Below are 47,836 nucleotides of genomic sequence, written 5' to 3'. Positions count from 1 at the left end.
ACGCTGATTTGACAGTTGGGGTGGTTGGGATAAGGTAGTGAAGTTGCCCTGCGGGCGAGGCTGAGGAGCCGAGTAGCAGGTGCGTCCGATCCTTGAGAACTCAACAGCGTGCACTTGTCAAAATGCCAAAAAACCTCGCGGCCAGCTTTTGTTGGTCGATGAGATTCTTTTGAGATTAAACGGATTTGTCAGTAATGACATCCGATCGTCAGATCAAACTCGTTCTCCTTAACCTATTCCGGTTTTGGGGGGCAAAATTCTTTTACGGAGAGTTTGATCCTGGCTCAGGATGAACGCTGGCGGCGTGCTTAACACATGCAAGTCGAACGGTGAAGGAGAGCTTGCTCTCTGGATCAGTGGCGAACGGGTGAGTAACACGTGAGCAATCTGCCCCTGACTCTGGGATAACAGTTGGAAACAGCTGCTAATACCGGATACGAAACGTGAAGGCATCTTCAACGTTTGGAAAGAACTTCGGTCAGGGATGAGCTCGCGGCCTATCAGCTTGTTGGTGAGGTAATGGCTCACCAAGGCGTCGACGGGTAGCCGGCCTGAGAGGGTGACCGGCCACACTGGGACTGAGACACGGCCCAGACTCCTACGGGAGGCAGCAGTGGGGAATATTGCACAATGGGCGCAAGCCTGATGCAGCAACGCCGCGTGAGGGACGACGGCCTTCGGGTTGTAAACCTCTTTTAGCAGGGAAGAAGCGAAAGTGACGGTACCTGCAGAAAAAGCACCGGCTAACTACGTGCCAGCAGCCGCGGTAATACGTAGGGTGCAAGCGTTATCCGGAATTATTGGGCGTAAAGAGCTCGTAGGCGGTTTGTCGCGTCTGCTGTGAAAACTGGAGGCTCAACCTCCAGCCTGCAGTGGGTACGGGCAGACTAGAGTGCGGTAGGGGAGATTGGAATTCCTGGTGTAGCGGTGGAATGCGCAGATATCAGGAGGAACACCAATGGCGAAGGCAGATCTCTGGGCCGTTACTGACGCTGAGGAGCGAAAGGGTGGGGAGCAAACAGGCTTAGATACCCTGGTAGTCCACCCCGTAAACGTTGGGAACTAGTTGTGGGGTCCATTCCACGGATTCCGTGACGCAGCTAACGCATTAAGTTCCCCGCCTGGGGAGTACGGCCGCAAGGCTAAAACTCAAAGGAATTGACGGGGACCCGCACAAGCGGCGGAGCATGCGGATTAATTCGATGCAACGCGAAGAACCTTACCAAGGCTTGACATATACGAGAACGGGCTAGAAATAGTCAACTCTTTGGACACTCGTAAACAGGTGGTGCATGGTTGTCGTCAGCTCGTGTCGTGAGATGTTGGGTTAAGTCCCGCAACGAGCGCAACCCTCGTTCTATGTTGCCAGCACGTAATGGTGGGAACTCATGGGATACTGCCGGGGTCAACTCGGAGGAAGGTGGGGATGACGTCAAATCATCATGCCCCTTATGTCTTGGGCTTCACGCATGCTACAATGGCCGGTACAAAGGGCTGCAATACCGTAAGGTGGAGCGAATCCCAAAAAGCCGGTCCCAGTTCGGATTGAGGTCTGCAACTCGACCTCATGAAGTCGGAGTCGCTAGTAATCGCAGATCAGCAACGCTGCGGTGAATACGTTCCCGGGTCTTGTACACACCGCCCGTCAAGTCATGAAAGTCGGTAACACCTGAAGCCGGTGGCCCAACCCTTGTGGAGGGAGCCGTCGAAGGTGGGATCGGTAATTAGGACTAAGTCGTAACAAGGTAGCCGTACCGGAAGGTGCGGCTGGATCACCTCCTTTCTAAGGAGCATCTGGATCTCTTCGGAGATCCCAGAGCCCGCTCGGGACGAATGTTCTCGGGGGGTTAGCTCATGGGTGGAACATTAGACAAGGTGCCGACCGGGATGCCCGGTTCTCAGTACGCTGCTTGCAGCTGGAAAGGGACTTGGTGGACTAATCGGTACATGCACGCTGTTGGGTCCTGAGGGACCGGGTGCGGTTTTCGGACCGTAACTGAACCTCTGGGGCCTTTTTCGTTTGCCACGGTTGTGGCTTGCGAGAGGGGCACCGCCCGTACTTTGAGAACTACACAGTGGACGCGAGCATCTTTGAACTGACTTCGGTCAGTTCTTATAGATGATCTTTTAAAGATCATTAGTCAATTTCAGCCTCACCTTCGGGTGGGGTTCGATTCTTGATAAAACTCATGTGATTTCAAATCTTTAAGAGCAAACGGTGAATGCCTTGGCATCTGGAGCCGAAGAAGGACGTAGCAATCTGCGATAAGCCTCGGGGAGTGGATAAGCACACTTTGATCCGAGGGTGTCCGAATGGGGAAACCCCGCTGGGCGGCGTGCCGACCCAGTGACTCCCGCCTGAATATATAGGGCGGGTAGAGGGAACGTGGGGAAGTGAAACATCTCAGTACCCACAGGAAGAGAAAGCAACCGCGATTCCGTTAGTAGTGGCGAGCGAAACCGGAACAGGCTAAACCGAGTACGTGTGATATCCGGCAGGAGTTGCGTATTCGGGGTTGTGGGACTTTTCAGGTTGCTCTGCCGAGCAGCCGGCGTTACAAGAAGGTATAGACGAACGGTCTTGAAAGGCCGGTCATAGAGGGTGCCAACCCCGTAGTCGAAATGCCTCTCTTGACGCGAAGAGTATCCCAAGTAGCACGGGGCCCGAGAAATCCCGTGTGAATCTGTCAGGACCACCTGATAAGCCTAAATACTCCCAGATGACCGATAGCGGACAAGTACCGTGAGGGAAAGGTGAAAAGTACCCCGGGAGGGGAGTGAAATAGTACCTGAAACCGTTTGCTTACAAACCGTTGGAGCCTCCTTAGTAGGGGTGACAGCGTGCCTTTTGAAGAATGAGCCTGCGAGTTAGCGATACGTGGCGAGGTTAACCCGAGTGGGGTAGCCGTAGCGAAAGCGAGTCTGAATAGGGCGATTCAGTCGCGTGTCCTAGACCCGAAGCGAAGTGATCTATCCATGGCCAGGTTGAAGCGACGGTAAGACGTCGTGGAGGACCGAACCCACTTAGGTTGAAAACTGAGGGGATGAGCTGTGGATAGGGGTGAAAGGCCAATCAAACTTCGTGATAGCTGGTTCTCTCCGAAATGCATTTAGGTGCAGCGTTGCGTGTTTCTTACCGGAGGTAGAGCTACTGGATGGCCGATGGGGCCCAAAAGCTTACTGACGTCAGCCAAACTCCGAATGCCGGTAAGTGAGAGCGCAGCAGTGAGACTGTGGGGGATAAGCTTCATAGTCGAGAGGGAAACAACCCAGACCACCAACTAAGGTCCCTAAGCGCGTGCTAAGTGGGAAAGGATGTGGAGTTGCTTTGACAACCAGGAGGTTGGCTTAGAAGCAGCCACCCTTGAAAGAGTGCGTAATAGCTCACTGGTCAAGTGATTCCGCGCCGACAATGTAACGGGGCTCAAGCACGCCACCGAAGTTGTGGCATTGACATTTTTGGTAGGCCTTCGTGGTCCAGCCGTGTTGATGGGTAGGAGAGCGTCGTGTGGCCAGCGAAGCGGCGGTGTGAACCAGCCGTGGAGGCTACACGAGTGAGAATGCAGGCATGAGTAGCGAAAGACATGTGAGAAACATGTCCTCCGAAAGACCAAGGGTTCCAGGGTCAAGCTAATCTTCCCTGGGTAAGTCGGGACCTAAGGCGAGGCCGACAGGCGTAGTCGATGGACAACGGGTTGATATTCCCGTACCGGCGAAGAACCGCCCAAGCTAATCCAGTGGTGCTAAGAGTCCTAACCAGGAATGGACGGATCCCTTCGGGGTGAAGCCGTCTTGGCGAACGCTCGACCCCATGCTGGTGCGGTTAGCGTATTAACAGGTGTGACGCAGGAAGGTAGCCCAGCCCGGCGATGGTAGTCCGGGTGTAAGTGCGTAGGCCGAGTGATAGGCAAATCCGTCACTCATTAAGGCTGAGACACGATGCGGATAAAAAGTGGGTGATCCTATGCTGCCAAGAAAAGCATCGACGCGAGGTTCTAGCTGCCCGTACCCCAAACCGACTCAGGTGGTCAGGTAGAGAATACCAAGGAGATCGAGAGAATCGTGGTTAAGGAACTCGGCAAAATGCCCCCGTAACTTCGGGAGAAGGGGGGCCTTCGGCGTATTAGGACTTGCTCCGAAAGCGTTTGGAGGCCGCAGAGACTAGTGGGTAGCGACTGTTTACTAAAAACACAGGTCCGTGCCAAGTCGCAAGACGATGTATACGGACTGACGCCTGCCCGGTGCTGGAAGGTTAAGAGGACCGGTTAGCCGCAAGGCGAAGCTGAGAATTTAAGCCCCAGTAAACGGCGGTGGTAACTATAACCATCCTAAGGTAGCGAAATTCCTTGTCGGGTAAGTTCCGACCTGCACGAATGGCGTAACGACTTCCCAACTGTCTCAACCGCGAACTCGGCGAAATTGCATTACGAGTAAAGATGCTCGTTACGCGCAGCAGGACGGAAAGACCCCGTGACCTTTACTACAGCTTGGTATTGGTGTTCGGTGTGGCTTGTGTAGGATAGGTGGGAGACTTTGAAGCATGGACGCCAGTTCATGTGGAGTCATTGTTGAAATACCACTCTGGTCACTCTGGATATCTAACTTCGAACCGTAATCCGGTTCAGGGACAGTGCCTGGTGGGTAGTTTAACTGGGGCGGTTGCCTCCCAAAAAGTAACGGAGGCGCCCAAAGGTTCCCTCAACCTGGTTGGCAATCAGGTGGCGAGTGTAAGTGCACAAGGGAGCTTGACTGTGAGACTGACAGGTCGAGCAGGGACGAAAGTCGGGACTAGTGATCCGGCAGTGGCTTGTGGAAGCGCTGTCGCTCAACGGATAAAAGGTACCTCGGGGATAACAGGCTGATCTTGCCCAAGAGTCCATATCGACGGCATGGTTTGGCACCTCGATGTCGGCTCGTCGCATCCTGGGGCTGGAGTAGGTCCCAAGGGTTGGGCTGTTCGCCCATTAAAGCGGTACGCGAGCTGGGTTTAGAACGTCGTGAGACAGTTCGGTCCCTATCCGCTGCGCGCGCAGGAAATTTGAGAGGATCTGACCCTAGTACGAGAGGACCGGGTTGGACGAACCTCTGGTGTGTCAGTTGTTCCGCCAGGAGCACCGCTGATTAGCTACGTTCGGGATGGATAACCGCTGAAAGCATCTAAGCGGGAAGCCGGCCTCAAGATGAGATTTCCATGCCTTCGGGCGAGAGGCTCCCAGCCAGACTACTGGGTTGATAGGCCGGATGTGGAAGCGCGGTAACGCGTGAAGCTGACCGGTACTAATAAGCCGATGATTTGATAACACACCGTTTTTGGTGCTTGCGTCCACTGAGTGGTTCCCGATGTACGGTCGGGAACAGCACAACAATGACTATGCGTCATGTGCATGACTGAAACATCAATAGTGTTTCGGCGGCCATAGCGTGAGGGAAACGCCCGGTTACATTCCGAACCCGGAAGCTAAGCCTCACAGCGCCGATGGTACTGCAGGGGGGACCCTGTGGGAGAGTAGGACACCGCCGGACTTCTTTCGAGAAAGGGCCACCCAATGTTGGGTGGCCCTTTCGCGTTTACGGGGCAATTTCTTTGCCCACCAGGAGGACCCCGCTGAGGGGGTCCCGGCGCCGACACAGGTGTCGCTGCCAAGACCGCGGAGCAAGACGACTGTGTCCGCCCGAGCTGTGTACACACGCGCTACCATTGTGCGTATGGACACCCTTTCAGGCGAGGTTTCGACCCGCGAGCTCCGAGCGCAGCTCTCCGACGTTCTCGGCCGAGCCATGTACGCGGGTGAGCGGATCGGGATCACGCGAAACGGGAAGCTGGCCGCGGTCGTCGTGAGCGCAGCTGATCTCGAGGCTCTCGAGGAGTTCGAGATGTCACAAGATGTCGACGCTTACCGTCGTGCGAAGTCTGCCGATGATGGCGGACGCGTGTCGCTGGACGAAGTGCAGCGCGACCTCGCTTCGTGAGCTATCAGGTCGACTTCACGACCGCAGCGGCCCGCGACGTCAAGAAGCTTCCGCGTCCCGCTCGTGATCGGGTGTTCTCCGCTATCGATCAGTTGTCTGCTGAGCCGCGCCCGCCGGGTGCGAAGAAGCTCGTGGGGGAGAAGACGGCGTGGCGCATCAGGGTCGGGGACTACCGCGTGATCTACGACATTGTCGACGATCGTCTGACCGTCACGGTCGTTCGGGCCGGACACCGGCGCGACGTCTACGACCGATAGTTCGCACTTCGGATGGCGGCCGGTAGCCGGCATCTTCTTGGCGAGAGCACGGGGTGTGACGGGGTGGTGCCCGTGCCCACGCCTTACGTGGTTCGAATGCTCGAGCGCGAAGCGGCGCCCAGAGCGAAGAGCTTCGAGGCATCATCGTAAACGAGGGTGTGGTCGGGGTGTGAACCTCGACGCGTTGATCCGCCTCGCCACACCTTCGCTCGGAAGCGGGTGTGCATCCACACGTGCTCGCAGGGCTCCATCGAGGTGACCCCGTTGAGCCTCCTCGGGTCATCGAGCAGCGTCGGGGGCCGGTGACCCGTGGTCGAGATCGGGTGAGGCCGGCGGCCGTTCTCCAGGCGACCGGCCGCGTCAGTAAGGACACTCGCTCGCCGATAGCCCGCCCCACCTGGGAATTCGGTTGTCGAGGGCCCGTGCGACACGCCCGAGACGCAGCCTGATTGGACGAACGGGGGAGTCCGTCTTAGAGTTATAAACGTTCGCCCCAAAGGGAGAGCGGAGAGGCCGAAAGGCCCCGCCCCCTCAAGAGGATGAGCATCCCGATCAGGTCACACTCTTGAGTGTGACCGACCGAAAGGTCTATGATCAGGAACCCGGTCGCTCCGACCGAGTCACTCAGTACATCTCGCTCGGCGAGGTGAGACGCTGATTTGACAGTTGGGGTGGTTGGGATAAGGTAGTGAAGTTGCCCTGCGGGCGAGGCTGAGGAGCCGAGTAGCAGGTGCGTCCGATCCTTGAGAACTCAACAGCGTGCACTTGTCAAAATGCCAAAAAACCTCGCGGCCAGCTTTTGTTGGTCGATGAGATTCTTTTGAGATTAAACGGATTTGTCAGTAATGACATCCGATCGTCAGATCAAACTCGTTCTCCTTAACCTATTCCGGTTTTGGGGGGCAAAATTCTTTTACGGAGAGTTTGATCCTGGCTCAGGATGAACGCTGGCGGCGTGCTTAACACATGCAAGTCGAACGGTGAAGGAGAGCTTGCTCTCTGGATCAGTGGCGAACGGGTGAGTAACACGTGAGCAATCTGCCCCTGACTCTGGGATAACAGTTGGAAACAGCTGCTAATACCGGATACGAAACGTGAAGGCATCTTCAACGTTTGGAAAGAACTTCGGTCAGGGATGAGCTCGCGGCCTATCAGCTTGTTGGTGAGGTAATGGCTCACCAAGGCGTCGACGGGTAGCCGGCCTGAGAGGGTGACCGGCCACACTGGGACTGAGACACGGCCCAGACTCCTACGGGAGGCAGCAGTGGGGAATATTGCACAATGGGCGCAAGCCTGATGCAGCAACGCCGCGTGAGGGACGACGGCCTTCGGGTTGTAAACCTCTTTTAGCAGGGAAGAAGCGAAAGTGACGGTACCTGCAGAAAAAGCACCGGCTAACTACGTGCCAGCAGCCGCGGTAATACGTAGGGTGCAAGCGTTATCCGGAATTATTGGGCGTAAAGAGCTCGTAGGCGGTTTGTCGCGTCTGCTGTGAAAACTGGAGGCTCAACCTCCAGCCTGCAGTGGGTACGGGCAGACTAGAGTGCGGTAGGGGAGATTGGAATTCCTGGTGTAGCGGTGGAATGCGCAGATATCAGGAGGAACACCAATGGCGAAGGCAGATCTCTGGGCCGTTACTGACGCTGAGGAGCGAAAGGGTGGGGAGCAAACAGGCTTAGATACCCTGGTAGTCCACCCCGTAAACGTTGGGAACTAGTTGTGGGGTCCATTCCACGGATTCCGTGACGCAGCTAACGCATTAAGTTCCCCGCCTGGGGAGTACGGCCGCAAGGCTAAAACTCAAAGGAATTGACGGGGACCCGCACAAGCGGCGGAGCATGCGGATTAATTCGATGCAACGCGAAGAACCTTACCAAGGCTTGACATATACGAGAACGGGCTAGAAATAGTCAACTCTTTGGACACTCGTAAACAGGTGGTGCATGGTTGTCGTCAGCTCGTGTCGTGAGATGTTGGGTTAAGTCCCGCAACGAGCGCAACCCTCGTTCTATGTTGCCAGCACGTAATGGTGGGAACTCATGGGATACTGCCGGGGTCAACTCGGAGGAAGGTGGGGATGACGTCAAATCATCATGCCCCTTATGTCTTGGGCTTCACGCATGCTACAATGGCCGGTACAAAGGGCTGCAATACCGTAAGGTGGAGCGAATCCCAAAAAGCCGGTCCCAGTTCGGATTGAGGTCTGCAACTCGACCTCATGAAGTCGGAGTCGCTAGTAATCGCAGATCAGCAACGCTGCGGTGAATACGTTCCCGGGTCTTGTACACACCGCCCGTCAAGTCATGAAAGTCGGTAACACCTGAAGCCGGTGGCCCAACCCTTGTGGAGGGAGCCGTCGAAGGTGGGATCGGTAATTAGGACTAAGTCGTAACAAGGTAGCCGTACCGGAAGGTGCGGCTGGATCACCTCCTTTCTAAGGAGCATCTGGATCTCTTCGGAGATCCCAGAGCCCGCTCGGGACGAATGTTCTCGGGGGGTTAGCTCATGGGTGGAACATTAGACAAGGTGCCGACCGGGATGCCCGGTTCTCAGTACGCTGCTTGCAGCTGGAAAGGGACTTGGTGGACTAATCGGTACATGCACGCTGTTGGGTCCTGAGGGACCGGGTGCGGTTTTCGGACCGTAACTGAACCTCTGGGGCCTTTTTCGTTTGCCACGGTTGTGGCTTGCGAGAGGGGCACCGCCCGTACTTTGAGAACTACACAGTGGACGCGAGCATCTTTGAACTGACTTCGGTCAGTTCTTATAGATGATCTTTTAAAGATCATTAGTCAATTTCAGCCTCACCTTCGGGTGGGGTTCGATTCTTGATAAAACTCATGTGATTTCAAATCTTTAAGAGCAAACGGTGAATGCCTTGGCATCTGGAGCCGAAGAAGGACGTAGCAATCTGCGATAAGCCTCGGGGAGTGGATAAGCACACTTTGATCCGAGGGTGTCCGAATGGGGAAACCCCGCTGGGCGGCGTGCCGACCCAGTGACTCCCGCCTGAATATATAGGGCGGGTAGAGGGAACGTGGGGAAGTGAAACATCTCAGTACCCACAGGAAGAGAAAGCAACCGCGATTCCGTTAGTAGTGGCGAGCGAAACCGGAACAGGCTAAACCGAGTACGTGTGATATCCGGCAGGAGTTGCGTATTCGGGGTTGTGGGACTTTTCAGGTTGCTCTGCCGAGCAGCCGGCGTTACAAGAAGGTATAGACGAACGGTCTTGAAAGGCCGGTCATAGAGGGTGCCAACCCCGTAGTCGAAATGCCTCTCTTGACGCGAAGAGTATCCCAAGTAGCACGGGGCCCGAGAAATCCCGTGTGAATCTGTCAGGACCACCTGATAAGCCTAAATACTCCCAGATGACCGATAGCGGACAAGTACCGTGAGGGAAAGGTGAAAAGTACCCCGGGAGGGGAGTGAAATAGTACCTGAAACCGTTTGCTTACAAACCGTTGGAGCCTCCTTAGTAGGGGTGACAGCGTGCCTTTTGAAGAATGAGCCTGCGAGTTAGCGATACGTGGCGAGGTTAACCCGAGTGGGGTAGCCGTAGCGAAAGCGAGTCTGAATAGGGCGATTCAGTCGCGTGTCCTAGACCCGAAGCGAAGTGATCTATCCATGGCCAGGTTGAAGCGACGGTAAGACGTCGTGGAGGACCGAACCCACTTAGGTTGAAAACTGAGGGGATGAGCTGTGGATAGGGGTGAAAGGCCAATCAAACTTCGTGATAGCTGGTTCTCTCCGAAATGCATTTAGGTGCAGCGTTGCGTGTTTCTTACCGGAGGTAGAGCTACTGGATGGCCGATGGGGCCCAAAAGCTTACTGACGTCAGCCAAACTCCGAATGCCGGTAAGTGAGAGCGCAGCAGTGAGACTGTGGGGGATAAGCTTCATAGTCGAGAGGGAAACAACCCAGACCACCAACTAAGGTCCCTAAGCGCGTGCTAAGTGGGAAAGGATGTGGAGTTGCTTTGACAACCAGGAGGTTGGCTTAGAAGCAGCCACCCTTGAAAGAGTGCGTAATAGCTCACTGGTCAAGTGATTCCGCGCCGACAATGTAACGGGGCTCAAGCACGCCACCGAAGTTGTGGCATTGACATTTTTGGTAGGCCTTCGTGGTCCAGCCGTGTTGATGGGTAGGAGAGCGTCGTGTGGCCAGCGAAGCGGCGGTGTGAACCAGCCGTGGAGGCTACACGAGTGAGAATGCAGGCATGAGTAGCGAAAGACATGTGAGAAACATGTCCTCCGAAAGACCAAGGGTTCCAGGGTCAAGCTAATCTTCCCTGGGTAAGTCGGGACCTAAGGCGAGGCCGACAGGCGTAGTCGATGGACAACGGGTTGATATTCCCGTACCGGCGAAGAACCGCCCAAGCTAATCCAGTGGTGCTAAGAGTCCTAACCAGGAATGGACGGATCCCTTCGGGGTGAAGCCGTCTTGGCGAACGCTCGACCCCATGCTGGTGCGGTTAGCGTATTAACAGGTGTGACGCAGGAAGGTAGCCCAGCCCGGCGATGGTAGTCCGGGTGTAAGTGCGTAGGCCGAGTGATAGGCAAATCCGTCACTCATTAAGGCTGAGACACGATGCGGATAAAAAGTGGGTGATCCTATGCTGCCAAGAAAAGCATCGACGCGAGGTTCTAGCTGCCCGTACCCCAAACCGACTCAGGTGGTCAGGTAGAGAATACCAAGGAGATCGAGAGAATCGTGGTTAAGGAACTCGGCAAAATGCCCCCGTAACTTCGGGAGAAGGGGGGCCTTCGGCGTATTAGGACTTGCTCCGAAAGCGTTTGGAGGCCGCAGAGACTAGTGGGTAGCGACTGTTTACTAAAAACACAGGTCCGTGCCAAGTCGCAAGACGATGTATACGGACTGACGCCTGCCCGGTGCTGGAAGGTTAAGAGGACCGGTTAGCCGCAAGGCGAAGCTGAGAATTTAAGCCCCAGTAAACGGCGGTGGTAACTATAACCATCCTAAGGTAGCGAAATTCCTTGTCGGGTAAGTTCCGACCTGCACGAATGGCGTAACGACTTCCCAACTGTCTCAACCGCGAACTCGGCGAAATTGCATTACGAGTAAAGATGCTCGTTACGCGCAGCAGGACGGAAAGACCCCGTGACCTTTACTACAGCTTGGTATTGGTGTTCGGTGTGGCTTGTGTAGGATAGGTGGGAGACTTTGAAGCATGGACGCCAGTTCATGTGGAGTCATTGTTGAAATACCACTCTGGTCACTCTGGATATCTAACTTCGAACCGTAATCCGGTTCAGGGACAGTGCCTGGTGGGTAGTTTAACTGGGGCGGTTGCCTCCCAAAAAGTAACGGAGGCGCCCAAAGGTTCCCTCAACCTGGTTGGCAATCAGGTGGCGAGTGTAAGTGCACAAGGGAGCTTGACTGTGAGACTGACAGGTCGAGCAGGGACGAAAGTCGGGACTAGTGATCCGGCAGTGGCTTGTGGAAGCGCTGTCGCTCAACGGATAAAAGGTACCTCGGGGATAACAGGCTGATCTTGCCCAAGAGTCCATATCGACGGCATGGTTTGGCACCTCGATGTCGGCTCGTCGCATCCTGGGGCTGGAGTAGGTCCCAAGGGTTGGGCTGTTCGCCCATTAAAGCGGTACGCGAGCTGGGTTTAGAACGTCGTGAGACAGTTCGGTCCCTATCCGCTGCGCGCGCAGGAAATTTGAGAGGATCTGACCCTAGTACGAGAGGACCGGGTTGGACGAACCTCTGGTGTGTCAGTTGTTCCGCCAGGAGCACCGCTGATTAGCTACGTTCGGGATGGATAACCGCTGAAAGCATCTAAGCGGGAAGCCGGCCTCAAGATGAGATTTCCATGCCTTCGGGCGAGAGGCTCCCAGCCAGACTACTGGGTTGATAGGCCGGATGTGGAAGCGCGGTAACGCGTGAAGCTGACCGGTACTAATAAGCCGATGATTTGATAACACACCGTTTTTGGTGCTTGCGTCCACTGAGTGGTTCCCGATGTACGGTCGGGAACAGCACAACAATGACTATGCGTCATGTGCATGACTGAAACATCAATAGTGTTTCGGCGGCCATAGCGTGAGGGAAACGCCCGGTTACATTCCGAACCCGGAAGCTAAGCCTCACAGCGCCGATGGTACTGCAGGGGGGACCCTGTGGGAGAGTAGGACACCGCCGGACTTCTTTCGAGAAAGGGCCACCCAATGTTGGGTGGCCCTTTCGCGTTTACGGGGCAATTTCTTTGCCCACCAGGAGGACCCCGCCATGGCAAAAGAAGATGCTGACGCCCCTCGTGGCGACGACAGGCCCGCACGGGGCGGTGCGCCGCGGCGCGACGGCGATCGTGCTGCACGGTCGGATCGTCCCCGAGCGGAGGGACGCCCCGCGCGAGATGGTGCGCCTGCGTCGGGTGGGCGTTCTGGCAAAGATGACGGGGCCCGACGAGGTGAGCGCCCGCAGCGCGATGCCGGACGTCCGGCGCGCGAAGGCCGTCCATACGGCGCGGGTCGACCGAACACCGCCGGGGGTTCGCGGGACGGTCGTCCCGCTCCCCGCTCGGGTCAGTCGCAGGGCGACCGGACGGGCCGACCGCCTCGGAACGACGATCGCGGCGGCCGCCCCGGGGGATCGGGTTACCGCGGGGGCGGCGATTCCCGACCGTCGACGGGCGACCGTGCGTCGCGACCGCCCGAGCGGTTCCGTGAAAGCGGCCCCGAGCTGCCGGACGACATCACCGCTCGCGACCTGCAGGGGCAGGCGCGGAACGAACTCAAGACTCTGAGCAAAGAGAACGCCGAGGAGGTCGCGCGCCACCTGGCTATGGCTGCCCGTCTCATCGAGGACGACCCCGCACTCGCGCACGAGCACGCCCTGGCGGCGACGCGACGAGCCGGACGAATCGCCGTCGTGCGAGAGACTGCCGCCATCACGGCTTATGGCATCGGTGACTTCGCGCTGGCACTGCGCGAGCTGCGCACCTATCGGCGGATATCGGGCCGCGACGATCAGATCGCTCTTCTCGTCGACAGCGAGCGAGGCGTGGGGCGGCCGGATCGTGGCCTCGAAGAGGGCCGGAGCGTCGACCGAGCGACACTGCCCACCGAAGTTCGCGTTGAGCTGGCGATCGCCATGTCGGGGGCTCGCCTCGACCTCGGCGAGACCGAGCGGGCGCTGCAGGAACTCGACATCCCCGAGTTGAATCCCGACCGCGCGTTCGAGTGGAGCCCCGCGCTGTTCGCTGCCCGCGCGGCCGTGCTCGAAGAACTCGGACGAGACGAAGAAGCTCAGCTGTGGCGGCGTCGCGCCGACGTCGCCGCCGACGCGCTGGACGACGCGTCGGGGGTCGCCGACCTCGAGGTGATCATCGTCGACGAGACCGAGGACCCTTACGCGGTGATTCCCGTCGAGGTCGAGCCTGCGGCGGATGAGCCCGTCGAGGTCGAGCCTGCACCCGACGCACCCGATGAAGCTGAGGTCGCCGCGGGCGATGCGGTTGCGCTCGCTGCGGCTCCTGCGTCTTCATCGAAGCGCGCCGCGGCCCCCCAGCCGGAGTTGGACATCTTCGGCACCGAGTCCGACCACGTGGAGGGGGAGGACCGCTGATGTGGGGACGCCCGCCGGCCTCTTCGACGCCGCTCGACGGCGTGGATGTCGTGCTCGCCGATCTCGATGGCGTGGTCTACGCCGGGTCGGGCGCGATCCCGCACGCCGTGGAAAGCCTCAACCGAGCAGCGGAAGGACGCAGGCTCGGTTTCATCACGAACAACGCGTCGCGCACCGACGCATCGGTGGCGGCGCACCTGAGCGAGCTCGGATTGAGCACTCGCGCGGACGAGGTCGTCACGAGTCCGCAGGCCGCCATGACGCTCCTCGCAGCGCTCGTGCCCCCGGGATCGACCGTGCTCATCGTCGGCGGCGAAGGTCTCGTCGTCGAGGTGGAGAAGGCCGGCTTCGTCGTCACGCGCTCCGCTGACGACAATCCGGCGGCGGTCGTGCAGGGTTTCGCTCCGGACGTGGCGTGGGTGCATCTCGCCGAAGCGGCGTTCGCCTTGAAGACGCCGATCGAAGAGGGCGGGATTCCCTGGATCGCGACGAACACCGACTGGACGATCCCGCAGTCACGAGGCATCGCGCCCGGCAACGGGACGCTCGTCTCTGCCGTGCACACCGCTGTCGGCCGGTTGGCGACGGTCGCGGGCAAGCCCGAGATCCCGATCTTCCGTGAGGCTGTGGCGCGGTTCGCAGCATCCGCCCCGCTCTTCATCGGCGACCGCCTCGACACCGACATCAAGGGCGCCGTGGCGGCAGACATGCGTTCGGTTCTCGTGCTCACGGGGATCGATCGACCCAAGCACGTGCTGGCCGCGCCGCCGGATTCGCGTCCGGATTTCATCGTCGGAGACCTTCGTGAGCTGTTCGAGCCGTATCCGCCCACGGTCGTGAAGGGTGCGCGCACGACGGTCGGAAAAGCGACGGTCGAGATCGATGGAGCCGATCTGCGGATCGTGTCGGAGGGCGACCGTCCGATCGATCTGGTGCGTGCGGGCGTTGCCGCCGTGTGGGATTCGGGCAGGGCCATCTTCGGGTTCCGCATGCCCGAACGCCTCTACGCCGACCCGTTCTTCCGTCCGTGACGACGGTCGTTACGATAGCGGGATGACCGACGCGAACCATTCCGGTGATGCCGCTCGCGAGGGGTCTGAGCTGATCAGTCGACTGCGGATCATCGAGGGCCAGCCGCTTTCGGATCGTGCCGATGCCTATGCAGCTCTGCACGACGAGCTTGCTCGGCGCCTCGAGTCGGGCCCCGTCGATCTTCACGCGCGCGAATGACCGCGCGTCTGGACGCGGAGCTGGCTCGGCGGGGTCTGGCGCGCTCGCGCACGCAGGCCGCGCACCTGATCGCCGACGGCATGGTGACTGTCGACGGTGTGGTGGTGGTCAAAGCATCCGCGCCGGTCAGGGAGGAGGCGGTCCTCGAGGTCGCGGCCTCTGACCACTACGTGAGCCGCGCCGCGCACAAGTTGCTCGCCGGCCTCGACGCGTTCGATGTGCCCGTTGCCGGGCGCGTAGCGCTCGATATGGGGTCGTCCACCGGCGGGTTCACCCAGGTTCTGCGCGAACGCGGTGCGAGGCCGGTGCTCGCCGTCGACGTCGGGCACGGGCAGCTCGACCCGCTGCTCGCTCTCGACCCCGACGTCATCTCGGTCGAGGGCTTCAACGTGCGGTACATGGATGCCGCGGGGCTCGCCGCTGCCACGGGGTTCGACGAACGACCCGATCTCATCACCGGAGACCTCTCGTTCATCTCGCTCACGCACGTGCTGGCCGCCGTCGTTGCCGTCGCCGCGCCCGGCGCCGATGTCGTGCTGCTCATCAAGCCGCAGTTCGAGGTCGGACGCACGGCGGTGAAAGGCGGTCTCGTCACCGACCCCGCGTTGCGCGCGGATGCCGTGTCGACGGTGTTGTGGGCGGCATGGGACGTCGGCCTGCGTACAGTCGGGTTGACCGCTTCACCCATAGCCGGTCTCCACGGAAATCGCGAGTACGTCGCGCATCTCGCCGCCGGACGGGGAAGTGATCCCTCAGAATGGGGGAGCACCGTGAACGAATTGACCGGAAGCCGATGACCCCCAGCGATCGAAACATCCTCGTCGTCGCACACGCACGCCGCGACGACACGATAGCCGCCGCCGAACGCGTCATCTCTGCGCTGCGCCAGGCGGGAGCACGTGCTGTTCTGTCGCGTGACGACCGTGACGACCTGGAGGGGGCGTTCTCGCTCGACGGCATCGGCACCCTCGGTGAAGACGTCGCCGTCGATGAACTCGAACTCGCGATCGTGCTCGGCGGAGACGGCACCATCCTCCGCGCGGCCGAACTCGTGCGAGGCGGCACCGCGGCCGTGCTCGGAATCAACATGGGGCACGTGGGCTTCCTCGCAGAGAGCGAGCGCGACGACATGGACGACGCGGTGCGCCGGGCCATCGACCGCGACTACCGCGTCGAGGAGCGACTCGCGCTGTCGGTGCGGGTCAAGGACTCCAGTGACACCGTCATCTACGAGACGTGGGCGTTGAACGAAGCGACGGTCGAGAAGGCCAGCCGGGAACGGATGCTGGAGGTCGTGATCGAGATCGACGGCCGGCCCGTGTCGTCGTTCGGCTGCGACGGTGTCGTGGTTTCGACTCCCACCGGTTCGACGGCGTACAACTTCTCGGCCGGCGGTCCGGTGATCTGGCCCTCCGTCGAGGCCATCGCGGTCGTCCCGCTTTCGGCGCACGCTCTGTTCGCGCGACCGCTCGTCGTCGGGCCCGAGGCACCGATCGCGATCGAGGTGCTCGAGCGCACGAGCGGCATCGGCATCCTCTGGTGCGACGGGCGGCGCTCGCACGAGCTTCCCCCGGGCGCGCGCGTGGTGGTGCGTCGGTCGCCCGAGCCGGTGCGGCTCGCGCGTCTGCACCCCCCGGCGTTCACCGACCGCCTCGTGCACAAGTTCCGCCTGCCCGTCACGGGCTGGCGAGGACCCGCTCCGGAGGTCTCGTGATCGAGGAGATCCGGCTTCGTGATCTCGGGGTGATCGCGGAGGCCACCCTCCCGATCGGCCCGGGGTTCACCGCGATCACCGGAGAGACCGGCGCCGGCAAGACGATGGTCGTGACCGGTCTCGGGCTTCTGCTGGGCAACCGGGCGGACTCGGGCGCGGTGCGTTCGGGAGCTGCGCACGCCGCCGTCGACGGCGTCTGGAGTGTTCCCGACGAAGGCCCGGTCGTCGACCGCGTTCGCGAGGCCGGCGGCGACGTCGAACCTCTCGGCGACGGGCGCGCGGAACTGTACCTCGGACGAACGGTGTCGAGCGAAGGACGCGGGCGCGCCACGGTCGGGGGCAGGAGCGCCCCTGCGGGCGTGCTGTCGGAGCTCGCGGACTCGCTGGTCGTCGTGCACGGGCAGTCCGACCAGCTGCGGTTGCGTTCGGCCGGGGCCCAGCGCGATGCGCTCGACCGGTTCGCCGGCTCTCCGGTCGCGCGGGCGCTGACGGACTACCAGAGCGCCTACGCACGGTGGCGCGCGCTCGACACCGAGCTGAGCGAGCTGCAGGGCGATCGCGATGCGCGCAGCCGTGAGGCCGACGACCTGAGGGCCGCGCTCGCCGAGATCGAGTCGGTCGCGCCGACCGCCGGCGAAGACGTCGACCTCGCTCAGCGCGCCGAGCGTCTCGCTAACGCCGAGGAGCTGCGGCTCGCCGCGGCGACCGCACACGAGGCGCTGTCCAGCGAGCTCGACGCGGCCGACGCGACCGCGCGGGTGGCCGAGGCAAGACGCTCCCTCGAGCGCGGCAGCATCCACGACTCCTCCCTCGAGGCCCTCGCTGAGCAGGCGGCAGACCTCGGGTACCGCGTCGCGGATCTCGCGGCCGGGGTTTCGGCCTATCTCGCCGACCTCGACGAATCAGGCCCGCACGAACTCGCCGCCGTCGAAGATCGCCGCGCCGCGCTGGCGGGCCTCGCGCGTGCGCACGGATCAGTCGATGCCGCCATCGCGCTGCTCGAGAGCGGCTCGGCGCGCTTGGCGGAGCTCGACGACGACGGCGACCGCATCGAACGGCTCGCGGAGGAGAGGGATGCAGCCTCCGCCGCGCTCGACGCCGCCGCCGCCGCGCTCACGCACGCGCGAGAGACCGCCGCAGTGCGCCTCGGCGCCGCGGTGACCGATGAACTGCACGCCCTCGCCCTGCCCGACGCCACCCTGGTCGTGAGCGTCGCGCCGGGGTCGCCGACCACCTACGGCCGCGACGACGTCACGATTCTCCTCGCCCCGCACCCGGGTGCCGATCCTCGACCTGTCGCACGGGGCGCCTCGGGAGGCGAGCTGAGCCGCGTCATGTTGGCGATCGAGGTCGTGATCGCCGCGGTCGATCCGGTGCCCACCTTCGTCTTCGACGAGGTCGACGCCGGGATAGGCGGAGCGGCGGCGATCGAGGTCGGTCGGCGCCTGGCCAGACTCGCGGAGTCTTCGCAGGTGATCGTCGTGACCCACCTCGCACAGGTGGCGGCCTTCGCCGGCAACCACCTCTCGGTGGTCAAGAGCAATGACGGCTCGGTCACGGCCTCGAGCGTGAGGCGCCTGGAGGGCGCGGACCGCGAGGCCGAGATGGCGCGACTGCTCTCGGGCCTGGCCGACTCCGACGCGGCGCTCACACACGCCCGTGAGTTGCTCGACACCGCGCGCGGCGCGCGGTGAACGACGACGACGACGCCGCAATCGCCGCGGATTCGCCGCCGGCGGGAGCGGTGCACATCGCCCCGCGCCGGCCAACACCCCTGTACGCCTTCCTCTCGTCGCGACTGCTCCGACTGGAAGGGTGGTTGCAGTCGCACGGCGGCGAGCAGTTGCGCGGCGCCATCCGGCTGTTCTGGGCTTTCCTGCTGGCGGCGGGTGTCTTTCTGCTGGTCGGGCCTGTGCTCAACGAACCGCTCTCGTTCGACGACATCACGTCATCGGCGGGGGAGGCGACCGATACCTGGATCGCCCGTTCCTTCGAAGCCGACTACACACTCGTGCACGCCGACGACGGTCGCCTGGCCCTCGAGGTCGAGGAACGCATCACCGCCTTCTTCCCCGAGGACGTCGACGAGTCGGCGGTCGAGCGCGTCATCGCCACCCAGTACGAGGGCCACGATCTGCGTCCCGAGCTGCGGGGCGCCACGCTGGACGGAGCGGTGATCGCCCCGACCGTCCGAGAGACACCGACACGATCGGCCTTCGTCGTGGATGCCGGCGAACGTCTGCGCGGCGATCACGATGTCGTGCTGCGGTACGTGCTCCACGACGTCGCGTACAGCGACCAGGATCCCTCGTCGCGGGAGTTGTACGACCTCCTCGAATGGGATGCATTCGGACCGGAGTGGTCGCACGGCGTGGCCGAGAGCTCGCTGACGATCACCGTTCCCCGTGAGCTCGTCGACGCCTACGCGCGGCAACCGAGTTCGGGGATCGCCTGGCTGCTCGTCGGCGATTCGCAGACACTGACCCCCGACAGCGAAACCGCCGACGCGGTGGTCTACCGGGCGACGAACGATCAGAACCTTCCGCCGTTCGCGTCGTTCTGGTTCGCGCTGCGCTTTGAGGCCGGCACGTTCACGATGCCCGAGCCGTCGGCGTTGTTCTGGGTGCAGGTGATCGGACCCTTCGTTCCCCTCGCTCTCCTTGCCGCCACTCTGCTGTTCTCGCTCGCCGCGCGCCGGGTCGCGTGGGCCGACGCACGAGGCCGATCCTGGTTCGTCGCGCAGGACGGCCCGCGGTCGGGCTCAACGCCGGGCGAAGACGCCCGGTTGTGGCGTGCTCGACGCTCCAGTGCGTTGGTCGACGCGCTCGTGCAGTACCGCTCCGACCGCTCGGACGCCGCGGCGCTGCGGCGCCTCGTGCGCGTCGCCCGGCGCACCGGCCGTGTGGGTGACATCCCGCACGCACTCTCCGCGTACCGCTCGTCCCGGGCGTGGACCGCCCAGTTCACCGACGGCCTGCGCCGCGTGCCGCGGGGGTTCGTCCGCGACGCGTTCATCGGTGCGAGCGTCGCGCTCACGGCCGTGCAGTGGGGCCTCGTGCGGCAGCTGTCGTATCAGGTGACCCTCACGGTGTACTGGTGGCCCGTCGCGATCGTCGTCGTCTCGACCGTTCTGGCGGCCACCGTTCTCGCGATCGCGCTCACCGCTCGTCCCCTCACCCGGGCGGGCACCCTGGCGGTGGAGCACCTGCGCGGCCAGGAGCTTTTCGTGGAGCAGACGTCGGCGGCGGATCGCACGCCGCTTCGCGACCGATTGCTGCCCTACGTGGTCATGTTCGAGCGCCCCCGGCGCGCGGGGCGTCTCGTCACCGAGATGCTCGATCGGGAGGGGTTGTCGCAGCAGGTGTCGGAGGACCCCCGGTTCGTCACCACGGGTCGCCTGATCGTGCGGGTGGCCGCCGTCGTCGCGGTCGTCGCCGCCTGCGTCCTCGTCGCCACGACGACCGCGGGAACACGCCACGCCCTCGGCCAGAACGATGTCCTCGAGGACGTGGAGGGCGACTACGGCGTCTACGTCTCCGACGTCGATATCGAGGCCTCGTTGTCGCGGGGTCCGAACGGCGAGGCGCGGCTCGAGGTGGTCGAGAAGCTCGAGGCCGACACGGATGAGAACCTTCGAGCCATTCCGCAGGTCACCCGCGTGTGGCGCGATCAGGTCGACGGCCACGACCAGTCCCTGACCGTCGACGAGATCACTGTCGACGGCGAAGCGGTGCCGTTCGAGCAGTCCCGCGTGCGGGGTCATGCGGTCGTTCAGACGAGACTCTCGGACGAGTGGCCGGGTGAGCACGACATCGAGGTCCGCTACACGCTGACAGACGCAGCATCCGCTCTGCACGAGGGCGTCGCGTCGCTCGACGCGGTGCGCTGGACGGCGCTCTTGCCGTGGTGGGACTGGACCTGGGAGGGCGTAGACCATGAACCCGAACGTCTGCGGGTCGCCGTCACGATGCCGCCCGAGCTCGCCGACAGCCTCGTCGACGGCAGCGGCTGGCTCGACGAGCTCGCACACCGCAAGGGGCGCCCGCCCATCGGATTCTCCGATCCGACCGTGACGCCCGATCGCGTCGTGTTCGCCTTCGATGAGCGTGTCGATGACGAATACGATGCCGGCAGCCTCTGGCCCTCCGGCGCGCAGTACGGCGGAGCGCAGCTCCTGTTTCCCGACGGCACGTTCACCGGTCCGTCGGAGGAGGAGTGGGCGCGGCACACGGCCTGGCAATCGCTGCCCTGGCTGCTGTCGCCTGCCCTCGCCCTGATCGCGATCGGTCTGAGCGTCGTCGGCGTCATGCTCGGCCCGGTGCGACTGGCCCGCAGGGGAAAGACCCGCGACCTGGTGCGGTGGATGCCGCCTGCGCTGACCGCGGCGCAGCTGCCGCTCCTGGTGTGGGCGAGCGCCGATGCGTACTCGGAGGATCCGCTGCTCGCGGTGCTGCTCGTGTCCCTTGCCGCCAGCATCATCGCGACGTGGGTGGTTCTCGCACGCACGCGCAGCACGTTGAGCGCCGACACGGTGATGACGTGGCACCGAAAAGGCTCTCGCCGTCGACCGGGCTGATAGCATGGAAGCCCGTGACGGACTCTTCAAAAACGGGCAGCGATTCGAGCGGAACGACCAAGCACATCTTCGTAACGGGAGGTGTCGTCTCATCGCTGGGCAAGGGTCTGACGGCCGCCAGCCTCGGCAATCTTCTGACCGCGCGGGGACTCCACGTGGTCATGCAGAAGCTCGACCCGTATCTCAACGTCGACCCGGGCACGATGAACCCGTTCCAGCACGGTGAGGTCTTCGTCACCGACGACGGCGCCGAGACCGATCTCGACATCGGTCACTACGAGCGTTTCCTCGACATCGAACTGAGCCAGGCGGCGAACGTCACGACCGGGCAGGTCTACTCCGAGGTGATCGCTCGCGAGCGCCGCGGCGAGTACCTCGGCGACACCGTGCAGGTCATTCCGCACATCACCGACGAGATCAAGCGACGGATGCGTCTGCAGGCGACCGCCGTGCCGCAGCCCGACGTCATCATCACCGAGATCGGCGGCACGGTGGGCGACATCGAGTCGCAGCCCTTCATCGAATCGGCTCGACAGATCCGTCACGAACTCGGCCGGAACAACGTCTTCTTCGTCCACGTCTCGCTCGTGCCCTACATGGGCGCCTCCGGAGAGCAGAAGACCAAGCCCACGCAGCACTCGGTCGCCGCGCTCCGGTCGATCGGCATCCAGCCCGACGCGCTCGTTCTGCGCAGCGACCGGCCGGTCACCGAGTCGAACAAGCGCAAGATCGCGCTCATGTGCGACGTCGACGAAGACGCTGTCGTCAACGCGGTCGACGTGCCCAGCATCTACGACATCCCGACGATGCTGCACGACCAGGGTCTCGACGAGTACCTCGTGCGATCCCTGGGCCTGTCGAAGGCCGCCGGCGTGGACTGGTCGCGCTGGGAGAAGGTGCTCGAGGCCGTGCACAACCCGAAGCACGAAGTGACCATCGGGCTCGTCGGCAAGTACATCGACCTGCCCGACGCCTACCTGTCGGTCACCGAAGCGCTCAAAGCCGGCGGGTTCGCCCACGAGACGCACGTGACGGTCACCTGGATCCCCTCCGACCTCTGCGAGACGCCCGAAGGCGCCGAGAAGGCCCTCGGCCACCTCGACGGCATCGTCATTCCCGGGGGGTTCGGCATCCGCGGCATCGAAGGCAAGCTCGGCGCCCTCCGTTTCGCGCGCGAGCAGGGCATTCCGACCCTCGGGATCTGCCTGGGTCTGCAGTGCATCGTCGTCGAGTACGCGCGCAACGTGGCCGGTCTCGAGGGTGCCTCGTCGAGCGAGTTCGACCCCGACAGTCCGCACCCCGTCGTGGCGACCATGGCCGAGCAGGTCGACATCCTCGACCGCGGCGACCTCGGGGGAACCATGCGGCTCGGACTCTACCCCGCCGATCTGGCGCCGGGTTCGATCGCCGAGGAGGTGTACGGCGCCTCGCAGGTGGGTGAGCGTCACCGCCACCGCTACGAGGTCAACAACGCCTACCGCCAGCAGCTCGCCGACGCCGGGCTCGTCTTCTCGGGCATCAACCCCGACCTCGACCTCGTCGAGTACGTCGAGCTTCCGCGCGACGTGCACCCGTACTACATCGCGACGCAGGCGCACCCCGAGCTGCGTTCGCGCCCGACCGCGCCGCATCCGCTCTTCCGTGGCCTCGTGGGCGCGGCCCTCGACCGTCACCGCGCCAGCGAGCTGTTCGACGTCGAGGAGTCGTCGTGACGGACGCCCCGGGTTCGGGGGACGCGCTGCACGACGAACGCCTCGATCTCGAGGTCGTCGCCTCTGAGAAGGTGTTCGAGGGCCGGGTCTGGGACGTGCGTTCCGACACCGTGCGCTACGGCGACGGCGAGATCGTGCGGCAATACGTCGATCACCCGGGAGCTGCGGCGATCGTCGCCATCGACGACGACGGCCGCGTCGTGCTCATCCAGCAGTATCGACACCCCATCCACCTTCGCGAGTGGGAGATTCCGGCCGGGCTGCTCGACGTCGCCGGCGAACCCCCGGTCGACTCGGCGCGGCGTGAGCTCGCGGAAGAAGTCGACCTCGTCGCCCACCGGTGGCAGCCGCTGCTGACGATGCACACCTCGCCCGGGGGCAGCAGCGAAGTTCTGCACATCTTCCTCGCTCGCGACCTCGTCGCTGCGTCCGGCGCATTCGAGCGGGAGGACGAAGAAGCCGACATCCGTGTCGAGCGCGTTCCTCTGGCGGATGTCGTCACGGGCATCCTTGAAGGGCGACTACGCAACGGAATCCTCATCGCGGGCGTACTGGCCGCGGCCGAAGTGCTTCGGCGGGAAGCCGCACCGGAGCGCTGACGTGCGCCTCGAGCGGGCGGTTGACGCGTACCTGCGGCACGTCGCCCTCGAGCGCGGGCTGTCGGAACACACGCAAGCCGCCTACCGCCGCGACCTCGCCGTCTATTCGGGGTGGCTCGCGGCGCGCGGCATCGCCGACGCCGCCGAGGTGACGCCCGCGGTGGTGGGGGAGTTCGCCGCGGAACGCGCCTCCGCCGAGCCACCGCCCGCCGCGTCGTCGCTCGCGCGCCTGCAGTCCTCCGTTCGCGGGCTGCACCGATTCCTCGTGCGTGAGGGGGCTGACGCCGACGACCCCACGGGTCGGCTCCGCCCCCCGAAGGCTCCGCGGCGGTTGCCGAAGGCGCTGACGGTGACTCAGATCGAAGAGATGCTGGATGCTGCGGGGCCCGCGCCCGGCGATGATGTGCCGACAGAGCCGGCAGCCGTCCGAGACCGGGCGTTGCTCGAGCTGCTCTACGCGACCGGCGCGCGGGTGTCGGAGGTCGTGCAACTCGACGTCGACGATCTCTCGCACGGCGACGTCATCCGCCTGCGGGGCAAGGGCGACAAAGAGCGGATCGTGCCCGTCGGTTCGTACGCACGGGCCGCCGTCGATGCGTATCTGACGCGGGTGAGGCCGGCGCTCGCCGCCCGCGGGCGGTCGTCTCCGCGGCTGTTCCTCGGCGTACGCGGCGGACCCCTGTCGCGGCAGAGCGCCTGGCTGGTGATCCAGCAGGCCGCGGAACGGGCCGGCCTCCACGCGCACGTGTCGCCGCACACGTTTCGCCACTCTTTCGCGACCCATCTGCTTCAGGGCGGAGCCGATGTGCGCGTGGTGCAGGAATTGCTCGGTCACGCGTCGGTGGCGACGACGCAGATCTACACCCACGTGAGCGTCGACGCGCTGCGCGATGTGTATGCGACCTCGCATCCACGGGCTCGGTGACGGCGGGGCGCCTTCGGCGTCGATCCACCCTGGCGCGCCGGGGCGTCATGGCACAATGCGAAGCGTGGATGCCTCGAACCTCACGGAACTGCAGCTGCTGCGGGCCCGCGCGTACGGCCCCTCCGCCGACATCGATCAGGATCCGCTCGCGGTCCGCCGACTGCGAGACCTGGAAGCCCGACACGGTGAAGGTCACGCCCCGACGTCGGCCACCGCCGGCGATGACTCCGTGCCGATCGAGTCGGTGCCGATCGAGGCGACGCTGATCGAGGCGGTGCCGGGGCCGGAGGTGACGCAACCGGCCGAGTCCGGTGCGGTCGGCGAGACGGCGGAGGGAACGGTCGGAACGTCACCGGTCGTCTCGCAAGAAAACGGGGCGCTGTCGCGTTCCTCCGTGACACGTGCGTCGAGGAGGACTCGGTTCTGGTGGGTGCTCTCGGTCGTCGCCGCGGGTTCGGCGGCAGCCGCGGTGACCTATGCCCTGACGTCCTTCGCCCCCGTGCCGGTATCGCACGGTGCGCGCCAGATCGCGACTCTCGAACCTTCGTCGGCCGTGGATATACCCACGGGGTGGTTCGGCGCGGGTCCGAGTTCTGCTGTCTTCGACTTCTTCGGACTGACGTTCTTCGAAACCACGCGCGGGTATACCGGCGCGGGCACGGATTGCATCTCAGCCGTGGAAACAGAGCAACTGCCCGAACCAGATGCCGACCCCAACTCGTGGTCCATCCAAGGAACTACCTACTCCGGCTGCCGCGCCGGCGCCTTCTTGGCCACGGTGCAACTCGAGGTGGACAGCAGCGTCCCCGTCGAGCTGCGGGCCGAATTTCCCGAGGGCAGCGCACTGCAGTTCGTCTTCGACGGTGAACGCATCGGCGTTTACCTCGACACCGAGTAGGGACGTGTCTGCGGCATCACATGCGAATGGCGAGCACGGGCGCGTGCAGACCCAGGTTCACGAGCATCGCGTGGAGCTCTACCGGGCCGGGCGCTCTACCCTGGCCGTCGCCTTCTTGCACGCGGACCGGAACGAGCGCCGAGCCACCCGGCTGAAGGACGAGCGGGTCGGCGGGGTTCGCACTGAAATACCCGAAGGAGAAGTTCGTGGTCTGCGGCGGTGTGACGACACCGACAACGAGTAGTTCGTCGGCCGAGAGTTCGACCCTCATCGCCCGGGTGTTCACGATCTCCACGAGGAACGGCGGGCCGTGTTCACTTGACCCCGGAGGCCACCGGACCTCTAGCCCCCGGCGTCGCTCGGCGAGACTGGGTTTTGCGGGGTACAGAGCCGGGTCCACGATGACGACCCAGCGCGGCACCGATAGCTGTGTCTGCTCTTTGTCCTGGTTCGTGTACGCGTGCTGAAGGTGGGCGAGCCGCCAAAACGTGTCAGCGCCAGCCGACACCGGCGCCCCCAGGATCGCTGCACCACGAGGATCTGTCTGCAAGACCCGCCATCCGTCATCCGGTACGTCGTCGGTGCGGTCGGCGATCTCCACGGCGCCGAGCTCTGCGGCCAGAGCCGCCAGCGATGTGCCGGGCACAGCGAGCGCCGCCGGGTCTACCGGGTGATCCGCGATGCGCGGCATTTCGTCAGGCGAGGACATGAGCCCATGGTCCCACTTCGATCCCCTGACGAACTGGTCGGACGGAACGCGACTTTCGAAGCTATGTCCGAGGTTGGTGGGATGCTGTTCTCATGAGCGAGCAGGCACCTGATCCCCGCCATTCGGCGGTTTCGACCGAGGCCGAGCTCGCGGTGCTCGGCTCGCTGGTGACCATGATCGAGGAGTCGCGGCGGGGTCGGGCGGCGTTCGAGGCGATGGAGTTGCAGGCCCTCGCGGGGCTGTCGGCGTTGGCCGATCAGCAACGCGAGAGGCTTCCGCAGACCCGGGCGGTTCGGGAGCTGCCGCTGCGAGAGATCGCGGCCGAGGTGGCGATGGCGGTGCGGCTCAGCGACAGGGCGGTGCAGGGCATGATCGGTGACGCGGCGACAACGGTGGCACTGTTCCCGACCGTCGTCACCGCGCTCAGCGAAGGCCGCATCGGTCGTGGCCACGTGACCGCGCTCGTCGAGGCAGGGGCGGCCATTGACGACGACGACGCGCGTGAGGCGTTCACAGCGGCAGCGTTGGTGGTCGCCGAGCGCGAGTCGGTCGGCCGGTTCCGGTCGGTGGTGAGGGCGATGGCCGAGCGGATGAATCCGCGGTCGATGGCAGACCGGCACCGCTTGGCCAGGGAAGACCGCGGCACGCGGGTGCGTGACCTGCCCGACGGGATGGGCGAGTTCGTTCTGGTCGGCCCCGCGGTCACCGTGTACGGCACGCAGGATCGACTGACCCAACAGGCCAAGGTCATCCAGAACGATGCGCGCGCAGAGGCGAAGGAACGCGTCGGTGAAGATGGCTTCGTGCCCGACGAGCGCACTCTCGCGCAGATTCGCGCCGATGTCGCCGCCGATCTGCTGCTGACCGGTGCGCCGACCATGGACCCGACTTCGACCGGGGATGGGCCCGGAAGGTTGGGTGCGGTCCGTGCCGTCGTGCAGGTCACCGTCCCGGTACTGACTGCGGCCGGCGTCGACGACGACCTCGTCGAACTCGACGGGCGGTGTCCGATCGACCCCGACTCGGCGCGAGAGCTCATGCGAGATGCCCCCGGGTGGGACCGCGTGCTCACTCACCCCATCACCGGTGCAGTCCTCGCCGTCGACCGATACACGCCCAACGCCGATCTGAAACGCACCAAACAGGCCACCGACCGTCGGTGCCGGTGCCCCGGGTGCCGAATGCCCGCGCACCGGTGCGACCTCGATCACAACCATGCCGCGGCCGAAGGCGGGGCGACAGAAGACTGCAACCTGAGCCACTTCTGCCGACGACATCACGTGCTCAAGCATCAGCCGGGATGGAAAGTTCGTCAGCTGGCGGGAGGGCGGATCGAATGGACGACCCCGACCGGCGGCGTCTACGTCGACGAACCCCCGCCCCGCGCCGCCTATGTGCCCGATCCGCCACCCGAGCGCAGAACCGGTGCAGACATCGCCGTCGTCGACCGCGGTAGGCCCGAAGGTCCCCGAGCGAGCATCATGGCGCGTCACCGCGCCTCGCCCGGCCCTCGCGGGCGCGATGCCGACGGATCACCCGGTGCGGTGGTTCCGACACGAAGGGTGGTGTTCAGGCCCGACGGGGATTCCCCACCGTTCTAGGCGATTCCTCGTCGTGCTCAGACGCCGCGGCTCGCGCGCCCGCGTGACATCCGATCTGCGCCGATGAGCCGTCGGCACATTCGGTCCGCGTCGGTGAGCTCACGTGACATCCGATACGCGCCGGTGAGCCCACGAAGGAGGAGACGCGGGGCTCGCTAGAATCGATCGAACGGCAGTGAAAGCAGGTGGGTCCGTGGCGGGCAGCGCAACGAAGAGGTCGGGAGCGGCCGGCGACGGCGAAGTGACTCTCGGACCGACGGGGCGGCCCTATCACGGGTTCGCGACCCCGCCGAAGCTCACCGGGCACGGCCCCGCGCGGATCATCGCGCTGTGCAACCAGAAGGGTGGCGTCGGCAAGACGACGACGACCATCAACCTCGCCGCCTCCCTCGCGCAGTACGGCCGCAAGGTGCTCGCGGTCGACTTCGACCCGCAGGGCGCTCTGTCGGCGGGTCTCGGCATCCAGACGCACGAGTCGGCGACGATCTACGACCTTCTCCTCGACACGAAGCGCGACCCGTACGACGTGATCGTGCCCACGCGCGTCGAGGGTCTCGACATCCTTCCCGCCAACATCGACCTCTCGGCCGCCGAGGTGCACCTCATCAACGAGGTCGCCCGCGAGACGATCCTCGCCCGCGTGCTGCGGAAGGTCTCGGCCGACTACGACGTGATCCTCATCGACTGCCAACCGTCGCTTGGTTTGCTGACGGTCAATGCCCTGACGGCGAGCCATGGCGTCCTCATTCCGCTGGAGTGCGAGTTCTTCGCGCTGCGCGGCGTCGCGCTGCTGATCGAGACCATCGACAAAGTGCGCGACCGACTGAACCCGTCGATCACCCTCGACGGCGTGCTGGCCACGATGTACGACCCGCGCACCCTCCACTCCCGCGAGGTGCTGGAGCGCGTGGTCGAGGCGTTCGGCGACGATGTGCTCGAGACCGTCATCGGGCGCACCGTCAAGTTCCCCGACGCCTCGGTCTCGGGAATGCCCATCACCGAGTTCGCGCCGGAGCACGCGGCCGCCCAGGCCTACCTGCGCCTGGCGCGGGAGCTGGTCGCCCGTGGCGCCGTCGCCTGACGCGCCGACGACAGACGGCGACGCGTTCCCCGAGCCTGTCGACGGGCAACCGGCGAGCGAACCGGAAGCGCGAGACGAAGGCTTTCGCGTCTCGCTCGGAGTCTTCGACGGGCCCTTCGACCTCCTGCTGACACTGATCTCGAAGCACGAGCTCGACATCACCGACGTCTCGTTGAGCCGGGTGACCGACGAGTTCATCGCGTACCTGCGCGCGTTGGGTCCCGACGGCGACCTCGACGAAGCATCCGAGTTCCTGGTCGTCGCGGCGACCCTGCTCGACATGAAGGTCGCGGGACTCCTGCCCCAGGGCGAACTCGTCGACGCCGAGTCGGTCGCACTCCTCGAGGCGCGCGACCTGCTGTTCGCTCGGCTGCTGCAGTACCGCGCGTTCAAAGACGTCTCGGCCTGGTTCGCCTCGGGTCTGCAGGCCGAAGACCGGCGGCACGTGCGCTCCGTGCGCCTCGACGAGAAGTACCGCAACGCCGTTCCAGAACTCGTGTGGACGCTCACGGCCGACGACTTCGCCGCGCTGGCGATGCTGGCCTTCGCTCCGAAAGAGATTCCGCAGGTCGGGCTCGATCACCTGCATGCGCCGCTCGTCAGCATCCGGGAGCAGGCTGCCGTCGTCGTCACCCTCCTGCGCAGTGCGGGCACCCTCACGTTTCGCGACCTCATCGCGGGCGTCGCCCAACCGGGTGTGGTCGTCGCCCGATTCATCTCCGTTCTCGAGCTGTACCGCCACGCGGCGCTCACCTTCGAACAGCTCGAGCCGCTCGGCGAGCTCACCCTGCGGTGGAGCGCTGCGCGCTGGTCGGAAGAGAACCTCGCCACTTTGGGAGCAGATTATGACCGATGACACACCCTCTATCGCCCGAAAGCTCGAGGCGATCCTGCTCGTGATCGAGGAGCCGCAGAGCCTCATCAGCCTGGCCGCCGCGGTCAGCGCACCCGTCGCAGCGGTGCGTCAGGCGGTCGAGACCCTGGTCGACGACTACGACGGGCGTGGGAGCGGCCCCCGCCGGGGCTTCGAACTGCGCGAAGTCGGCGGAGGGTGGCGGCTCTACGTGCGCGCCGAGCACGACGACCTCGTCTCGGAGTTCGTGAACACGCAGGCGCCGTCGCGGCTGTCGCAGGCGGCGCTCGAGACCCTCGCGGTGATCGCCTACAAGCAGCCCGTGACGCGCGGCCAGGTCGCGGCGATCCGCGCGGTGAACGTCGACTCGGTCGTGCGCACCCTCCTGGCGCGAGGGCTCATCACCGAGGCCTACGCCGACCCCGAGACCGGCGCGATCCACTACGGAACGACCGACGCCCTTCTGGTGAACCTCGGTATCAACTCCCTCGACGAGCTGCCGCGCATCGCGCCGCTGCTCGACGACGGTTCGGCAGGATTCGACACGGAGGTCATGCGATGAGCTCGACGACTGAGCCCACAGGAGCGGATGCTGACGGCATCCGCCTGCAGAAAGTACTCGCCAACGCGGGGGTCGCGTCGAGGCGGGTGAGCGAAGACCTCATCGCCGCCGGACGCGTGCGGGTCAACGGCGAGGTGGTGACCGAGCTCGGAAACCGCATCCACCCCGAAACCGACCTCGTCGACGTCGACGGCGTGGCCGTGCAGCTCGACACCACCAAGCGCTACGTCATGCTCAACAAGCCCACCGGCGTCGTGAGCTCGATGCGCGACGAACGCGGGCGCCCCGACCTGCGGCAGTTCGCCGAGGAGTGGGACGAGCGGCTGTTCAACGTGGGGCGTCTCGACGCCGACACCAGCGGGCTGCTCATCTTGACCAACGACGGCGACCTCGCCCACGTGCTCGCCCACCCCTCGTTCGGTGTCACGAAGTTGTACGTCGCCAAGGTCGAGGGACAGGTGACCGCCCAGTCGATCGCCCGGCTCACCCGAGGGGTCGACCTCGAAGACGGCGTGATCGCGGCCGACAAGGCCCGCCTGCTGGATGCTTCCGGGGACTCCAGCATCGTCGAGCTGACGCTGCACTCCGGGCGCAACCGGATCGTCCGTCGGATGATGGCCGAGGTGGGCCACCCGGTCATCGACCTGGTCCGGCGGCGTTTCGGACCGTTGACGCTCGGACCGCTCCCGGTCGGGCGCGCGCGCGAATTGACTACGATAGAACGCGGCGCACTGCTCACTCTTTCGCGTCGTGATGGTGGAGGCGAGCCCGCCACCGACGACGCCCATCCCCGCACGGACGATCCGTCGGTCGACGAGTGAGCTTTCTTCCCGCGCTCCGCCCGGCCTAACGGCGGGTGATCAGGAGACCTCGTGACCGATTCGACTGCGTCGTCCGGACGCACCCCGGCGCCGTTGGCGTCGCGGGTGCACGGCACCGTGCGTGTCGTCGGCGCGGGCCTGCTCGGAGCCAGCGTCGGCCATGCGCTCACGGCGCTCGGCGTCGATGTGGCGCTCGACGACACGTCTCCCGCCCAGCTGCGTCTCGCCGTCGACTACGGCGCCGGCCGCCTGCCCCGCGCCGATGACGCGCCGACCCTCGTCGTCGTCGCCGTGCCCCCCGACGTGACCGCCGACGTCATCGCGCGCGAGCTCGAAGACCACCCGCAAGCCGTCGTGACCGACGTCGCCAGCGTGAAGCTCGAGCCGCTGCGCGCACTGCGCTCGCGCGGCGTCGACCTGACCCGCTACATCGGGTCGCACCCGCTCGCCGGTCGTGAGCGCGGTGGTGCCATCTCTGCACGCGCAGACATCTTCGTCGGCCGCCCGTGGGTCGTGTGCCGCGACACCGATACCTCCCCGGCCGACCTCGCCCTCGTCGAGGCGCTCGCCCTCGATCTCGGCGCGACACCGGTCGAGATGACCCCCGAAGAGCACGACCGCTCCGTCGCGCTCGTCTCGCACGTCCCGCAACTGGTGGCGAGCCTGCTCGCCGGCCGATTCGTCGACGCCCCTGACGGTTCGCTCCGGCTCGCCGGGCAGGGCGTGCGCGACACGACTCGGATCGCCGCCTCGGCTCCCGAGCTGTGGGTGCAGATTCTGGGTGCGAACGCCGCATCCGTCGTCGACATCCTCGACAAGCTGTCGACCGACCTCGCCCACGTGGCCGGGGCGCTGCGCGAACCCGACGCGCCCGGCGCTCGCCGCGCCGTGGCCGACGTGATCCGACGCGGCAACGACGGTGTCGAGCGTCTGCCCGGCAAGCACGGACAGAACCGCCGCTTCGAAAGCATCGTCGTCATGGTCGACGACACCGCGGGGCAACTCGGGCGCCTGTTCGGCGAGCTCGGCGAACTGTCGGTCAACGTCGAAGACCTGCGACTCGAGCACTCTCCGGGAGCGCCTTTCGGGCTCGCCGAGATCAGCGTCGTCCCCGATGCCGTCCACCGCGCTTCGGAGGGTCTCCAGGCGCGGGGCTGGCGGATTGCGAGCATCACCAATGACTGATCCGCGTGTCTTCGACGAGACCGCCGTGGTCGCGATCGACGGCCCCGCCGGCAGCGGCAAGTCGAGCATCTCGAAGGGGGTCGCTGCCCGGCTGGGCTACGGCTACCTCGACACCGGAGCCGTCTACCGGGCTCTCGCCTGGTCGATCCTCGAGGACGATCGCGACACGGCTGACTCCACCGCGGCGCTGTCGGCCTTCGAATCGTTCGACGTGACGATCTCGCTCGACCCGTCGCACTTCGCCATCGCCGTCAGCGGCACCGACGTCGCCGACGCGATCCGCGCGCCGCGCGTGACGGCTGCGGTCAGCGGAGTCGCTCGCATCTCGCGTGTGCGCGAGGGCCTGAACGCGCTTTTCCGCTCGCTCGTCGCGCAGTCGGGCCGACCGGGCGTCGTCGTCGAGGGCCGGGACATCACCACGGTCGTCGCCCCCGATGCGCCCGTGCGCATCCTCCTCACCGCCTCGCCCGAGGTGCGCGCCGCACGGCGCAGCGCGGAGCTGGAGGGGCAGGATGCTGCGGCCGTCGCCGACGCACTGCGTCAGCGCGACGCATCCGATTCCACCGTCGTCGATTTTCAGACGGCAGCCGACGGCGTGAGCGTCGTCGATTCCACGCACTTGGACTTCGAGCAGACGGTCTCCGCCGTGCTCGAGGTCGTCGATCAGAAGATGGGAGCCCACCATGGGCGATGAAGAAGAGTACGAGGGCGGTCCCGACCAGCTCGACGAGAAGATGGCGAACCTCGACGAGGAACTCGCCGAACAGCGCGCGATCGCGCTGCGGGCGAGCCTCGATGATTTCGACCTCGACGAAGAAGACGCCGAGCTGCTCGCCGGCATCACCGCCGGCGGCGACAGCATCGAGTACCTGCCGGGGCTTCCGGTCGTCGCGATCGTGGGCCGACCGAACGTGGGCAAGTCAGCGCTCGTCAACCGCATCATCGGCCGCCGCGAGGCCGTGGTCGAAGACACCCCGGGCGTGACCCGCGACCGGGTGACCTACAAGGCCGAGTGGGCCGGGCGCCGGTACTCGCTCGTCGACACCGGCGGCTGGGAGCCCGACGCGCGGGGCATCGACAAGTCGGTGGCCCTGCAGGCAGAGGTCGCGATCGAGCTGTGCGACGTCGTCATGTTCGTCGTCGACGCGATGGTGGGGGCCACCTCCACCGACGAGCAGGTCGTTCGACTTCTGCGCCGGAGCGGCAAGCCGGTCTTCCTCGTCGCGAACAAGGTCGATGACGCACGTCACGAATCCGAAGCCACCGCACTGTGGAGTCTCGGCCTCGGTGAGCCGCACCCGGTTTCGGCCATCCACGGACGCGGGGTCGCCGACCTGCTCGACGCCGTGATGAAGGTGCTGCCGACCGTCTCGTCCGTTCCCGGTCACGAGATCGGCGGCCCGCGTCGCGTCGCGATCCTCGGGCGCCCGAACGTCGGAAAGTCGTCGCTGCTGAACAAGGCCGCCGGCGAAGAACGCGTCGTCGTCAACGAGCTCGCCGGAACCACCCGCGACCCGGTCGACGAGATCGTCGAGCTCGGTGGAAAGGTGTGGCGCCTCGTCGACACCGCCGGCATCCGCCGCCGCGTGCACCTGCAGCAGGGTGCCGACTTCTACGCCTCGCTGCGCACCGCGACCGCGCTCGAGAAGGCCGAAGTCGCCGTCGTGGTGCTCGACGTGTCGCAGTCGCTGAGCGAGCAGGACGTGCGCATCATCGACCTCGTTCTCGACTCGGGGCGCGCGCTGGTGCTCGCGTTCAACAAGTGGGACCTCATGAACACCCCCGAGATGGAGAACGTCGACCGTCGGCGTTACCTCGAGCGCGAGATCGAACAAGACCTCGCGCACGTCGCGTGGGCGCCCCGCGTCAACATCTCGGCACGCACCGGACGCCACCTCGACAAGCTCGTGCCCGCCCTCGAGACGGCGCTGGAGTCGTGGGACTACCGCATCCCGACCGGGAAGTTCAACGCGTTCCTCGCCGAGCTGGTCGCCGAGCACCCGCACCCGCTGCGCGGCGGCAAGCAGCCCCGCATCCTCTTCGGCACCCAGGCCTCGACCCGACCGCCGACTTTCGTGCTGTTCACGACGGGCTTCCTCGATGCGGGGTACCGCCGGTTCATCCAGCGTCGCCTGCGCGAGATCTACCCGTTCGACGGCACCCCGATCGTGCTCAACATGCGAGTACGCGAGCGTCGCCAGCGCTGAGCGTGGCGGGCGGTGTGACAGGCTGAGAAGATGAGCATCGTGCCGCCCGCACCCGGTGAGCCGCGCCGCCCCCACGGGCCGCGCGATCCCGGCGACGCGTGGGTCGAGACACCCACGGGCGAGCGTTACTGGGGGCGTTTCGGGGCGGCGGGGCTGCTTGCGATCGACCCTGATCGGGGCGTGCTGCTGCAGCACCGCGTGTCGTGGAGTCACCACGGCGACACGTGGGCGCTGCCCGGGGGAGCCCGGCACCAGGGAGAATCCGCCCACGACGCCGCGCTGCGCGAGTCAGCCGAAGAGGCCGGGGTTCCGGCCGGGGTCATCGCCCCCCGGTTCGTCAGCGTGCTCGATCTCGAGGTGTGGAGCTACACCACCCTGGTCGGCGACGTGGTCGTGCCCTTCGAGCCCGTCATCAGCGACCCCGAGAGCCGTGCGCTCGCCTGGGTTCCCGTCGCCGAGGTCGACCGTCTGCCGCTGCACCCGTCGTTCGCTGAATCGTGGACGATGCTGCGGCCCCTGCTCGAGACCCGGCCCGTAGTGGTCGTCGACGTCGCGAACGTCATGGGCTCCGTGCCCGACGGGTGGTGGCGTGATCGCGCGGGCGCCGCAGACCGGTTGCTCGAGCGCATCGGAACGCTCGCCGCGTCGGGGGTACCCGCGTCGGCACTCAGCCTCGGCGGCACACGGTGGTTCACACCGTTCGTCGCCGTCGTCGAAGGACAGGCGAAGGCGGTGGATGCTGATCCCGAGGGCGTCGTCATCGTTCGAGCGGCAGCATCCGGCGACGACGAGATCGTGGCGCAGACCGGGGCGCTCGCCGATCCGACGGCCGCCGTCGTGGTGACGAGCGATCGCGGTCTCGCCGAGCGGGTTCGCGCCCTCGGCGCCACCGTGCACGGCGCGGGCTGGCTGCTCGACCTTCTCGCCTAGCCGCGGACGCTTCGACAAGCTCAGCGACCGCGGCAGCGGCAGGCCGGTCCCGGCACCAGGGCGGTCCCTGAGCCTGTCGAAGGGTTTGGACGAGGCCTACTCGAGGTCGCGTCCGCGCAGCTTCTCGATGTCGCGACGATCGCGCTTGGTCGGACGACCCGCACCGCGATCGCGCACGGGAACGAACGGCGTGCTCTCGCGCGGGGGTGGGGGCGGGGTGCGATCCTCAGCCGCGACGGCAGCTTGCACCGCGCCGACTCGTTTCACGATCGGTTCGCGAACGGCCAGAATCCTGTCAAACCCCGCGACCCGCACGCGCAGCTCGTCGCCGGGGCGCACCTGCTGGGCGGCCTTCGCCTTCTCGCCGTTGACCCGCACGTGCCCGGCCCGGCAGGCGGCCGTCGCGAGCGAACGGGTCTTGTACACGCGTACGGCCCAGAGCCAGGCGTCGACCCGCGCCGACGTGCCGGTCACGGGGTACCCATTCGTTCGCGCAAACGGACCGCGACGACGACGCCCGCGGCGATGAGTCCCTGCCCGAGCGTGTAGGTCAGCATCACGAGCGGGCTCGTCCAGGGCGGCATCGCCTCGGGGGTGAACAGACGGAAGGCCAGCAGCGTGTCGGAGGCGAGGAAGAACGCCGCACCCACCGCGATCACCCGGTAGGTGCGCGCGGCCGTTGCCGCCGTGCCGGCCAAGACCACGCCGTAGATGGCGACGGCGACGGTGAGCGCTCCGAGCCGCGGCCACAGCGCGACGAGCAGTACAACCCACCAGAGGGCGTAGATGAGCGTCCAGGCGGGGAGGCGGCGCGTGGGGAGCACGCGGGCGAACAGCCAGATGTAGGCGAGGTGCGCGAGCCCGAAGCATCCGAGCATCACCGGCAGTTCCGGGGCGAACGGAAAGAACGTCGCCGCGCCATCGCCCAGCCACGAGAAGGCGAGCGCGAGGAACAGCAGGGTGAACGGGCGCCCCCACGAGGTGCCGCGGCCGGCCCACAGCACGGCGATCGCGAGTGCGGGCATGAGGAGCAGTTTGGTCGGCCCGGCGAGCGCATCGGCCGACACGGCGAGGGCGATCACGTGCACCAGCGAGATCACCGCGTAGGGGGCGAAACCCCACGCCCAGACCGGCAGCGTCATCGCTCGTGGTTCGTGCATGGCGTCCTCCGGGTTCGCTCCATCGTAGGCGGGGCGGTCGGCGCCCGGCTGCCGACATAATCGACTCGTGACCGACGCGATCTCTCGAATGGGCCTGCGGCGGATGGTCGCGCGCGACACCGACGCGCCGGGCCGGGTGGCGAGCCCGCTCGAGCTTCTGTTCGACCTCGTGTTCGTGGTCGCGATCTCGCAAGCATCCAGCAAACTCCATCACCTGATCAGCGAAGACCACGTCGGGCAGGGCGTTCTGGCCTACCTGATGGTGTTCTTCTCGGTGTGGTGGGCCTGGATGAACTTCACCTGGTTCGCATCGGCGTTCGACACCGACGACTGGCTGTACCGGGTCACGACGATCGTGCAGATGGCGGGAGTCCTCGTCCTGGCGGCGGGCGTGCACGCGGCGATGGTCGACTCCGACTACACGCTCGTAACCATCGGCTACGTGATCATGAGACTCGCGATGGTGGCGCAGTGGCTGCGGCTCGCGGCATCCGATCCCGCTTCTCGTCCGACCGCCCTCCGATTCGCCGGGGGTATCGCTCTCGTTCAGGTGCTGTGGGTCGCGCGGCTCGCCCTGACCGATCAGACGCTGCTGCTCGTGACCTTCTTCGCACTGATGGTGTTCGAGGTCGCCGTGCCCGTGTTCGCCGAGGCGCGGGGGAGAACCCCGTGGCACCCGCACCATATCGCCGAGCGCTTCGGCCTGTTCACGTTGCTGCTGCTCGGAGAAAGCCTGCTCGCGTCGTCGAACGCCCTGATCGACGCGCTCGCCGAGGGTGAGCACGTCGCCGATCTGGTGGGGCTGGCAGCATCCGGACTCGTCATCACGGCCGCGATCTGGTGGATCTACTACGCCCGCGAACAGCACGACCGGCTGTCGAAGGCGCGTCGGGGCTTCGCTTTCGGATACCCCCACTACGCGATCTTCGCGGCGGTCGGCGCCGTGTCTGCCGGTGTGGAGGTCGAGATCGACGAGATCACCGGGCACACGGAGGTGTCGGATGCTGTCGCCGGACTCGCTTTGACGGTGCCGCTCGCGGTCTTCCTCGTGGTGGTCTGGGCAGTGCTGCTGCGCCGGCGGATCGCGCCGTGGGTCTCGGGCATCGTTCTCGTCACGGTGGTGGTCGTGGTCGCGGCGGGGCTGCTTCCGCTCGGTGAGTACGCGGTGGCCGCGGTCGTGATGGTCGCTGTTGTGATCGCGCTCGAGGTCGACGGAGCGCGACGCGTTCGCGGCGCCCTGGGGGAGCGGGTAGGATAGTGGAGTTGTCCGCGTGCGGGCAGTTCCGGGATGTGGCGCAGCTTGGTAGCGCACTTGACTGGGGGTCAAGGGGTCGCAGGTTCGAATCCTGTCATCCCGACGGAACGCGAAAAGGGTCGGCCGAATGGCCGGCCCTTTCGCGTTCACCGAGGGGGCACAGTAGGCCCCTGCCGCCCGAGGCTCCGAGTCCCGCGAAGCGGGGCGGGGAGTGGCGGTAGGGCGCGTCTCGACGGAACGGGCTTTCGGCAGAACTGACTGCACACTGTCTCGAAAAGCCGGAGAACACGAGAGGCTCCTGCTGTTGCGGGAGCCTCTCGTGTTCTCCGTCTGGTGGGCTGAGCCTGCGTCAGGCGCCGAGGGGCGGTAGGTCGTCGGCGGCCATGGTGCTCGTCGTGAGACCTCTCGCGAACGATCCCTCGATGACAGCCTCGTCTGCCCTCGACGCTTCGATCGCGCCGCTGAGGTCACTGTCCACATCCTCGGGGAGGTGCGATTCCTCGGTGATCATGTCGGGGAGTTCTGCAGCGGCCTCGCTGAGCTCCTGAAAGGTCGGTTCGAAGGTCATGCGTTTCCCCTCTGTCGGCGCTCTTTTCCGGGCCGGTGCTTCTTGCCAAAGTGAGAGGCGACGGCACCGTGTATCCGCGATAACGCTAGAGCTGACCGCCATCGCGTCTGTCAGACATCTGTCGTGAATCCGGCCCCCACGCTGGTCGGCGTTGTGCAGCCCATGTGGCGCCCGGAGTCGGCAATTCCGGCGGCCGGCGAGATCATCGCTCACCGCGAAGGATCGAGGTCTGCTCCGGTGAGGAGTATCCTGCCGCCCAGACTCGATGCCTTCGACAAAAGCCGAAGACGCCCCGGGCGCTTTCTCATAAGGTGACAGCAAGTCCGGCCCGCGGCGTCCGTCGTCTCGGTGACGTCTAACAACCGGGCACCGAGGAGTGGCGTGACTGGATCAGACGACCTTCGCCTGCCGGACCTGAGCGGAACAGTCGACGAGCGAATCGCGCAGCTCGCGTCCATCGACGAGGGTGATGTGGGGGTCAGTGCCGAGTGGTTGCATCGTCAACTTCGCTCCGCCCTGGCGGCGTGGGCAGAGGACGAGACAGGTCTCGACATCGAGACGGAGGCTCGCGAAGACTACTGATTGTCTTCACTCGAGGGCTGCGCCCGCGCGGGCGCATTGGAGGATGAACCGTGACCAGGCGTGATGGCTCGCGAACCGACGTTCTTACAGCTACCAGCTCGCCAAAGCGCGTCGGCATCTTGCTCTTCGACCGAGTGAAAGCCCTCGACTTCATCGGCCCTGCCGAGGTGTTCACGGAGGCGAACCAACGCGTTGACGGATACGAAACCCTCTTCTTCTCTCCCGACGGCAACGATGTGACGACGTCGATGGGGCTTCGGGTGGGCGTCGATGGGCCGGCAGCAGGTGCCGATGCTTTAGACCTCGTGATCATCCCGGGAAGCGAATACGCTCCCGCCGTCTACGACGACCCCGCACTCCGCGGTGCGATCCTTGCTCTCGCCGGCCGCGCCACAAAGATCGCCTCGATCTGCAGCGGCGCATTCGCACTCGCCAGCACCGGCCTCCTGGACGGAAAGTCGGCGACCACGCACTGGAAGTTCACCGACGCTCTTGCCGCGTCGTTCCCGGCCGTGAATGTACGACCGGACTCCATTTTCGTTCGAGACGGCAACGTCTACTCCTCGGCGGGCGTCGCGGCCGGCATCGACCTCGCCCTGGCCATCGTGGAGGACGATTACGGCGCTGACATCGCGCGGTCTGTAGCCCAGCTTCTGCTGGTCTACATGCGCCGCTCAGGCGGCCAATCACAGTTCTCTGCCTCCGTGCGCGTGAGCCCCCCGCGGACCAGCGTCGCGCGCGCCGTGGCCGACTACGTCGCGAGCGACCCTGCACGGCCAACATCGCTACGCGACCTGGCTGAGCACGCCAACGTCAGCATCCGTCACTTGAACCGAGTCATCCGTGACGAACTGGGCATGACGCCCATTGAATACGCCGGGTCGATGCGGTTGGATTTCGCACTTGGCCTGCTCGAGGAGGGGCGGGCGGTCGCCGAAACGGCCGACGTCGCCGGCTACACCAGCACCGTTGCGTTCCGTCGCGCGTTCGCGGCCCGCTACGGCACTACGCCATCGGATTACCAGAAGCGATTCCAGACCACGGGTGACGGGATCGCGGAGCCACTGAATACCTGACCCTGCGGCCGGGTGATGGTGTCCCTTCGAGGGCCACCCTCCAGGCCCGGTCAGGAAAGTAGCTTTGGAGCATGAGCGATGACCGCCGTGACCCTGATTCTTTGCGCGCTCGCGTGGATTCGCTAGAACGCGTACCCGCTCTGGTCAGGGATCGACACCTCAGCGTCCTCGTATCGAATGCTCTGGCACGGTCGCTCTCACCCGGCTTCGCCGAAGGAGTGAATCTCGCGCGGTACGCCTTCATCGAGTCCGCCGACTGTGCCGGTGCATCTGGCTGGGATGCGGCGACGAGCCAGATCGCCGCCATGCTGCGCGAGTCCCTCGACAACCATCAGGGGGACGGTCCGTTTCGCCGCATCGTCGGTGAGCTCTCCGCGACCAGCGCCGCGTTCTCCGAGGCGTGGGCTGACGAAGCACCTCCAGCACGGCAGGGTGTTGCCACATTTCTTGACACCGAGGTCGGCGATCTGACCCTCCTCTATCGGGAAGAGTGGCTCGATGACTCTCAGGCCGAGGCTTTAATGCTCTTGTTCGGTGTCGACTCGGACAACGCCGAGAAGCTAGAAGCGCTCGCATCAATCATCGACAACGGCCGCAGCGCGGGCACGTAGCCAGCGTCGTCTCTGATGCTGGCGAGCGCCGCCGCGCCCGGGGACCCGGCATCGGCGTAGAGCGTGGTGACGAAATGCCCCACCTCGCCGGGGACGTCAAGGGTCCGCCAACGCAGATCGACCCAGCCGTGTCCAGCGATGTTGCTCTTTGTCGTCCCCGTGGTCTGCGGGAAAGCTTCGTGACGAGACCAGAGCTGTCGAAATTTCCGGTGTTCAACAGAGAGGGTGCCGAGGATCTCGCGGAGTCGAGGGCTGGATGGGTCGGACTGGTATCGCAAAGCTGCCACGAGGAGCCTCGCGGTGTCGTTCCACATCTCGTCGTTGTGGGCACTCTCAGAACCGGCGAAAACGTTGAGTAGAAGGTTCCGTCCCGTGCATAGATGGTCTGGTGCGACGGCGACCGCAGCCCGGTTGACCGCAACGATGTCGTGATGTGCGTCAGTTATATAGGCAGGCGCGTCCCCCCACGTGCGAAGAATCGATTCCGCATCCTCGAGCGTCGCGGGTTGAGGGGCACGTCGGCGGCCGCCCGACGACTGGACGATGCGGTGCAGGTAGGTGTCCGCGACACGGTCGAGCCGCAGGGCACGGCTCAACGCTGCCAACACTTGAGTGGATGGTTGGCGATCGCGTCCCTGCTCGAGCCGCAGGTAATAGTCGACGCTGATGCCCGCGAGGTCTGCGACCTCTGACCGGCGAAGCCCGGCGACTCGTCGGCCACGTTCACGCTGAAGCCCGACAACCTCCGGTTGGAGTTGCTCGCGGCGCGCGGTGAGGAACTCCGAGAGCGGTCCGTTTGCCGCCACGACCCCACCCTTCGACACATCTCAGTTTCCGTTGCACACATTCTGGAGGCATCGTTACTGCAACGGTGAGGGGGAGTCTGGCCATACCTGCGCCGAATCTGGCCATGATGATTCTCTTGCTCACCGCTGGTTCGTCTGCCGCTACATTTGGTGCCATGGCCCGCCCACGGAGCTTCGACGAGCAAGCGCTATTCGACGCTGCCCAGGAGCTGTTCTGGACGAATGGATACGAGCGGACCTCTATCGAGGACATAGCCGCCGCCGCGGGCGTAGGCAACGGCAGCATCTACGGCGCCTACAAGAGCAAGCTCGGCTTGTTCGTCGCCGTGTTCGAAAGGTACTGCGATAGCCGGGTGGACGTGGTCGACGAAATCATCGCGAGCCACGATGGGGTCTTTGAGGACGCGGTGGAGAACTACCTCACCGAGATCGCGCGTGACTGCACCGGCCGAGAGGACCGGCGTGGGTGCTTGATGCTCAACAGCATCGTCGAGCTCGGCTCCCGTTTTCCGGAGGTTCTCGCTATCGGTGACCGCGCAAACTCGCGGATGGAAGATGCTCTCGCGGCGAGAGTGTCTGAAAGTGCAGAGTCCGGGGAGATCCGCCTTGGAGCGGAAGGTGTCCGCCCGCTGGCAGCACACCTCCTTCTTGTCTCGCAGGGGCTGATCCACCTGAGCAGGACGGGTGCGTCTGTGATGCGTCTCGAAGAGATTGTGGCTGCAAACCGTGACCTGGCATCGCGCATGCGCGCGGCATAAGGGAAGGTTCGCGGCGCTAGGCCGATGCCGATTGGGGGTCACCCACACCGAGGTAAGTGTCCAACGACATCGGTCCGGCTGGGGGTTGCGGTGTCGGATCGTCGGCGAGACCGCTGAGAAAGTCCGCAGACGGGGCGAAGAACGTGCAGCCGGTTACCGCTTGGGAGAAGTCCAGAAGTCGGTCATAGAGCCCCGGCGGGTCGCCGATGAACATGCGCTCGAGCATCTTCTCGATGACCCACAGGTAGCGTGAGTAGCCGATGAAGTAGGTACCGAACGAGGACGTGCCGGGGCTACCGAAGGGCATGTTGTCGCGGAGGATGTCGTGTTCCACCCCGTCGACCACGATGGTGGACAGCGTCTTGTGCGACTTCTGGCCCGTTTCGGCATCGTCAAGCTCGACGTTGTTCGCCTTCTTCCGGCCGATGATGGCTTCTTGCTGCTCGGTGGTCAGCGACTCCCACTGGTCGAGCGTGTGAAGGTATTTCTGGACGACGACGTAGCTGCCCCCCGCGTTTCCGGGGTCTTCGTCGCCGATAAGAGTCGATTCAGCGAGGGCATTGCCGACGGGGTTCGCCGTACCGTCGACGAATCCGAGTAGGTCGCGCACGTCGAAGTACCGGAAGCCGGTCGTCTCGTCGACGACGGTCACCGCATCCCCGAGGGCGGTGAGGAGCTGGCGCTCGAACTCGAAGGCGAGGTCTTGGCGGTTCGCACGAATATGGAACAGCAGATCGCCGGGGGTGCTGGGCGCCGTGTGTTTCGCGCCGGAGAACTCTTTGAACGGATGAAGGCCTGGCGGACGGGTCTGCGTGGTGAGGCGCGGCCAGACCTGCGATCCGATGGCGACAGTGCAGGACAACTGGCCATCGAGGTCACGGAATCCCACGTTCTTGATGATGTCGTCGATTCCGCTGATGACGCTCCGGACGGTGGTCGCAGCGTCCACTCCTGCGTTCACAGTCAGCACCAGGAACGTCGCGCTGGAGGTGAGGGGTGCGTCGACTGCTTGGGCCTCGATGGGAACGCGTCGGGAGGGAGTGCCACTCATGTCCATGAAGCTAGGGCATCGAATGCGGGAACCGCTTCGACGCCTGTCGAGTCCACAGCGGGGTAATGGTGGCGGTACCGCCGGCGGGTGTGTTCACAGTGGCATTGTCGGACCGTTTCGGGCTGTCCGAGAGATGTAGGAGCTTCAAGCCCAGGTGCAGGGTGCTCCGCTGCATCCCATCGGCCAGCGCTTCACTCACGGTGTCTGACATGCTCTCCAGCCGGTAATACAAGGTGGTGCGATGGATGAACAGCGCACGGCACGCGACGACGACGCTGCATCCCGCATCCAGGTATGCCTCGACGGTGATCCGTCGCATCTGGTCGGGTGCGTGCCACAGTTCGTCAGCTGCGGGTGAAGCGGCGGCGACCAATTCCGGTGAGCCAGTCATACCGTGGAGCAGGCGCCACATGCCGAGATCTTCTGCGCGCGTGGTTCCCACGGCGTCCCCACCCATCAGCCTGAGGAGTTCCGTGGTGGCGCGGGCATCTTCGGCGGCGCGCTGCAGGTCGTCCTCGTCCGCGCCCAGCACGGCGGACCCTATCGGCGCCACGACCGTCACGCCAGCACGCGCGGCCACAGTTCGGGTCCACTCTTCGATGTCGATCTCAGTCCGCTGCGGGGAGGTGAGAAGGAGGAACGCGTCGCCATCGTCGATGACGAGGGTATGAGAGCGCCCCGTCACCGTTAATGCGTGTTCGAATTCGCGAAGTGAAGACGGATCTCCGTCGACGATCACTGCTCGGACGGTGACCTCGTTGTAGAGGTCGATCCACCGTCGGTTTCGGGCGGCGGCCAGCGCACCTCGGCGTCGGTCGGGGTCGGGTTCGAGGAGCTGGGCGACGAGGGACGCTCGGGGGGTGAATTCACCACTGGGTGGTTCGTCGGGTTCGAGGGTACTCGGGCTGGCGTTCACGGGGGCCTCCGCTTCGTGACTGGCTCTTTCACCAAGCTAGGAGCGGAGAGGAGCGGTGCGCGTGGTCCTGTGAGGGTTACCTTCCCACGCGCACCGCCGTGACTACGTGCGGATCGGAGTGATGCCCTGAGTGCCTTGCGGGAAGGTGGCGAGTGTCGCCTCGTCGATGTTCAGGTGTGCGGACAACAGCGACGGCGGAACGTGGCTCAGCCAGTTCGCGAGCGAGATCTCCTCGTACTTGGGGGCCTTGAACACTTCGAGGAACTGCAGGACGTCGTCGCCCGTGTTCTCCACGTAGTGACCGAAGTTCTTCCTCACGACGCCGACGTCACCAGCGCGGAAGTCCGTGGTGTTCGCGTGCGGACCCGTGTTGAACACGGTCATCCGGGCCGAACCGCGAAGGTAGTACTGCCATTCGTCCGAATTGGGGTGCCAATGCAGTTCCCGCATCGAGCCGGGTTCGATGGTGACCAGCGCAGCGGCAACGGTGTTGGACAGGGGGAAATTCGTGCTGTCAGCGATCTGGATGCTGCCGCCGGAGTTCTTGTGCAGCGGTTGCGATCGAGAGAGTCGGAAGATGATGGGCTCCGACGAACCCCACTCGACGCCGGAGTCGGCCTGGTCCTTTTGGAGGTCACCGGGCTCGTCGCCGGGGAAGATCCAGAGATTGTGCAAGGGGATGTCCTTGAAGACCTCCTGGGCGACCCCGAAGTTCTTCGCCAGCACGTCCGGCGGAGTGTGAGCGAACCAGTCGGTGAGAAGCAGGGTGTTCGACTCGGATTGCTCGCCATCGTCGAACGCCAGGACGAACTCGGCCCCGTCCGGACCCAGACCCTGTAGCGAGTGAGGTGTCCCGCCGGGGAAGAACCACAGGTCACCTTCTTCCACGTCCTCGATGCTCGGAAGCCCGGACCGGCTGATGGTGGTCACACGGCAGCGGCCGCGGGTCATGACAGCCCACTCCGCGGTCTGATGCCAGTGGAGCTCGCGGATGCCGCCAGGCTCGAGGTACATGTTGACCCCGGCGATCTCGTCGGAGATCGCGAAGTCCTGCTTGGTGAGTTCGCGTGCCCAACCACCACGTTGGACACGGCGCGGGGAGATGTTGAACGACGACCAGAAGAAGGCCTGCGTGGAGATGTCTGTTCCAGGGGCGTCGATCTGGTTCGGGAACTGGCTTTCGATGACCGGGTTCTGGGGTCCGGTCATCGTCAGACTCGCGGGGTCGTCGACGGTGTTCGACTCACCCTCGGGAGGGAGGTCCGGGTTGCCGAAGGTGGGTGACTCGTGATGCGGGGTGGGGGTGTCGTTGTCTTCCATGTTGGAGGCTCCGTTCGTGCTCACGACCGATGTGCGAGCGTGTGCCCGCCCTTCCAGCACACCCGCCTCCCGTCGTCGATCTCTCAGACAGATGCAGAAGTTTCGGCGCCGAACAACACTCGACCTTTGTCGTAGCTCCGCTGCGGTGCATCGCGGTTTCGTGGGTCCACCTTCATCCACCAAGCAGCGCCGGGAGTTCATCCGTGTCATCATCAACCGTGTGGAGCCGGTCTCCTCAGTTCCCTGTCCTCGAGCGTGCTGGCTCGGCTGTTCTTCTCGCCGTCATCTCGGGCCTGCTGAACGCCTGGACCTTTCAGCAGGCTTCGACGTTTGCCACTGTCCAGTCCGGGAACATCGTGTCTCTCGGATACTTCCTCGCTGACGGGCAGTACGGACGTCTGGTGAGCGCGGCGGTTTCCATCGTCGCGTTCGCGGCAGGCGCGTGCGTGTGCAGCATTGTGGTGCTGCTCTTCGAACGAGCGGGCGCGTCGTACTCGACCCCCGTCTTGGTTGCCGAAGCCGTGGTCCTCATCGGGCTGGCGGCGCTCTTCTCTTCCTCCCTTCTCGGGCCGGTGGCGGTGGCGTGGGCGGTGAGCTTCCTCGCCGGCGTGCAGGGTAACGCTTTCCATCGGGAAACCGGGATGCTGTACGGGAACGTCGCGGTGACCTTCGTTCTGCAGATGGGAGCCAGCCTGGTCGGTCGCGCGCTCGGCCGGCGGATCTCCAACGACGGGCAACCGCATCTTCGCCCGGCCGGCTCGTATTTCGTTGTGCTGGCGGGTTTCGCTCTTGGCGGTGGGATCGGCTTCACTTTCGACCGATGGTGGGCGAGCACGTCCCTCATCGCAGCCGCAATCGCGCTTCTCGCCCTCGCCGCGGTTGCCCTTGCTCAGCACGGCCCGGTAGACCCGGCGCAGAACGCGCCGACGCCCTAGCCGACTACTTCTTCTCGGCGAAGATTCCGTTCTCGCGAAGAAGCCGACGCAGGTCGATGACCATCTGTTCGTCGATGTCTTTGTGGTGCGGGCGCGTCAGGAACAGATCGGACTGTCCGAGGCGAACTCGGAACTTGCCGTTGTGCTCCTCGGTCACTGTCGCGACCTCGTTCAGCAGAGCGACGACGTCTGGCCATTCGAGATTGTGCGAGGTGGGGTGCTGCTCCAGGTGGTAGAGGGTGTTGCGGTGATTCTCTGAAAGGTGCTCGGTGAACGGCTGGTCGGGCATGACGGTCTCCTCTATGGTCGTGCGGTGGACGGGGTTTGTCAGGCGTGGATCTGGTGCCAGGCAGTGATGCGGTAGCCGTCGAGGCGGAAGCTTGCGAAGCCCATGACGAGATGTGGCTCGCACCCAGGAAGCCGGAGGCTCATGGACTGTTCGGCGAGGACAACGTCGCCCGCGACAGCCACGCTGACCATGAAGGTGCGCCAGTCTTCGAAAGTGGTCTTGATGTCGTCGACCATCGCCACGATCGCTGACCGTCCGTAGACGGTGCAGTCGGCCGAAAGCCGGTAATGAACGTCTTCGGCGAGGAATGCATGCAGTTCGCCACTTGACCCCTCGTTGAGGACCGTGATGAAGTCGCGGACGACGAGTTCGAGCTCTCGTTGCTCGATGGCGGAGTGCGCGGTGCGTGATTGCTCGTCCATGTCTGATCCCGTCTACCGCACGCTGGCAATCTCGGCGGGCACAAGATGAGGAGGCGCCGGGGCGGCGGAGGCCGTGCGGTGTCCACGTGAGATGACGACCGCTACGGCCCCCGCTATGACGCCGCCCAGCGTCGGCGCGACCAGTGACATCCACAATTGCTCGACGGCGACCTGGCCGCCGCACATGGCGGTGGCAATGGACCGGGCCGGGTTGAAAGACCCGTTCGAGACCGGAATGGCGATGAGGGCCATGAGGGTCAGCGACAACCCGATCGCCAGCGGTGCGGTGGTCGGGTTTCCGCGATGACTGGTGACGCTGAGGATGACCCCGACGAACACCGCCGTGGTCGTGACTTCGACGAGAAACGCCGACCCGAGCGAGAAGCCGCCAGGGGACAGCTGGCCCCAGCCTGTCGAAGCGAACCCGCCGGATAGGGCGTCGTTCAAGAAGGAGTCCGGGCCGCCGGCAGCGACCGCGGCGATGAGCGAGGATGCGGCGGCACCACCCAGCACTTGGGCCACCACGTAGCCACCGACCAGTCGCCAGTCGAACCGTCCTGCCACCGCGAGCCCGAGAGACACTGCAGGGTTGAAATGGCCACCGGACACGGGCCCCCACGCATACGCGCCGCCGAGCACGCTCAGGCCGAGGGCGAGCGAA

The 47,836-nt window shown here is 64.9% G+C and carries 39 protein-coding genes, 1 tRNA gene and 6 rRNA genes (1 of these 46 cut by a window edge); 35 read left to right on the top strand and 11 right to left on the bottom strand.

The features are described from left to right. Positions 1 to 261 precede the first annotated feature (261 nt). From ACFXQA_RS12680 to ACFXQA_RS12590, 19 genes are all read left to right on the top strand, one after another. Positions 262 to 1,783 (top strand): 16S ribosomal RNA (locus ACFXQA_RS12680). A gap of 412 nt (positions 1,784 to 2,195) precedes the next feature. Further along, positions 2,196 to 5,301: ribosomal RNA gene (locus ACFXQA_RS12675) — 23S ribosomal RNA — on the top strand. 105 nt (positions 5,302 to 5,406) lie between these two features. Next, positions 5,407 to 5,523: ribosomal RNA gene (gene rrf / locus ACFXQA_RS12670) — 5S ribosomal RNA — on the top strand. A 183-nt stretch (positions 5,524 to 5,706) separates the two neighbouring features. Then, positions 5,707 to 5,970 carry a type II toxin-antitoxin system prevent-host-death family antitoxin gene (locus tag ACFXQA_RS12665; protein WP_394520202.1) on the top strand — a complete coding sequence of 88 codons (264 nt, stop codon included), beginning with the start codon at positions 5,707 to 5,709 and terminating at the stop codon, positions 5,968 to 5,970. Beyond that, on the top strand, positions 5,967 to 6,227 hold the full coding sequence (locus ACFXQA_RS12660) for a type II toxin-antitoxin system RelE family toxin (RefSeq protein ID WP_394520201.1): 261 nt from the start codon (positions 5,967 to 5,969) through the stop codon (positions 6,225 to 6,227). Before ACFXQA_RS12665 ends, ACFXQA_RS12660 begins: the two co-directional genes overlap by 4 nt. A 912-nt stretch (positions 6,228 to 7,139) precedes the next feature. Continuing rightward, positions 7,140 to 8,661, top strand: a 16S ribosomal RNA gene (locus ACFXQA_RS12655). Between the two features lie 412 nt (positions 8,662 to 9,073). Further along, positions 9,074 to 12,179, top strand: a 23S ribosomal RNA gene (locus ACFXQA_RS12650). A gap of 105 nt (positions 12,180 to 12,284) precedes the next feature. Next, positions 12,285 to 12,401 (top strand): 5S ribosomal RNA (gene rrf / locus ACFXQA_RS12645). The 16S, 23S and 5S rRNA genes sit together here, the layout of an rRNA operon. 639 nt (positions 12,402 to 13,040) lie before the next feature. After that, a complete protein-coding gene (locus tag ACFXQA_RS12640; RefSeq protein WP_394520200.1) occupies positions 13,041 to 13,823 on the top strand; it encodes a hypothetical protein in 783 nt (260 codons plus the stop codon). Next, the gene (locus tag ACFXQA_RS12635; RefSeq protein ID WP_394520199.1) at positions 13,823 to 14,854 is read left to right on the top strand and encodes an HAD-IIA family hydrolase; all 1,032 of its coding nucleotides are present in this window, start codon (positions 13,823 to 13,825) and stop codon (positions 14,852 to 14,854) included. The genes ACFXQA_RS12640 and ACFXQA_RS12635 overlap by 1 nt, the downstream gene beginning before the upstream one ends. Before the next feature lie 22 nt (positions 14,855 to 14,876). Beyond that, positions 14,877 to 15,053, top strand: coding sequence for a hypothetical protein (locus tag ACFXQA_RS12630; protein ID WP_394520198.1), 177 nt, complete (start codon positions 14,877 to 14,879; stop codon positions 15,051 to 15,053). After that, positions 15,050 to 15,850 carry a TlyA family RNA methyltransferase gene (locus ACFXQA_RS12625; protein WP_394520197.1) on the top strand — a complete coding sequence of 267 codons (801 nt, stop codon included), beginning with the start codon at positions 15,050 to 15,052 and terminating at the stop codon, positions 15,848 to 15,850. Before ACFXQA_RS12630 ends, ACFXQA_RS12625 begins: the two co-directional genes overlap by 4 nt. Beyond that, positions 15,847 to 16,767, top strand: coding sequence for an NAD kinase (locus ACFXQA_RS12620; protein WP_394520196.1), 921 nt, complete (start codon positions 15,847 to 15,849; stop codon positions 16,765 to 16,767). Before ACFXQA_RS12625 ends, ACFXQA_RS12620 begins: the two co-directional genes overlap by 4 nt. Next, positions 16,764 to 18,461 (top strand): DNA repair protein RecN, encoded by a 1,698-nt coding sequence (gene recN / locus ACFXQA_RS12615; RefSeq protein WP_394520195.1) that lies wholly within the window; start codon positions 16,764 to 16,766, stop codon positions 18,459 to 18,461. Before ACFXQA_RS12620 ends, recN begins: the two co-directional genes overlap by 4 nt. Beyond that, positions 18,458 to 21,343, top strand: coding sequence for a hypothetical protein (locus ACFXQA_RS12610; RefSeq protein WP_394520194.1), 2,886 nt, complete (start codon positions 18,458 to 18,460; stop codon positions 21,341 to 21,343). Before recN ends, ACFXQA_RS12610 begins: the two co-directional genes overlap by 4 nt. Positions 21,344 to 21,357: 14 nt before the next feature. Beyond that, positions 21,358 to 23,055: a CTP synthase gene (locus ACFXQA_RS12605; protein ID WP_394520193.1), complete on the top strand. Its 1,698-nt coding sequence runs from the start codon at positions 21,358 to 21,360 to the stop codon at positions 23,053 to 23,055. After that, positions 23,052 to 23,654 carry an NUDIX domain-containing protein gene (locus ACFXQA_RS12600; protein WP_394520192.1) on the top strand — a complete coding sequence of 201 codons (603 nt, stop codon included), beginning with the start codon at positions 23,052 to 23,054 and terminating at the stop codon, positions 23,652 to 23,654. The genes ACFXQA_RS12605 and ACFXQA_RS12600 overlap by 4 nt, the downstream gene beginning before the upstream one ends. Before the next feature lies 1 nt (position 23,655). Further along, positions 23,656 to 24,579 carry a site-specific tyrosine recombinase XerD gene (gene xerD, locus ACFXQA_RS12595; RefSeq protein ID WP_394520191.1) on the top strand — a complete coding sequence of 308 codons (924 nt, stop codon included), beginning with the start codon at positions 23,656 to 23,658 and terminating at the stop codon, positions 24,577 to 24,579. Between the two features lie 64 nt (positions 24,580 to 24,643). Further along, a complete protein-coding gene (locus ACFXQA_RS12590) occupies positions 24,644 to 25,477 on the top strand; it encodes a hypothetical protein (RefSeq protein WP_394520190.1) in 834 nt (277 codons plus the stop codon). A 16-nt stretch (positions 25,478 to 25,493) separates the two neighbouring features. Here the strand turns inward: ACFXQA_RS12590 and ACFXQA_RS12585 are convergent, their stop codons facing one another. Further along, positions 25,494 to 26,186, bottom strand: a complete 693-nt coding sequence (locus ACFXQA_RS12585) for a hypothetical protein (protein WP_394520189.1) — start codon at positions 26,184 to 26,186, stop codon at positions 25,494 to 25,496. Between the two features lie 92 nt (positions 26,187 to 26,278). Between ACFXQA_RS12585 and ACFXQA_RS12580 the strand changes: the two genes are divergently transcribed. The 9 genes from ACFXQA_RS12580 to ACFXQA_RS12540 all read left to right on the top strand — a co-directional run bounded on the left by ACFXQA_RS12580 (position 26,279) and on the right by ACFXQA_RS12540 (position 35,426). After that, positions 26,279 to 27,787, top strand: coding sequence for an HNH endonuclease signature motif containing protein (locus ACFXQA_RS12580; RefSeq protein ID WP_394520188.1), 1,509 nt, complete (start codon positions 26,279 to 26,281; stop codon positions 27,785 to 27,787). 193 nt (positions 27,788 to 27,980) lie between these two features. Then, entirely contained in the window at positions 27,981 to 28,868 is an 888-nt protein-coding gene (locus tag ACFXQA_RS12575) for a ParA family protein (RefSeq protein WP_394520187.1), read from the top strand. Beyond that, positions 28,852 to 29,724, top strand: a complete 873-nt coding sequence (locus tag ACFXQA_RS12570) for a segregation and condensation protein A (RefSeq protein WP_394520186.1) — start codon at positions 28,852 to 28,854, stop codon at positions 29,722 to 29,724. The genes ACFXQA_RS12575 and ACFXQA_RS12570 overlap by 17 nt, the downstream gene beginning before the upstream one ends. Beyond that, positions 29,714 to 30,283 carry an SMC-Scp complex subunit ScpB gene (gene scpB, locus ACFXQA_RS12565; RefSeq protein ID WP_394520185.1) on the top strand — a complete coding sequence of 190 codons (570 nt, stop codon included), beginning with the start codon at positions 29,714 to 29,716 and terminating at the stop codon, positions 30,281 to 30,283. Before ACFXQA_RS12570 ends, scpB begins: the two co-directional genes overlap by 11 nt. Continuing rightward, positions 30,280 to 31,104, top strand: a complete 825-nt coding sequence (locus ACFXQA_RS12560) for a pseudouridine synthase (protein WP_394520184.1) — start codon at positions 30,280 to 30,282, stop codon at positions 31,102 to 31,104. The genes scpB and ACFXQA_RS12560 overlap by 4 nt, the downstream gene beginning before the upstream one ends. Before the next feature lie 51 nt (positions 31,105 to 31,155). Beyond that, positions 31,156 to 32,289, top strand: coding sequence for a prephenate dehydrogenase (locus tag ACFXQA_RS12555; RefSeq protein ID WP_394520183.1), 1,134 nt, complete (start codon positions 31,156 to 31,158; stop codon positions 32,287 to 32,289). After that, entirely contained in the window at positions 32,282 to 32,983 is a 702-nt protein-coding gene (gene cmk, locus ACFXQA_RS12550) for a (d)CMP kinase (protein ID WP_394520182.1), read from the top strand. The genes ACFXQA_RS12555 and cmk overlap by 8 nt, the downstream gene beginning before the upstream one ends. Further along, a complete protein-coding gene (gene der / locus ACFXQA_RS12545) occupies positions 32,973 to 34,496 on the top strand; it encodes a ribosome biogenesis GTPase Der (RefSeq protein ID WP_394520181.1) in 1,524 nt (507 codons plus the stop codon). Before cmk ends, der begins: the two co-directional genes overlap by 11 nt. Positions 34,497 to 34,526: 30 nt before the next feature. Beyond that, positions 34,527 to 35,426 (top strand): NUDIX domain-containing protein, encoded by a 900-nt coding sequence (locus ACFXQA_RS12540; protein ID WP_394520180.1) that lies wholly within the window; start codon positions 34,527 to 34,529, stop codon positions 35,424 to 35,426. A gap of 96 nt (positions 35,427 to 35,522) precedes the next feature. Here the strand turns inward: ACFXQA_RS12540 and ACFXQA_RS12535 are convergent, their stop codons facing one another. After that, positions 35,523 to 35,900, bottom strand: coding sequence for an RNA-binding S4 domain-containing protein (locus ACFXQA_RS12535; protein WP_394520179.1), 378 nt, complete (start codon positions 35,898 to 35,900; stop codon positions 35,523 to 35,525). After that, positions 35,897 to 36,586, bottom strand: a complete 690-nt coding sequence (locus ACFXQA_RS12530) for a lysoplasmalogenase family protein (protein WP_394520178.1) — start codon at positions 36,584 to 36,586, stop codon at positions 35,897 to 35,899. The genes ACFXQA_RS12535 and ACFXQA_RS12530 overlap by 4 nt, the downstream gene beginning before the upstream one ends. Before the next feature lie 67 nt (positions 36,587 to 36,653). On the opposite strand from ACFXQA_RS12530, the gene ACFXQA_RS12525 reads away from it, so the two are divergent. Together ACFXQA_RS12525 and ACFXQA_RS12520 are read left to right on the top strand one after the other, a co-directional pair. Beyond that, complete coding sequence (locus tag ACFXQA_RS12525; protein WP_394520177.1) at positions 36,654 to 37,844, top strand: low temperature requirement protein A; 1,191 nt, start codon at positions 36,654 to 36,656, stop codon at positions 37,842 to 37,844. A 26-nt stretch (positions 37,845 to 37,870) separates the two neighbouring features. After that, positions 37,871 to 37,944: transfer RNA gene (locus ACFXQA_RS12520), tRNA-Pro, on the top strand. A gap of 246 nt (positions 37,945 to 38,190) precedes the next feature. Here ACFXQA_RS12520 and ACFXQA_RS12515 read toward each other — a convergent pair. After that, entirely contained in the window at positions 38,191 to 38,409 is a 219-nt protein-coding gene (locus ACFXQA_RS12515; protein ID WP_394520176.1) for a hypothetical protein, read from the bottom strand. Positions 38,410 to 38,790: 381 nt separating this feature from the next. Here ACFXQA_RS12515 and ACFXQA_RS12510 point away from each other — a divergent pair, with 381 nt between their 5' ends. From ACFXQA_RS12510 to ACFXQA_RS12500, 3 genes are all read left to right on the top strand, one after another. Then, a complete protein-coding gene (locus ACFXQA_RS12510) occupies positions 38,791 to 38,991 on the top strand; it encodes a hypothetical protein (protein WP_394520175.1) in 201 nt (66 codons plus the stop codon). A 50-nt stretch (positions 38,992 to 39,041) separates the two neighbouring features. Beyond that, complete coding sequence (locus ACFXQA_RS12505) at positions 39,042 to 40,067, top strand: GlxA family transcriptional regulator (protein ID WP_394520174.1); 1,026 nt, start codon at positions 39,042 to 39,044, stop codon at positions 40,065 to 40,067. A 71-nt stretch (positions 40,068 to 40,138) separates the two neighbouring features. Further along, positions 40,139 to 40,678, top strand: a complete 540-nt coding sequence (locus tag ACFXQA_RS12500) for an MmyB family transcriptional regulator (RefSeq protein ID WP_394520173.1) — start codon at positions 40,139 to 40,141, stop codon at positions 40,676 to 40,678. Here the strand turns inward: ACFXQA_RS12500 and ACFXQA_RS12495 are convergent. Further along, positions 40,573 to 41,484: a helix-turn-helix domain-containing protein gene (locus ACFXQA_RS12495; protein WP_394520172.1), complete on the bottom strand. Its 912-nt coding sequence runs from the start codon at positions 41,482 to 41,484 to the stop codon at positions 40,573 to 40,575. The two genes, ACFXQA_RS12500 and ACFXQA_RS12495, sit on opposite strands and share 106 nt — an antisense overlap. 155 nt (positions 41,485 to 41,639) lie before the next feature. Between ACFXQA_RS12495 and ACFXQA_RS12490 the strand changes: the two genes are divergently transcribed. Beyond that, positions 41,640 to 42,242 carry a TetR/AcrR family transcriptional regulator gene (locus tag ACFXQA_RS12490; protein WP_394520171.1) on the top strand — a complete coding sequence of 201 codons (603 nt, stop codon included), beginning with the start codon at positions 41,640 to 41,642 and terminating at the stop codon, positions 42,240 to 42,242. 16 nt (positions 42,243 to 42,258) lie between these two features. On the opposite strand, the gene ACFXQA_RS12485 is transcribed toward ACFXQA_RS12490, so the two are convergent. The 3 genes from ACFXQA_RS12485 to ACFXQA_RS12475 form a co-directional block, all read right to left on the bottom strand. Next, positions 42,259 to 43,293 carry a Dyp-type peroxidase gene (locus ACFXQA_RS12485; protein ID WP_394520170.1) on the bottom strand — a complete coding sequence of 345 codons (1,035 nt, stop codon included), beginning with the start codon at positions 43,291 to 43,293 and terminating at the stop codon, positions 42,259 to 42,261. A 10-nt stretch (positions 43,294 to 43,303) separates the two neighbouring features. Next, positions 43,304 to 44,209, bottom strand: coding sequence for a PucR family transcriptional regulator (locus ACFXQA_RS12480; protein ID WP_394520169.1), 906 nt, complete (start codon positions 44,207 to 44,209; stop codon positions 43,304 to 43,306). 102 nt (positions 44,210 to 44,311) lie between these two features. Further along, positions 44,312 to 45,553 carry a cupin domain-containing protein gene (locus ACFXQA_RS12475; protein WP_394520168.1) on the bottom strand — a complete coding sequence of 414 codons (1,242 nt, stop codon included), beginning with the start codon at positions 45,551 to 45,553 and terminating at the stop codon, positions 44,312 to 44,314. 5 nt (positions 45,554 to 45,558) lie between these two features. Between ACFXQA_RS12475 and ACFXQA_RS12470 the strand changes: the two genes are divergently transcribed. Continuing rightward, positions 45,559 to 46,464, top strand: a complete 906-nt coding sequence (locus tag ACFXQA_RS12470; RefSeq protein ID WP_394520167.1) for a YoaK family protein — start codon at positions 45,559 to 45,561, stop codon at positions 46,462 to 46,464. Between the two features lie 4 nt (positions 46,465 to 46,468). Here ACFXQA_RS12470 and ACFXQA_RS12465 read toward each other — a convergent pair whose 3' ends face one another. The 3 genes in view from ACFXQA_RS12465 to ACFXQA_RS12455 are tightly spaced (at most 38 nt apart) and all read right to left on the bottom strand, a layout consistent with a single transcriptional unit that may run on beyond the window. Further along, positions 46,469 to 46,753, bottom strand: a complete 285-nt coding sequence (locus ACFXQA_RS12465; RefSeq protein WP_394520166.1) for a hypothetical protein — start codon at positions 46,751 to 46,753, stop codon at positions 46,469 to 46,471. A gap of 38 nt (positions 46,754 to 46,791) precedes the next feature. Next, positions 46,792 to 47,175 (bottom strand): nuclear transport factor 2 family protein, encoded by a 384-nt coding sequence (locus ACFXQA_RS12460; RefSeq protein ID WP_394520165.1) that lies wholly within the window; start codon positions 47,173 to 47,175, stop codon positions 46,792 to 46,794. Between the two features lie 12 nt (positions 47,176 to 47,187). Continuing rightward, positions 47,188 to 47,836, bottom strand: partial view of an aquaporin gene (locus ACFXQA_RS12455; protein ID WP_394520164.1) — the 3' portion only. 158 nt of this gene lie beyond the right edge of the window; only the last 649 of its 807 coding nucleotides appear in the window; its start codon lies off the right edge, out of view; the stop codon is at positions 47,188 to 47,190.

Source organism: Microbacterium shimangi (genome assembly GCF_043556445.1).
Classification (GTDB): domain Bacteria; phylum Actinomycetota; class Actinomycetes; order Actinomycetales; family Microbacteriaceae; genus Microbacterium.
The sequence above is the reverse complement of the archived record's forward strand: the minus strand, read 5'-3'. Positions and strand labels throughout refer to the sequence as shown.

Excerpts from the sequence above, each read along its gene's own strand:
- ACFXQA_RS12665 (WP_394520202.1), top strand. The coding sequence starts at position 5,707 with ATGGACACCCTTTCAGGCGAGGTTTCGACCCGCGAGCTCCGAGCGCAG.
- ACFXQA_RS12640 (WP_394520200.1), top strand. The coding sequence starts at position 13,041 with ATGGCTGCCCGTCTCATCGAGGACGACCCCGCACTCGCGCACGAGCAC.
- ACFXQA_RS12635 (WP_394520199.1), top strand. The coding sequence starts at position 13,823 with ATGTGGGGACGCCCGCCGGCCTCTTCGACGCCGCTCGACGGCGTGGAT.
- ACFXQA_RS12630 (WP_394520198.1), top strand. The coding sequence starts at position 14,877 with ATGACCGACGCGAACCATTCCGGTGATGCCGCTCGCGAGGGGTCTGAG.
- ACFXQA_RS12625 (WP_394520197.1), top strand. The coding sequence starts at position 15,050 with ATGACCGCGCGTCTGGACGCGGAGCTGGCTCGGCGGGGTCTGGCGCGC.
- ACFXQA_RS12620 (WP_394520196.1), top strand. The coding sequence starts at position 15,847 with ATGACCCCCAGCGATCGAAACATCCTCGTCGTCGCACACGCACGCCGC.
- ACFXQA_RS12585 (WP_394520189.1), bottom strand. The coding sequence starts at position 26,186 with ATGTCCTCGCCTGACGAAATGCCGCGCATCGCGGATCACCCGGTAGAC.
- ACFXQA_RS12580 (WP_394520188.1), top strand. The coding sequence starts at position 26,279 with ATGAGCGAGCAGGCACCTGATCCCCGCCATTCGGCGGTTTCGACCGAG.
- scpB (WP_394520185.1), top strand. The coding sequence starts at position 29,714 with ATGACCGATGACACACCCTCTATCGCCCGAAAGCTCGAGGCGATCCTG.
- ACFXQA_RS12560 (WP_394520184.1), top strand. The coding sequence starts at position 30,280 with ATGAGCTCGACGACTGAGCCCACAGGAGCGGATGCTGACGGCATCCGC.
- cmk (WP_394520182.1), top strand. The coding sequence starts at position 32,282 with ATGACTGATCCGCGTGTCTTCGACGAGACCGCCGTGGTCGCGATCGAC.
- der (WP_394520181.1), top strand. The coding sequence starts at position 32,973 with ATGGGCGATGAAGAAGAGTACGAGGGCGGTCCCGACCAGCTCGACGAG.
- ACFXQA_RS12540 (WP_394520180.1), top strand. The coding sequence starts at position 34,527 with ATGAGCATCGTGCCGCCCGCACCCGGTGAGCCGCGCCGCCCCCACGGG.
- ACFXQA_RS12530 (WP_394520178.1), bottom strand. The coding sequence starts at position 36,586 with ATGCACGAACCACGAGCGATGACGCTGCCGGTCTGGGCGTGGGGTTTC.
- ACFXQA_RS12515 (WP_394520176.1), bottom strand. The coding sequence starts at position 38,409 with ATGACCTTCGAACCGACCTTTCAGGAGCTCAGCGAGGCCGCTGCAGAA.
- ACFXQA_RS12500 (WP_394520173.1), top strand. The coding sequence starts at position 40,139 with ATGAGCGATGACCGCCGTGACCCTGATTCTTTGCGCGCTCGCGTGGAT.
- ACFXQA_RS12490 (WP_394520171.1), top strand. The coding sequence starts at position 41,640 with ATGGCCCGCCCACGGAGCTTCGACGAGCAAGCGCTATTCGACGCTGCC.
- ACFXQA_RS12485 (WP_394520170.1), bottom strand. The coding sequence starts at position 43,293 with ATGAGTGGCACTCCCTCCCGACGCGTTCCCATCGAGGCCCAAGCAGTC.
- ACFXQA_RS12470 (WP_394520167.1), top strand. The coding sequence starts at position 45,559 with ATGTGCGAGCGTGTGCCCGCCCTTCCAGCACACCCGCCTCCCGTCGTC.
- ACFXQA_RS12465 (WP_394520166.1), bottom strand. The coding sequence starts at position 46,753 with ATGCCCGACCAGCCGTTCACCGAGCACCTTTCAGAGAATCACCGCAAC.
- ACFXQA_RS12460 (WP_394520165.1), bottom strand. The coding sequence starts at position 47,175 with ATGGACGAGCAATCACGCACCGCGCACTCCGCCATCGAGCAACGAGAG.